45 protein-coding genes and 2 pseudogenes (1 of these 47 only partly in view) are annotated in these 57671 nt (G+C 48.1%); 19 read left to right on the top strand and 28 right to left on the bottom strand.

Annotation, left to right across the window (positions count from 1 at the left end):
* Positions 1-20 precede the first annotated feature (20 nt).
* The 4 genes from B7990_RS08415 (at position 21) to B7990_RS08430 (ending at position 4219) form a co-directional block, all read left to right on the top strand.
* The gene (locus tag B7990_RS08415) at positions 21-569 is read left to right on the top strand and encodes a hypothetical protein (RefSeq protein ID WP_088640539.1); all 549 of its coding nucleotides are present in this window, start codon (positions 21-23) and stop codon (positions 567-569) included.
* Positions 570-1140: 571 nt separating this feature from the next.
* A complete protein-coding gene (locus B7990_RS08420; RefSeq protein ID WP_254917412.1) occupies positions 1141-2079 on the top strand; it encodes an aldo/keto reductase in 939 nt (312 codons plus the stop codon).
* A 242-nt stretch (positions 2080-2321) separates the two neighbouring features.
* Positions 2322-3332, top strand: a complete 1011-nt coding sequence (gene rhuM / locus B7990_RS08425; protein ID WP_088640650.1) for a RhuM family protein — start codon at positions 2322-2324, stop codon at positions 3330-3332.
* 80 nt (positions 3333-3412) lie between these two features.
* Positions 3413-4219 (top strand): LysR family transcriptional regulator, encoded by an 807-nt coding sequence (locus tag B7990_RS08430; RefSeq protein ID WP_088640540.1) that lies wholly within the window; start codon positions 3413-3415, stop codon positions 4217-4219.
* A 25-nt stretch (positions 4220-4244) separates the two neighbouring features.
* Here B7990_RS08430 and B7990_RS08435 read toward each other — a convergent pair whose 3' ends face one another.
* From B7990_RS08435 to B7990_RS08450, 4 genes and pseudogenes are all read right to left on the bottom strand, one after another.
* Positions 4245-4577 (bottom strand): putative quinol monooxygenase, encoded by a 333-nt coding sequence (locus B7990_RS08435; protein ID WP_072980505.1) that lies wholly within the window; start codon positions 4575-4577, stop codon positions 4245-4247.
* A gap of 142 nt (positions 4578-4719) precedes the next feature.
* Positions 4720-4854 (bottom strand): annotated as a pseudogene (locus tag B7990_RS15235) (type II toxin-antitoxin system mRNA interferase toxin, RelE/StbE family); the annotation flags it as partial.
* A gap of 28 nt (positions 4855-4882) precedes the next feature.
* Complete coding sequence (locus B7990_RS15240) at positions 4883-5050, bottom strand: hypothetical protein (protein ID WP_368668115.1); 168 nt, start codon at positions 5048-5050, stop codon at positions 4883-4885.
* 224 nt (positions 5051-5274) lie between these two features.
* Positions 5275-5559 carry a hypothetical protein gene (locus B7990_RS08450; RefSeq protein ID WP_088640542.1) on the bottom strand — a complete coding sequence of 95 codons (285 nt, stop codon included), beginning with the start codon at positions 5557-5559 and terminating at the stop codon, positions 5275-5277.
* Positions 5560-5730: 171 nt separating this feature from the next.
* Between B7990_RS08450 and B7990_RS08455 the strand changes: the two genes are divergently transcribed.
* The 3 genes from B7990_RS08455 to B7990_RS08465 all read left to right on the top strand — a co-directional run bounded on the left by B7990_RS08455 (position 5731) and on the right by B7990_RS08465 (position 8197).
* Positions 5731-6999, top strand: coding sequence for a hypothetical protein (locus tag B7990_RS08455; RefSeq protein WP_088640543.1), 1269 nt, complete (start codon positions 5731-5733; stop codon positions 6997-6999).
* A gap of 139 nt (positions 7000-7138) precedes the next feature.
* Entirely contained in the window at positions 7139-7666 is a 528-nt protein-coding gene (locus tag B7990_RS08460; RefSeq protein WP_170861503.1) for a hypothetical protein, read from the top strand.
* 9 nt (positions 7667-7675) lie between these two features.
* Complete coding sequence (locus tag B7990_RS08465) at positions 7676-8197, top strand: hypothetical protein (protein WP_088640545.1); 522 nt, start codon at positions 7676-7678, stop codon at positions 8195-8197.
* Positions 8198-8736: 539 nt separating this feature from the next.
* Here B7990_RS08465 and B7990_RS08470 read toward each other — a convergent pair.
* From B7990_RS08470 to B7990_RS08500, 7 genes are all read right to left on the bottom strand, one after another.
* The gene (locus B7990_RS08470; RefSeq protein WP_141099244.1) at positions 8737-9606 is read right to left on the bottom strand and encodes a phosphatase PAP2 family protein; all 870 of its coding nucleotides are present in this window, start codon (positions 9604-9606) and stop codon (positions 8737-8739) included.
* A gap of 16 nt (positions 9607-9622) precedes the next feature.
* Positions 9623-10240, bottom strand: coding sequence for a flavodoxin (locus tag B7990_RS08475; RefSeq protein ID WP_088640547.1), 618 nt, complete (start codon positions 10238-10240; stop codon positions 9623-9625).
* Positions 10241-10435: 195 nt separating this feature from the next.
* The gene (locus B7990_RS08480; protein WP_088640548.1) at positions 10436-11023 is read right to left on the bottom strand and encodes a DapH/DapD/GlmU-related protein; all 588 of its coding nucleotides are present in this window, start codon (positions 11021-11023) and stop codon (positions 10436-10438) included.
* Positions 11024-11033: 10 nt separating this feature from the next.
* Complete coding sequence (locus tag B7990_RS08485; protein WP_088640549.1) at positions 11034-11474, bottom strand: nuclear transport factor 2 family protein; 441 nt, start codon at positions 11472-11474, stop codon at positions 11034-11036.
* A gap of 6 nt (positions 11475-11480) precedes the next feature.
* The gene (locus tag B7990_RS08490; RefSeq protein WP_088640550.1) at positions 11481-12332 is read right to left on the bottom strand and encodes an aldo/keto reductase; all 852 of its coding nucleotides are present in this window, start codon (positions 12330-12332) and stop codon (positions 11481-11483) included.
* Positions 12333-12563: 231 nt separating this feature from the next.
* Positions 12564-12917, bottom strand: a complete 354-nt coding sequence (locus tag B7990_RS08495) for a cyclophilin-like fold protein (protein WP_072827993.1) — start codon at positions 12915-12917, stop codon at positions 12564-12566.
* A 195-nt stretch (positions 12918-13112) separates the two neighbouring features.
* The gene (locus B7990_RS08500) at positions 13113-14303 is read right to left on the bottom strand and encodes a Bcr/CflA family efflux MFS transporter (RefSeq protein ID WP_088640551.1); all 1191 of its coding nucleotides are present in this window, start codon (positions 14301-14303) and stop codon (positions 13113-13115) included.
* A 265-nt stretch (positions 14304-14568) separates the two neighbouring features.
* Between B7990_RS08500 and B7990_RS15010 the strand changes: the two genes are divergently transcribed.
* Both B7990_RS15010 and B7990_RS15015 read left to right on the top strand, forming a co-directional pair.
* Complete coding sequence (locus B7990_RS15010) at positions 14569-14895, top strand: hypothetical protein (RefSeq protein WP_217897541.1); 327 nt, start codon at positions 14569-14571, stop codon at positions 14893-14895.
* 21 nt (positions 14896-14916) lie between these two features.
* The gene (locus B7990_RS15015; protein WP_217897542.1) at positions 14917-15072 is read left to right on the top strand and encodes a hypothetical protein; all 156 of its coding nucleotides are present in this window, start codon (positions 14917-14919) and stop codon (positions 15070-15072) included.
* Between the two features lie 86 nt (positions 15073-15158).
* Here the strand turns inward: B7990_RS15015 and B7990_RS08515 are convergent, their stop codons facing one another.
* Positions 15159-16364 carry an alpha/beta hydrolase gene (locus tag B7990_RS08515; protein ID WP_088640553.1) on the bottom strand — a complete coding sequence of 402 codons (1206 nt, stop codon included), beginning with the start codon at positions 16362-16364 and terminating at the stop codon, positions 15159-15161.
* 17 nt (positions 16365-16381) lie between these two features.
* Positions 16382-16921 carry a flavodoxin family protein gene (locus B7990_RS08520; RefSeq protein WP_072977139.1) on the bottom strand — a complete coding sequence of 180 codons (540 nt, stop codon included), beginning with the start codon at positions 16919-16921 and terminating at the stop codon, positions 16382-16384.
* A gap of 192 nt (positions 16922-17113) precedes the next feature.
* Between B7990_RS08520 and B7990_RS08525 the strand changes: the two genes are divergently transcribed.
* Positions 17114-17995, top strand: a complete 882-nt coding sequence (locus tag B7990_RS08525; RefSeq protein ID WP_088640554.1) for a LysR family transcriptional regulator — start codon at positions 17114-17116, stop codon at positions 17993-17995.
* Positions 17996-18015: 20 nt separating this feature from the next.
* Positions 18016-18360 (top strand): annotated as a pseudogene (locus B7990_RS08530) (N-acetyltransferase family protein); the annotation flags it as partial.
* On the opposite strand, the gene B7990_RS08535 reads toward B7990_RS08530, so the two are convergent.
* Positions 18335-19612, bottom strand: coding sequence for a Na+/H+ antiporter NhaC family protein (locus B7990_RS08535; RefSeq protein WP_141099245.1), 1278 nt, complete (start codon positions 19610-19612; stop codon positions 18335-18337). The pseudogene B7990_RS08530 and the gene B7990_RS08535 overlap by 26 nt on opposite strands.
* Before the next feature lie 21 nt (positions 19613-19633).
* Positions 19634-20422: a ZIP family metal transporter gene (locus B7990_RS08540; protein ID WP_176407261.1), complete on the bottom strand. Its 789-nt coding sequence runs from the start codon at positions 20420-20422 to the stop codon at positions 19634-19636.
* A gap of 106 nt (positions 20423-20528) precedes the next feature.
* Here B7990_RS08540 and B7990_RS08545 point away from each other — a divergent pair, with 106 nt between their 5' ends.
* Together B7990_RS08545 and B7990_RS08550 are read left to right on the top strand one after the other, a co-directional pair.
* Positions 20529-21710 carry an alpha/beta hydrolase gene (locus tag B7990_RS08545; RefSeq protein WP_254917416.1) on the top strand — a complete coding sequence of 394 codons (1182 nt, stop codon included), beginning with the start codon at positions 20529-20531 and terminating at the stop codon, positions 21708-21710.
* Positions 21711-21783: 73 nt separating this feature from the next.
* Positions 21784-22380 (top strand): class I SAM-dependent methyltransferase, encoded by a 597-nt coding sequence (locus tag B7990_RS08550; protein ID WP_088640556.1) that lies wholly within the window; start codon positions 21784-21786, stop codon positions 22378-22380.
* 75 nt (positions 22381-22455) lie between these two features.
* On the opposite strand, the gene B7990_RS08555 is transcribed toward B7990_RS08550, so the two are convergent.
* Positions 22456-24183 (bottom strand): ABC transporter ATP-binding protein, encoded by a 1728-nt coding sequence (locus B7990_RS08555; RefSeq protein WP_088640557.1) that lies wholly within the window; start codon positions 24181-24183, stop codon positions 22456-22458.
* Positions 24176-25939 (bottom strand): ABC transporter ATP-binding protein, encoded by a 1764-nt coding sequence (locus B7990_RS08560; RefSeq protein WP_088640558.1) that lies wholly within the window; start codon positions 25937-25939, stop codon positions 24176-24178. The genes B7990_RS08555 and B7990_RS08560 overlap by 8 nt, the downstream gene beginning before the upstream one ends.
* Before the next feature lie 178 nt (positions 25940-26117).
* Between B7990_RS08560 and B7990_RS08565 the strand changes: the two genes are divergently transcribed.
* The 6 genes from B7990_RS08565 to B7990_RS08590 all read left to right on the top strand — a co-directional run bounded on the left by B7990_RS08565 (position 26118) and on the right by B7990_RS08590 (position 35701).
* A complete protein-coding gene (locus B7990_RS08565) occupies positions 26118-27320 on the top strand; it encodes a hypothetical protein (RefSeq protein ID WP_088640559.1) in 1203 nt (400 codons plus the stop codon).
* A gap of 139 nt (positions 27321-27459) precedes the next feature.
* Positions 27460-29712, top strand: coding sequence for a TonB-dependent receptor (locus B7990_RS08570; RefSeq protein WP_088640560.1), 2253 nt, complete (start codon positions 27460-27462; stop codon positions 29710-29712).
* A gap of 15 nt (positions 29713-29727) precedes the next feature.
* Positions 29728-29949: a FeoA family protein gene (locus B7990_RS08575; RefSeq protein ID WP_088640561.1), complete on the top strand. Its 222-nt coding sequence runs from the start codon at positions 29728-29730 to the stop codon at positions 29947-29949.
* On the top strand, positions 29946-31976 hold the full coding sequence (feoB, locus tag B7990_RS08580) for a ferrous iron transport protein B (protein WP_088640562.1): 2031 nt from the start codon (positions 29946-29948) through the stop codon (positions 31974-31976). Before B7990_RS08575 ends, feoB begins: the two co-directional genes overlap by 4 nt.
* Before the next feature lie 279 nt (positions 31977-32255).
* The gene (locus B7990_RS08585; protein WP_176407263.1) at positions 32256-34466 is read left to right on the top strand and encodes a TonB-dependent siderophore receptor; all 2211 of its coding nucleotides are present in this window, start codon (positions 32256-32258) and stop codon (positions 34464-34466) included.
* A 14-nt stretch (positions 34467-34480) separates the two neighbouring features.
* Complete coding sequence (locus tag B7990_RS08590; protein WP_088640564.1) at positions 34481-35701, top strand: hypothetical protein; 1221 nt, start codon at positions 34481-34483, stop codon at positions 35699-35701.
* Positions 35702-35869: 168 nt separating this feature from the next.
* Here B7990_RS08590 and B7990_RS08595 read toward each other — a convergent pair whose 3' ends face one another.
* The 11 genes in view from B7990_RS08595 to B7990_RS08645 are tightly spaced (at most 17 nt apart) and all read right to left on the bottom strand, a layout consistent with a single transcriptional unit that may run on beyond the window.
* Entirely contained in the window at positions 35870-42235 is a 6366-nt protein-coding gene (locus B7990_RS08595; RefSeq protein WP_088640565.1) for a non-ribosomal peptide synthetase, read from the bottom strand.
* Between the two features lie 9 nt (positions 42236-42244).
* The gene (locus B7990_RS08600) at positions 42245-43864 is read right to left on the bottom strand and encodes an AMP-binding protein (protein ID WP_088640566.1); all 1620 of its coding nucleotides are present in this window, start codon (positions 43862-43864) and stop codon (positions 42245-42247) included.
* A complete protein-coding gene (locus tag B7990_RS08605) occupies positions 43842-44519 on the bottom strand; it encodes a 4'-phosphopantetheinyl transferase superfamily protein (RefSeq protein ID WP_088640567.1) in 678 nt (225 codons plus the stop codon). Before B7990_RS08605 ends, B7990_RS08600 begins: the two co-directional genes overlap by 23 nt.
* Positions 44520-45965, bottom strand: coding sequence for a condensation domain-containing protein (locus tag B7990_RS08610; protein ID WP_088640568.1), 1446 nt, complete (start codon positions 45963-45965; stop codon positions 44520-44522).
* A gap of 6 nt (positions 45966-45971) precedes the next feature.
* Entirely contained in the window at positions 45972-50240 is a 4269-nt protein-coding gene (locus B7990_RS08615; protein ID WP_088640569.1) for a non-ribosomal peptide synthetase, read from the bottom strand.
* Positions 50240-51313: a Gfo/Idh/MocA family oxidoreductase gene (locus tag B7990_RS08620; protein ID WP_176407265.1), complete on the bottom strand. Its 1074-nt coding sequence runs from the start codon at positions 51311-51313 to the stop codon at positions 50240-50242. Before B7990_RS08620 ends, B7990_RS08615 begins: the two co-directional genes overlap by 1 nt.
* A gap of 1 nt (position 51314) precedes the next feature.
* Positions 51315-52388, bottom strand: coding sequence for a hypothetical protein (locus tag B7990_RS08625; protein ID WP_088640571.1), 1074 nt, complete (start codon positions 52386-52388; stop codon positions 51315-51317).
* Positions 52385-55111 (bottom strand): amino acid adenylation domain-containing protein, encoded by a 2727-nt coding sequence (locus B7990_RS08630; protein ID WP_088640572.1) that lies wholly within the window; start codon positions 55109-55111, stop codon positions 52385-52387. Before B7990_RS08630 ends, B7990_RS08625 begins: the two co-directional genes overlap by 4 nt.
* Before the next feature lie 5 nt (positions 55112-55116).
* On the bottom strand, positions 55117-55860 hold the full coding sequence (locus tag B7990_RS08635; RefSeq protein ID WP_088640573.1) for a thioesterase II family protein: 744 nt from the start codon (positions 55858-55860) through the stop codon (positions 55117-55119).
* A gap of 17 nt (positions 55861-55877) precedes the next feature.
* A complete protein-coding gene (locus B7990_RS08640) occupies positions 55878-57596 on the bottom strand; it encodes an ABC transporter ATP-binding protein (protein WP_088640574.1) in 1719 nt (572 codons plus the stop codon).
* Positions 57596-57671: the 3' portion of an ABC transporter ATP-binding protein gene (locus tag B7990_RS08645; RefSeq protein WP_088640575.1), read on the bottom strand. 1679 nt of this gene lie beyond the right edge of the window; the window shows 76 of its 1755 coding nt (coding positions 1680-1755); its start codon lies beyond the right edge, outside the window; it ends in the stop codon at positions 57596-57598. The genes B7990_RS08640 and B7990_RS08645 overlap by 1 nt, the downstream gene beginning before the upstream one ends.

Here is a 57671-nt window from a genome sequence, read left to right on the forward strand (position 1 = left end):
TATTCGATATAAGGACTTTCATGATGCGCGTTTTGATTTACAGTATTAGTTTACTTTCTCTGTTTTTGCAGGGTTGTGGCTTTGGTGAAAAAAGAGATGAACCTCAAATTGAATCTATAAGTAATGCTCGTGGAGAATGTTATCACTATGAAATGTGCCTTTATAAAGATGTAAGATATCATTGCATTATGGATACCGCTGTAGTAGATGACATTGCTCACTTTATTGAAAAAGTAGAACATAATATAAAAGATTGTCGCAATTGTTTCATGGATACAACGGTGGTAAATGAATTACTTCGGGAAGCGGAAAAACAAGGATATAATACAGAATCTGATACAAGTAATCTATATAAAATCTTTTCTATTGAAGGATTTTACGATCTCAGAAAAACAAAGCATGCCAAACATTCTTGTTGTTACGCAGCGAATAAAAGTAATGGTTGTGACACATTGAAAGTAACGACAATTATCAAAGACAAAAAAAATGTTCCTCATGGAAGTTTATATGAAATTATAAAGGATTCCTCTGGATGGAAAATTCTCAAGATGGATCTTTGGGTACATTGACTTCGCTAATTCAACATTTGGGGTCTTATAGGGGCTCTTTATGAGCAGGGATAAAACCAGGACAAAAAAAACTGTTACAATTCCTGGAAATTGCCGATAATACGCAACTGACCAGAACTCTCGGCGGAAACTCGCAGGGACTAACAGTCACAAGAGTTTCCTCCTGTAGAAACGGTTTTTGCCCCAAAAAAGTCTTGACCGCAAAGCACTTGTGAACCAGATCCGTTCTTGTGTTTTTTGACCGAGATGTGAGTTTCTCGAGTGAACAGTCGAACGAAGTGAGTCCCTGTGAACGAGAGATATTCACATCGAGGGAGAGATTTGTTAAAAAACAGGTCTGGATCCTTCGGCTTCGCCTTAGGATGACACGGGAACGGGGTTTTTAAGGGGCGGAGCCCCTTAGGTGAGGGGGTGATGGAAGACTTGGCCTGGACCCTATCGCTCCGCTCCAGGGTGACAACAGGCCAAGGCTGCAATCAGGGGGAGGCTTCCCCCGCCTATGCTTTCAAAGCATATCTTTTATGCGAAATAAGTATTTTGATTTATGGCGGGATTTGGTTATTTTTAGGGCATGAGGTGGTTCAGTTTCTTGTTCGTTTTCCTGTTCATGGCGTGTTCGAGCGATGCTGCGTCGCAGGCTATGCCGAAAGTTTCGAACAAAGGAGATTCAAGCGTGCAGAATAGCAAAGGGGCGGCCCCAACGGTCAAGTTGAATTCGGGTTTTGATATGCCGGTTCTCGGGCTTGGCACCTGGACTTTGCGCGGCAAGGTGGCTGAAGATGCGGTCTATGTCGCCATCAAGAACGGGTATCGATTGATTGATACGGCAAAATATTACGACAACGAAGAAGCCGTAGGCAAGGGAATCCGCCGGGCGATTGACGACGGGCTCGTGAAGCGCGGAGATTTGTTCGTGACGTCGAAACTGGTGCCGTGGAGCAACTCCTTGGACGAAGACATCGACGACTCACTCGAAAAGCTGGGGCTCGAATATATTGATTTGATGCTGTTGCACCAGCACGGGAGCGACGCCGAGGACAAGGCGGTTTACAAGGCTATGGAACGTGCTGTGAAGGCAAAGAAGATCCGTTCCATCGGCATTTCGAACTACTACACCGAAAAGACGGCGAAGCGCTTTTTTGCCGATTTCGAAATCAAGCCTGCCGTGGTGCAAAACGAGAACCATGTGTTTTACCAGAACACGGAATTCAAGGATTACGCAAAACGCTACGGCGCTGTGGTGGAATCTTATTACCCGCTAGGCGGGCGCGGCCACACCGAAAACGTCTTGGGGAACAAGGTTGTCGCAAAGATAGCGAAGGCTCACGGGAAATCGACCGCACAGGTGGTGTTGCGCTGGCATGTGCAATCGGGCTACATTGCCATTCCAGGCTCCAAGAACCCTGACCACATCGCAGAAAACATATCAATTTTCGATTTCGAGTTGACAGACGACGAAATGAAGCAAATTGCCGCCCTTGATACGGGACACCGCTACGAAAACTGGTGAAAATCGTCAAAATTTTAGTCAAATTGGATAAAAAAGTGCATTTTTTATCCAATACAGTGTATTTGTTGAATAAAAAAATGTTTTGGGGCTAATTTTTGTATATTATCCCTTAAAAGGCACTGGCAGCGGATTTCCGCCAGCAAGCCACGTTCGACTAGAAAAGTCGGCTATTTGGTATATCCCCAATGGAAATTGGGCTTTTAATATATCCAAAGGCCGACTTTTTTGTTTATGGAGTAAAAATGAGCAAAAGGGATAAAATTGAGATTCCCGACCAAATCGGGAACGAAAACAGGGGCGAAATCGTGCTTTACCAGCCGGAAGGCGAAGTCCGGCTGGAAGTGCGTGTAGAAAACGAGACCGTGTGGCTCACGCAGGCGCAAATGGCGGAACTGTTTGACGTTCAACGACAGGCTATTACAAAGCACATAAGGAATATTTTCGACTCGCACGAACTGGAAGAACCATCAACTAGTTCCATTTTGGAACTAGTTCAAAAAGAAGGTCGTCGGGTGGTAAAGCGTTCCGTAACGCTTTACAATCTCGATATGATTATTTCTGTGGGCTTTCGAGTCAATACGCAACGCGGCATCAAGTTTCGCCGCTGGGCAAACCAGGTTCTCAAGGAATACATGCTCAAGGGTTACGCCATAAACCAGCGAAAAATATCGACCGATTTGCAGATTGTGGACCGTCTGCACGAACAGCGGCAACTCATCGAAGGCCAGGGCGCAGAAATTGCGGAATTAAGGGACGCCACGGAAAAACATCTCGGCGAACAGGACTCCCGACTTTCTGCAGTCGAACAACGTATAGACTTCTTCGTGAATGCGGCACAAACTCCAACGGGAGGGATTCTTGCGACCGGAACGCGGTTTGACGGATTTGTGCTGATTTCTGATCTTGTGAAGAGGGCGAAAAAGTCCGTGGTATTTATTGACCCATATGCCACCATCGAGGTGCTGAAATTTGCTGCTATGCGAGCAAAAGGCGTTTCGGCAAAAATCTACTCCTCACGAATTACATCTGAATTCAAGGCTGCGGCAGACTTGCACAAGAAGCAATATCCTGAACTAGAATTGAAGACCATGCGCACGATTCACGACCGTTTTCTTCTGGTCGACGACACTGTATATCACTTTGGAGCTTCGTTTAAAGATATGGGTAACGAAATGACTGCTTTCAGTGTGCTAGATTTCGTGACACCCGCCGAAGTCATTGCGAAAGTGGAGCAAAATACAAAAGGAAAATAGTGCATTTTAATTCAAAATAGCCCCACTATTCGCTTGACGCATAGCGGATTTATTATATTCTCCCCCAAAAGGGGCTTTTTATGTTTGTCGAGACCTACATTTTGCGATTGCTGGCCGGATTCCTGGAATACGGGACGCTTTCTGCCGTTGCGGACAAGCTTTACACTTCGCAGCCGGCGGTGAGCCGCGCGTTCAAGAAGCTGGAAGACGAAATCGGCGCTCCGCTCTTCGAGCGCAAAAAGAACCGCATCGAGCTGAACGAGAAGGGTCGCACGGTTGCCGAATATGCGAAGCGCATCATGGATTTGCAAAGCGAGATGATGGAAAAGGTGAGCCCGCAGGGAGCGGGTACGCGCACGTTCTCCATTGCGTCGGTCGCCATTCTCCCGGCAGTGCGGATGATGCAGGAACTGCAGGAGAAATACCCCGGCGCGCAAGTCACTTACGAGATTATCGACAACGAGGCGGGCGTGCTGAAGGCTTTGAACGAGGGCACTGCGGATATCGGCATCACGCTCAAGGCCCCCCGTGCAAAGAAGTACCGTGCCGAAAAATACATGCAGGAGCGGCTTTCGATTGCGCTCCCGAAAAAGCACCCGCTCGCCAAGCGCAAGTCCATCCGGCTTAGGGAACTCAAGGGCGAAACCATCATCCAGCGCAGCAACGTGGGGTTCTGGGAGCAGGTCAAGCGCAAGAAGATTCCCGACGCCACCTTCATCAAGCACGACAGCACGAAGGGCATTTCAAAGCTAATCGAACAATCTTCGCTGTTGACGTTCGTTTCGGATCATCAGTTCGATTACGAAATTCCCAAGGACCGCAAGATTGTGCCGCTCGCCGACCGCGAAATGAACGTGGAATTTTTCAAAGTGAAGTTAATGAAATAGCGCGCGGGCATTACATGGTCGCGACTTATTTCCTGATGAACTTTTCGTCGGTCTTGGGCATGGTGTTGTCGGGCGTGTAACGCTCGACCGTCATTTTCAAGTCGTACTTGTCGCGGAGTTTCGCAATTGTCTTCATCATGGGCGAAGCGTGGTGCACGTCGATGGCCGCCTGGCTTTCCCACGCGTCAATCAGCAAGATGGTCTCGGGATCGTCCAGCGACTGGAAGTATTCGTAGCGGATGTTGCCCTTCTCGGCACGGATTTTCGCCACCGTCCCGCTAGAAACCATCTCTTCGGCGAACTTCTTTGCCGCCCCGTTCTTACCCGTATAGCGCAGGTTTACCGTAATGTTGCTCATGGCACTCTCCGCAAACACGCCCGCAGCGAGCGCAAGGATTGAAAATAGTGTTAAAAACTTGAGTTTCATTTTGTCACTCCGAAATGCTTTGCACATAATATAAATAATATCGGAGCATGCGCAAAATGCTTAATTTTCATGCTCAGTATGCGCGGGACGCATAGTGGGAGCAAGCGCTTTTATGGTTTGCTGTCGGAAAAATCTTCTTCAGATAAAACAATAACCAATCTGATTGAATATGGCATTCCCAGACGCCTTTGAAATTTCCCGTCAATTCATGGTTACGATGATAAGCTCATAGACCATTACTTGCAATCCTCAAGGAGTTCCTTAGCAGAGGAATACCTTTTCGCCCTGGGGTTCCTAGCAAGGCCTTTCGCCTCTTCAATAGCGGCCAACGTGGAATCCGAGAACTCGCGTTGAGGCGGAACGATATCGAAAGGGATGCAGCGCTGATTAATCGCCTGCTTCAAGAAAAGTCTAATAGCCGTAGTGATATCCAGTCCGAGTGATTCAAATTATACAAATCTAATTCATTTTCAACGCAAATGCAATACATTTGGCTACTAATTTGCGGATTTGGGACCGATTTAAGCCATTTATCTTCACTCATCTTTCCTCCCTCCACCTACATGCATAAAAAGGCGGGGTTTCAATTGTTATACACTGTGTGCGAAAAGTCGTTGGCTCTGTCGGGCTAAACTGTACACTTGTGCCCGGCTAGCAAAAAATCCTCAATCCGTAAGCCCTTCCAAAACTGTTTTTCGGCTGCATGACCGATGTTTTTACGCTGAAATGACCGTTCGGCGGTCCGCAGCGTTTCCGTAGCCGTACAGAATGACTGGACAGAGCCAAAGAGTCTTTCTTTGGGGATTATCAAGAAATACTTGACGAGTTCGGCGTCCAGCTGCGTACCGGCAACATCCTTGATAATCTGGAGTGCGTCTTCGTGTATCTTGGGCGCCTTATACGAGCGACGCATGGTGATTGCCTAATGAACCCAAACGAATACAATATGTTCTATACAACAATACGTCAAAGTCTTTTCGCGATACGACTATTTCTTGGAAGTTGGTGTATCGCGACGAATATGACCGTGGCGATACACTTGACATGACAACGAAATTTAAATAATTTGATAAAAAAGTCGTTTATGAAATGTCTGTCGCTTCCTGTTTCCGTAATCCTTTTGCTTGCAGGTCTAGCTTTTGCCCATGAAAGCAACCACCGGGGCAACCGCAGTATTTGCGGAATGACTTCAGTCTGGTTCTATGATAACGACGAAGAAGCTCAGAAAAAGATGGCTCAATCCCAGAAGCGTGAAGATAGCTTTGTCAAGTATGCGAAAAAGTTCTACCCAAGAGCAAAGACTAGGCTGAATACTGTGCAAGACGCATCGCAGAACGCACCAGTTTTTGGCTCTATCGTCAAGAAAAAGATTCTTGACAAGGACATCGAAGATGTTTTTCCAGAATATTCCGAGTCGTTTGCGAAATGGTGTAATGATAAAAAACAGGAATATAAAGCGAATGTCGCCAAGGCATCGTTAGAGACGCAGGAAACTTTTGAAGATTATAACGAAATTTCTACAGGATTCGGTTCACAATGTTTTCTGCTGCATATGGTGATTGAAGTTAAACAGAAATATGATGTCGAAACGAAAAAATGGATTGCTCCATCACCTGAAGAAAAACGCAAGACATTTTTTAAGTTCCTTTATCGGGGAGCATCTGCGGAAATCGATTCTGCGAAATCAGATTCTGCCGTTGCATTATTTGAAAAGGATTTTTTTCTTCCAGGGCCTACAGGAAACCGCATTTTCTTTGATGACGGCTGGACTCCCGTGCTTACGAAGAAGGAATTATTGTCCGTCAGCGACTCATTTGGGGATTCTTTGGCGTTTGTTCCTTTTCAGGTTGGTGGCCCGCTTCCTATAAATAAAAATTTGAGCCTGAAAAAGAAAATTTTAACCCATTTGGAAAATGGTGAATTTGATTCTATTCCGCCGCTGATAGACGAAAGCATGCACTATGCCGATACGGTGCATTTTCTTTTGTATAGACAGCTGTATTCCGAAAAGGAGTATTACGGCCTTTCGTTCTTGACTCGCCGATTCGATATGATTCTGAATAGAGACCGTAGCCGTTATTACCGCCCTGAAACGGTGGTTATGCATCGCCCATTAAGTAAAATCGATAAATGGATTTACGAAAATCTTGACAAGCATATCGACCAGACCCGTCTGGATTCGGCGCTTATCATTGCCAATTACAGCCGCCGTGCAGACTATATTATTCGCGAACAATACGAAAGATTCAAGGAACGGCACTTGCCTAACCGTTCGGGTGTTGTCAGGTACGTAAGGGATAGCGACGTGAAAGCAGTGGAATATGAAGTAAAGTTACCCAAGAACAAGAGGTGATAGGGCGTTGAAAATAAGTTATTTTTATAATATGAAGCATCTGCCTGTAGTTCGAATATTTCTTCTAGCGGTCCTGTTGTTCCTTGTCGGGTGTGCGGATGATAATTCGTCTGCACCCGAAGAAGATTCTCGCTTCAAGATGGAACTGGGAGAATTTACCTATGGTGAGTTCAAGGTTCGTACTCCCGCGTATCCTGTTTTTGAACATGTTGGCAATGGATATGACATTCTTGCCATTGGCAACAGCCCAAAAGGCCGCGTAATGCGGCTTGAGAAATCTCCGTGCAGCGGTGCCGACACTTCTTGGTTTGGTCTAATTTTTAGGGCTTTCTGCAACGGAGTCCCTTGCGAAGGGTATCCTGCTCAGACTATAAACTTCTATCCATTTGAAGGAAGTTATCAGACACTTGTGAACGCTCCTTCAAACGAAGATTATGACGCTGACAAAGATGGTCGTTTGCTTGTTTTTACTGCAGAAATTGATAAGGCAGGATTCTACAAGGACGTTCAAGTGGTTGCGATGCCCCAAAATGCTGAATTGCGTGTAGAAAAAATTACTTGTAAATTCCCTATTCCAAAAGTTGATGTCTCGGATACGTTAACTGTTAAAAACGCGATGTCTTCCGGTTTGATGGGCGGATTGTTTAATGAAAACGGTGTTTTTTGATAAAGACCTATGAAAATAAAAATTCTTTTTTTCATTGTTATCTCTTTGGAACTTCTTGTTGGATGCAATGATTCCGCATCCGGTTCGGCGGAAGAGAAAAACCCAACGCTATATACTTCGGTGGTTCTTGGAAAGTGTGCGGACGCTTCCTCATCCAGTTCGTCGGATATTGAGAAGATGATTTCGTCGCTAATTGTTGGTTATGATGAACATTCAGCTGTTTATTTAGGCGATTGCAGAGGTTGCTTTGACTTGACTCTTTACGCTTTAGATTATTGTGACGTTTCCGCTGATGTAGCTTTAGATTTTGTAGATGATACTCTGTTTATTTCTTATGTAAATGTGCAAGAGGCTTCCAAGTGCACCTGTTATTCCTCCCATGATTTCAAGGTTCCATCAGTGAATTATAGGTATGTCAAATTTAATGAACAAGTTTTTAATGTTGTTGCATCGAACATAAGGGTTGTCTGCTCAAATAAAGGGGAATATAAAGAAGGTTATTGCGTCGAGAACGGACCGACGCATTTGTAATTGTGATTCTGCGTTAGGGATAGTGACCCCTTGGGGACAAGACTCGCGGAGCGAGGCTTGGTTGCAAGAGCCGCGCGGGCGTGCCGCAGGTGCGCACGGGTGGCCTTGCAATATAGCCCGACCGCACATATATGTGCGGGAACGCCCAAGAGACATCGGTTACGGTGGTCTCGACCACGCCGTGAGCCTCCGACGACTCGTCATAACGAGTCGTCGGAGGCGAGAGTGAGCGCCGACCGGAGTGTCTTACTAGAGTCTAACGCGAACGGTCATCATAGGGCAACCGGTGAAAAAGCGATGTAGAACTTTGGTGTTGAAGCCCCCAGTAATGATTAAGAATTTAAACACAAGCCCTTTATGATGGTCAAAATCGCCAATCTAAGCCACGGACTTATCCACAACACGAAAGTCATACTTACCCGTTGTCATCCTGCACACTTGTGCACTAAAGTGTAAATTACCAGAACGCGATTGTCAAGAGGTTTATGCTTTTTTTTCCTCTTCCATCGGTACACAAGGTTGTGAACCAGGCGTTTGGCTCAAATTCTCACGCTGAGCACGGCGCCTTTGGTGTCGTCAAAGAATAGCGGGGCGATGGTGACCTTGGGCGGGGTCTGCTTTTCGCCGACTTTTTCCTTGTAGAACACGCTGCCGATATACCAGCCGATGGAGGCTCCCATTAGTGTGCCCGCGACGGCGTCGGAAAACCAGTGGGCTTCTCCTTTTGCGCCGAGCACCATGCTTGTTGCGATATAGCCCGCATACAGGGCGCAGCCCGCCACGACGAGGGGCTTGTCGCGGTTGTAGCTTGCGATGCTCATGGCCATGGCCGCGTTGGTCATGGAATGCCCCGAGGGCCAGCCGTAAAATACTCCGCGCCTAAAAAATCCCCACTTGAAATCGCGGGAACGCTCGCCGCTGTTGAGTTCCGCGTCGGGGTGCTCGCGTGCCGAAATCGCTTTGAGAATATTGTTGTAGAGGAACGCCACGGCGGTAGCCTGCACGGCGACAGCGCCGGTGTTGTTCAGCGCGCGGTTGTCGCTGAAAAAATACATGTATCCCGGAACAAGAATCGGGAAGAACGTCCCCATCATCATGCCGGGAGTGAACGCGATGCCATACGCGAGCTGGTCCTGACGGGCTGCAAAACGGGCCACCATCAGGTCGTTGTTTTCCATCGAGAACTTGTACGTAAGCGCACCGCCGAGCATGTGGAACCCGAGCGGCCAGCCGAACGCACTCAGCAACATATTATGGCCTAGGTAATCGAACGGAGAAAGCTTTTGCGCGGTATCGACAGTCACCGAGGTTGTTACGGAATCTGCTTCGACAGCAGCGAAACCCGTGGCACAGGCAAAAGCCAAAACCACCATCCAACGAAGCGCTATTTTGTCTAGACGAAAAATCAAGATTTGACCTCGTTTATTATTTCGAGAGCGCCTTCACCCATTCGCGGACAACGGTTTCGGAATCCTTGACCTTGCTTCCGCGCACAGAAAGGGCGGTTTTCTTGTCGAATGCGGCGCCCTTCGTCTGCATCAGCTTTTCGAGCGTAGGGAGGCTCCCTGCACCGTCGGACGAACCCTCGTGAGAGAAGAACGCGTAGACGTTTTTGCCTTGCAAGTTCGCCTGCTTCAGGAATGTCATCACGGGCATCGGTACGTCGTACCACCAGACCGGAAAGCCGACAAACACGGTCTTGTAACGTTCCATTTCTTTGTCGCTCAGGGAGAGGTTTATCTCGGGATAAATATTTCCGTCCTTTTCCTTTTTGGCGACATCGACGGTCTCGTTGTAGGTAACAGGGTATTCTTCCTTGCGCAAGATGCGGGCGTAATCGGCTCCGACTTCGTCGGCAATCCAGTGTGCCATGCTCCGCAGGTGTCCAGACCAGGTGAAATACACGACCAGCACATCGCCTTTTTTCGAGAAATCCGCATCGGCGTTCTGGTCGGCCCTATTACGTTCGGCGCAGCCCACCAAGGAGAGCAGGGCAAGCGCGAACGTTAAGACCGGGACGAAAATTCTTGCGAGTTTTTTCATAGAGTGTTCCTTTGGGGCTATCTTTCTTAATTATAAATTAGATAAAAAAAACACCTATTCGCAATAGCAAAAATACGGCTGGGATTAACTGTTTTACGGTTCGGAAATTTTTATATTGTCAACATGGAAAAATTCCCCTACGACCGTGGCGACATCTCCTTTGAAATAAAATTATTCGACTGAGCGCACGTTTTTTTACCTTTCTTTCTGTTCGGTCGGGTCCTGGATCTTGATGACTTTCGCAGGGACGCCGCCCACCACGGCATAGGCGGGCACATCCTTCGTGAGAACGGCTCCCGCAGCAACCACTGCATATTCGCCGACGGTCACGCCCGGGCAAATCGTCACGTTCATACCAATCCAGGCGTTTTTCTTGATGGTGACCTTGCCGTAGGTGTACTTAGTATGCCGTTCGTTGAAATCGTGGTTGATTGTCGCGATACGCACTCCCGGAGCAATGGAAGCCCCGTCTTCAAACTCAATGCCGCCCGAGGCACTTAAGATGGCGGAATGGTTGATGAATACGCCCTTGCCGAACTTGACGCGGTTCCCGAAATCGCAAATGAACGGGGTCAAGATACGGATTCCGTCGAGGCTCCGACCGAAAAGTTCTTCCAAGTCCTTGACATAGCCGGGATCGTCGGGCAACTTGGCGTTGGCCTTGGCGCAAAGAACACGCGACCGCATCATCTCGTCAACGGCCTCCTTGAAATAACTTTCCCGTACATCGGTAGGTCCGCCGTTATCCATCAATTCGTAAACATAACCTTGTTTGTAATCCATACTCACTCCTTTAATAGGTGCTCGCCTGCGAGAAGATAAACCTCCACTTGTCGCGAACCTTTTTTAGTTTCATATCTTGTTGCAAGCGCCAGGTGTGGCGTCCGCCGCCATAAACAGCCGCATTTACCCGACTCTTGCCCTTGAGCGTTGCACAGTCGCCATCCACAGTCACAAAAATTTCGTCATGTTCCATGGAATAGTAGTTAAGTGTTCCATCCTTGACAGCATCCAGATATTCCTTCTTGTTCATGCGAGAACCGGTCATGTGCACAAGCTGAAAATCATCGTCATGGATTTCGTTCATAGTAGCCATGTCCTTTTGGACCATGGCCTTGCACATCTGCCCATAAAGAGCCTTGATTTGGGATTCGTCATCGGACGCAGCAACGACCGGCGACATCAAGAATGCCGCAGCAACAAACATATTCAACATACAGCGAATAAAACCCATTACATTTTACTCGTGAATCTTGTAATTATTCAGGAGCATTTCGCCCACGCCGGGAGCTTCCGGGTCGTGGGTCCCTTTCCCCTTGTCCAATACCTTGATTTGCTCCATTTCGTTTTCGGAGAGTTCAAAGTCAAAAATATCAAGATTCCCCTTGATGCGTTCCGGATTGGTTGACTTGGGCAATACAATGACTCCGCTCTGGATTTCAAAACGTAGAATCACCTGCCCTGCGTTCTTGCCGTATTTTTTTGCCAGCGCAACGACAGTCTCGTTGGCAAGCAAGCCCTTGTCACCGTGTCCCAGAGGATACCATGCTTCCAGCCTGACGCCTTGCGGGTCAAGAATCTTGCGCAGTTCACTCTGCTGGAAATAGGGGTTGCATTCCACCTGGTTCACGCTTGGAATTGTCGAAAAGCGAGGCACAAAGTTGTTCCAAATTTTCGGCGTCATGTTGCTTACGCCAATAGAACGAATTTTTCCCGTTTCCTTTGCTTCTTCTAAAGCCTTCCAAGCCCCTTCGACATCACCGTAAGGCTGGTGCAGCAAGTAAAGGTCCATGTAATCCATGCCCAGGTTCTTGAGGGATGTATCGACACCTTTCTTGGCCGCATCGTAGCCATAATCCTGCAGCCAGAGCTTGCTTGTAATAAAGACTTCGTCGCGCTTGATACCCGAATCGCGGACGGCCTTGCCTACATCGCTTTCATTCATATAGGCGGCTGCCGTATCGATATGTCGGTACCCCGCCTTGAGTGCGTCCAGCACGGCACGGTAAGTTTCGCCACCGTTCGGAATCATGAATACGCCAAATCCCACTGCCGGAATTTCGACACCGTCGTTCAACCTGATTCTTTCCATAACACGTCTCCTTTTATAGATAATATAAACCTTTGAGTCTACTCTAAGTCAAGTCTTTTTTCATAAATAGACATAGTTATACATTCTTTCGCTTATTTTGCACACTGTGCAATTATGTTCTTGCATTTGCATTTCAAGAAGGTATTTTTAGCATGTACCAAAGGCAAACGCTACAGCGAGAACTATTAGGAGAATCATGGATGAAACGTAAAATGTTAGAGCTTTCGCTGTTTATTCCACCGAGAATGTCGCCTTCACGTTCCCTTTGCCGAGGATCTGCTGGAGGCGTTTCTTGTTCACGTTGTCGATACGGGCAAGGCGCGTGAAATTCCAGGAATTCTTGTCGTAGTAGATGGTGATGGAATTGCCCTGGTAAAGGATGATGTCGCCTGCATCGGTGTCGATTTGCTTGTCGTTACGCGGGAAACTGCGCGGCAGGTCAGCCACCTTCTCGAAGCTGCCGTAGTCGTGCATGTCGAGCGTCATGTCGCCCTGCGTGAGGAATTCGGCGAAGGCCTTGGCCGAGGAATTTTCTTCGAGCGTTGCCGTGAAGGTGGTGTCGTTCACATGGATCTTGAGTTTCACGGGAGCCTCCGTTTGGGCAGATGAACTTGTTGGTACTGCGCCGGGCGTTTTACTGGCAGACGATTTTGGCATCTGGGTTTCAGGTTGCGTCGAATGGCTCGCAGCATCGCTACAGGCCACCAGAAAGAACAACGCTATAAGGATAAAGTTTCGCATACACTCAATATAAATAATTGTGCGAGCGATTCAAAATACTTATTTGCTATGACTCACTATGCCTTTTGCGCATAGTGAACCGCTGGCGAGGACCGAAACAAGCGTCAAAACGGCACCCACAACTAGGACGATCGAGACACTTGTGGCAATGTCCCCCATGCCGACCAGCGGAGAAACGATTCCGCCCATCAAGAAGCCCGATGCCCCGATGGCCGCGGCTGCGGTGCCTGCATTTGCACGTTCCGCATTCAATGCCAATGCGTTTGCAGGGGGCTGACTCATGCCGAACATGAACGTAAGCCCCATGAAAGCGACCTGCAGAAGCGGGAGTAAAGCGTGCGTCATGAGTGCGGCAGCAACAGCAATTGCGAAAACGAACATTCCCGTACCCGCGATTTTCAGGGCCTTGAATTCGTTGCCGACTTTCCCCGACAACGCGCAACCGATAGCCGTGAAAACGGCATTCAGCGCAAAGCACAGGCTAAAGCCGACAGGCGAAAGGCCGTAGATTTTTTGGTAGATAAAGGGCGAAGACGCGATATACCCGAACAAGATAATCATTGGGAATGTGCATACTAAGAAATACGATACGTAGGCGCGGTTCTTGAACACTTTTGCATACAAGCTAAAGCTCGCAAAGACAGATTTTTTGCTGCGACGTTTTGCCGGGAGCGATTCCTGGAATTTCCCTGACATAAAGAGCAACAGCGCTCCATACAGGAGCAACACCGCGAAAGTTCCCTTCCAGCTCATGAAATTCAGCAAGAATCCGCCTAGCACCGGGGCTATAATCGGAGCGACTCCGTTCACAGCGCTCACCATGGCAAGGAACTTGGTGAGGACGGGGCCACGGTAGGAATCCGCCGAAATGGAACGCGCTATCACGATGCCGCCGGACGCCGCCATGCCCTGCAACAAACGAAACACGTTGAAGGTTACGATATTCGGTGCGACAATGCAGGCGACAGTTCCGCAAACAAAAAGCAACAGACAAACTAGCAACAACTTTTTGCGCCCGTACTTGTCGCTCAGCGGGCCTACAAAGAGTTGCCCCACCGAAAGTCCGAGCATGCTCATGGTGAGGCTCAGCTGAGCCATCGAGGGGCTTGCCGCAAAGTAATCGGCAAGGCTCGGGAGGGCCGGCAAGTAAAGGTCCGTCACGAAGGGGCCAAACGCCGAAAGCAGCCCAAGCAACAGCATAAGGAAAGTGAATTTCTGTTTTCCGCTCATAAATTCCTCTTGACGAAACCGCACGGAATCGCCATAAAAAAAGCCCGCAAAGCCTTACAACTGGACTTATGCGGGACCGCTACACGTTGATTTCGCAAGCGAATTTAGGAAAAAATTTTTCCGTTGGCAAGTTCTTGACAAAGGCAAAAAATATTTTTATTTATGGGCACGAAATTTCATTGCGTATAATGGTTCAGCGTGAAACTCAAACATCAGGGTTTTGCGCCTTTTTTATTGCGCAGGGCCCGCAACAAAAGAGGATAAAATGGACTTTTACATGAAACTCCCGCGCGGCAAACGTGAATTCACCCTTTTTCTCGTGACGCTTTCGATTATCTCGATGAACATCATCGCGCCGCTCATCACCTGTTTCGAGATGGGCTTTAGCATGGAAAGCTGGGCGCACGTATTCCCGATTATGCCGATACTCTGGCCGTGTGTCATCGCGACGGTGCTTGTCACATATAAGCCTGCAGCGTTCCTGACTTCAAGGCTTACGCAGAAGGGCGACAGTTTCCATGCGGTAATTACACTCAACATCATGTGCACGGTTTTCCTGATGTCCATCATCTTGACGATTGTAGGCACCTAGGTCGGAAACCGCGAAATTACAATGGAGCCGCTGGTAAACTTCTTTTACAAGTGGCCTCGCAACTTTGCCATTTCGCTCGCAGTAGAAATCTTGATCGCGCAGCCAATTGCCCGCCGCGTGATGCTAGGCCTGCACAAGTACCGCGACGCCCGCCGAGAAGTCGCAGTTTCTAACTGAGCCGTAAATAATCTCAAAAAGCAACCAAGGTCACAATTTGTGACCTTGGACAGCAGCGATAATTGTCGCGGTTAGATGACTTTTGCTTACTTCAAATTCGTCTTGAAGAATTCTTCCATCTTGTCGTAGGGAATTCTACCGTTCACGTCATCGTAGAGGTCCACGTGAGAGGCTCCGGGGATGACGAGGAGTTCCTTGTTGCCGACGGTCTTGCTCCAGTTCTTGGTGGCGTCGAGTTTTGCGGGGACGTTCGCCTTCTTGCCGGTCATCTTTTCGAATGCGCCTTCGCCGAAGTAACGGCTGTAGGCCTTTTCGCCGTGGATGATGAGCACCGGGTTACGGATTTCGTCGGCGTATGCGAGGAGTTTCGTGTTCAGGAGCGAGGTGCCTGCGGAGGCGGCCCAGCCCTTATTGCTGTTGAGGGAACGCTTGTGGTAGCCGCGCGGGGTCTTGTAGTAGGTGTAGTAATCCTTGACAAAGTAAGGTGCGTCGTCCGGGAGCGGGTCAATAACACCACCGGCCAGGTCGTACGTGCCGTTCTTGAAGTCCTTGGTGCGCTGGGCCATCAGAGCCTTGCGGGCCTCATTGCGGGCGTCGGCGTTGTTTGCGGAATCGAAGTAGCCGTTTGCAGTCACGCGGCTCATATCGTACATGGTGGATGCAACGGTCGCCTTGACGCGGGTGTCGATGCCGGCAGCGTTAATCGCCATGCCGCCCCAGCCGCAAATGCCGATGATGCCGATGCGTTCCGGGTCAACGTTGTCGCGAGTCGAGAGGAAGTCCACGGACGCCATGAAGTCTTCGGTGTTGATGTCCGGGCTGTTCATGTAGCGCGGCTCGCCGCCCGATTCGCCGGTGAAGCTCGGGTCGAATGCGATGGTCAGGAATCCGCGTTCCGCCATGTGCTGGGCGTAAAGGCCGCTAGACTGTTCCTTGACGGCACCGAACGGGCCTGAGACTGCAATCGCGGGAAACTTGCCGTTCACCTTGAGGCTCGTGTCCTTGGGCACGAACATGTCGGCGGCGAGTTCAATGCCAAAATGGTTCTTGAAAGTGACCTTGGAATGTTCGACCTTGTCGCTCTTGGGGAATACCTTGTCCCATTCGGCGGTGAGCGTAAGCTTGTTCATATTTTCGTCCTTTGTCTGTTGTGCTGCGGAGGCTGTTTCTGTTGCGGGCTGTGCGGCCGGTGTGGCGGCACCCTGCGTATTGTTTTCTTTTTCGGGGCAGCATGCCATCAGGGTGCATGCGGAAACCACGGCAAACGCCGCTTTTAAGAATCTGGATTTCATGATTTATCTCCTTGTTGTTAAACTTTTTTTCCCATGGCGAACGCCTTTTTTAGGAGCGCGGAATTCTTCTTGACGTCGCCCGCGCTTTCGGCACCTGTGGCGCAGAGGGCGCCCTTGAGCTTCACGCCGTCGAAACAGGCGATCCACCCCCCAATGCCGCGTTTCGCGATATTCATGGCTTTCGCGTCGGTGTCGGCGGCAGAAGTGAGCAGGTAAATTTCGCGGAACTTGTAATCGCTGGAATAGAGGGAATTCGCGCGGTCGAGCATCGTCTTGAGCTGGCCGCTCATCTCGTAATAGTAAATCGGCGTTGCAAACACGATGACATCGGCCGATTCCATCTTCTTGGTGATGGCGGGAGCGTCGTCCTTGATGACGCACTTGCCCTTCTTCTGGCAAGCGAGGCAGCCCATGCAAAAACCGATCTTCTTGCCGCGCAGCGACTCGAATTCCACCTTGTTGCCCGCCTCGGCGGCGCCCTTCGCGAACTCCTGCGCCAGGGTTTCGGAGTTGCTCCCCTTGCGCAAGCTGCTGGACAAGACCAATACTTTTTTCATAGGTTCCTCTCGGTTGAAGTCTTTACATGTTCAAATATACCTCTTTTTTTAGATATTGCAAATACTTTGTTTTCATAACTAGATATGCCTATAAGGCATAGAAAACAAGCTTTCACAAGCATTAGTTATTCCTTTCGGGCATTTTTTTGCAATTTCATACCCGCGGGGCTTGAATTTTATTAGTTTTCGGGTATGGAACTTCGAGTTTTGCGGTATTTTCTGGAGGCGGCGCGGTTGGGGAATGTCTCGCGCGCGGCGGATAATCTTTGCGTGACGCAGCCGACGGTGAGTCGCCAGCTCAAGGAGTTGGAGGAGGAGCTGGGCGAGAAGCTTTTCGAGCGCACGAACTACGCGATTCGGCTGACGCCTGCGGGGGAACTCTTGCGGGAGCGTGCGGAGGATATCCTTTCGATGGCGGACAGGACGGTGCAGGATTTCAAGTCGCTGAAGGAAGACGAGGTGGTGGGTGAAATCGCCATTGCCTGCGCGGAATCGCGGAACGTGAACTTTCTTTCGAAGTGCATCGCGATTCTCCGGGACGACTATCCGAAGATTAAGTACAACTTATATTCGGGCGACAGCGAGCGCGCCCTGGAAAAGCTGGACAAGGGCATTTTCGATTTCGCGGTGGTTGTAGATAACGTCGATTTGGAAAAGTACAACTGCCTTGCGGTGCGTTCGGTGGACCGCTGGGGCGTGGTGATGCGTCGCGACGACCCTTTGGCCAAGCGGGATTTCGTCGAGCCGAAGGACTTGCTCGACAAGCCGCTGTTGGCGTCGCGCCAGGCGATGGTGGCGGATTTACCGAAATGGTTCGGCGACGATATTTCGAGGCTGAACGTAATCGTGGGGCTGGATCTTTCGTACAACGGTTCGGTGCTTGCCAAAGAGGGCTCGGGCTACCTGCTCACTTTCGACGGCCTAGTGGATACGAGCCGCAGTTCGCGCCTGTGTTTCAGGCCGCTCATGCCCGAACTCACCACCAACATGTATATCATTTGGCGGCGGGGCCAGCAGTTCACTCGGGCGGGCGAACTTTTCCTCGATACGCTCCGGCACGTGCTGGGGGAATAGAAAAGATTAGAGGACTATTGTTCACGGGCATCGCTATCGATGCGGACTCCGGCGAGGTTGTGGGGCTGTACATTCTCCACCCGAACAATGTCGGGCGCTGCGGGCACATTTCAAACGCGAGCTATGCGGTGAAGAAGAACAAGCGTGGCCAGCATAACGGTGAATTTCTCGTAAAGGATTGCCTCGCGAAGGCCAAGGAAATCGGTTTCAGGATTTTGCAGTTCAATGCGGTTGTCGCGACAAATACATCTGCATTGAAGTTGTACAAAAAGCTAGGCTTTACGCAACTCGGCGTGATACCCAAGGGATTTTTGCTCAAGGACGGGAACTACGAGGACATCATCCCGCATTATATAGAACTTTAAAACGGTTGCGCGCCAGCAATCTGGTGATAGGCAACAAATATAAGAAACACGCACAAAAGACGGACGATGACGGAGCTTGCGCTGCTACAAGTACGATTGTTGTCGCGACAGACCATGGTACAAGAGCAATTACCGTTACAGCGGAATCGTAAAGATCCAACGCATGATGCTCTCGACAATCAGTCGATTCTTCTGTTGGCGACGTCAGTTGGTGTGTTAGAACAATTGTCAATGTCTGATTGCATGTCACGCAGGCCATCAATATGGACGTAGCGAGTTTAGATACAAAAGAATTTGTACAGGATTCTAGTTTTTGGATCTTTGATTTCAACGAATCTAGCAGCCGCGTTTCCTTGAAGATTCCGCCATAACACCCTGCGATGACGACAATGATGAAAACATTCACCATTGACAAAACTCCACCGCCATTTACCATTTTATTTAGTTCAGGGACGCCTGCACGATAGCCAAAAACAAGCATTTTAAAAATTTCGGGCAGCATGCAATTTTCAATAACGAAGGCTGTCACAAACGCACTAATTGCGCTACATAAAAGCACAAGCCAAGAGCGCAACCGTAAAACCGAAAGTACAACCATCAAAATCGCAGGGACAAAGCCCCACCACGAAAGCGTAAATTTCAACGAGAACAGACTCTCAGCAGAAAAAGCACTTTTCGATTCATCTAAAACAAATCCTGCTACAAGGTAAATCACACAACTCAACAACAGCGGAAGCCAAGTCGTTCTGAGCATGTTGCGAACATTCCGATAAATATCGGTTCCTGTAATATTTGCAGTCAAAAGCGCCATCGAAGAAATCGGGGAAAGTCGATTCCCAAAGTATGCACCAGAAAGAATCGCTCCGCCCGTCCACATGGGGCTTATGCCTAGGGGCTGAGCCGAAGTCGCACAGATGACCCCCATCGTAGCCGCAGTACCAAGCGAAGTTCCCGTCAAAAGTGACATTGCGCAATTCAGAAGAAACGTCACAAGAATAAAGCTTTGTGGGTGAATTAAATGCGTTGCGCAACTCACAATAACAGGAATTGTACCACTTGCACGCCAAAGAGAGGTCAAGACGCCCACAAGTACAAACAAAATCAACAATCCGCGGGTTGTTTTGATGCCGCGAGCGCACATCCCGAGTATTTGCGAAAATGAAAAAGAACGTCTTTTAGCAAGCCCGACGAGAATGCACAAGCCCGACAAAAGCGCAAGAATCATTTTAAAATTCAATAAATTCCAAATCACGGCGCCCAAAAATAGAAATGATTACAGCGCGCTGTCGAGTGCCATCATGAGCGTGAAGCCGACGGCGAAGAGAATTGTGCCTGCGTCAAAGTGGTCGCCTTCGCTCACTTCGGGGAGCATTTCTTCGACGACAACGTAAATCATTGCGCCTGCCGCAAACGAGAGCAGGTAGGGCATAAATGGCGAAAGGATTTCGGCGGCGATTAAGGTAATCAAGGCACCGATGGGTTCGACGGCTCCAGAGAGCGCCCCAAGTGCGAATGCTTTTTTGCGCGTTGCGCCTTCGGCTTTTAGCGGGAGCGAAACGACGGCACCTTCGGGAAAGTTCTGGATGGCGATGCCGATGGAAAGCGCAAATGCAGCTGAAAGTGTGATGGCGACATTTCCGGAAAGCCAACCTGCGAAAACGATGCCGACGGCCATGCCTTCGGGCAAGTTGTGGAGCGTCACGGCGAGCGTGAGCATCGTGGTGCGTTTGAGTTTTGCTCTCGGGCCTTCGGGTGTTTTGCTGCCCAAGTGCAAATGCGGCGTGATTTTATCCAAGATGAACAGGAATAAAATGCCTGCCCAGAATCCCACTGCGGCGGGTGCAAATGATAATTTCCCCAAATGTTCGCTTGCTTCGATAGCCGGGAGGAGCAGGCTCCAGACGGATGCCGCTACCATGACTCCGGCCGCAAATGCTAAAAGTCCGCGCTTGAGGTTTTGCTTCATTTGCCCACGGATAAAGAATACGCAGGCAGCGCCGAGAACTGTCCCTAAAAACGGGATGGTGAGACCTTGAATAATGGGTAAAATGGGTTGACTCATACGAGAAAAGATAGTATTAAAATGATGTGATTTCAAAAAATCACGCTGGAGTTTTGAAGGTCTAATTGGAGTAGCGTAAACGTTTGTGTTTTTGTATCGTAGACGCATGAATAAGATAAAGTCCTTTGTTATCGCGGCTTCTGCCGTATTACTTTTTACGACGTCCGCAAATGCGTGTCTTGCCGCCTGCAAGGAAAAGAAGCGGGATGAAGCTTACAGTAAACCTCTATCGGCTGCTGCGTTGCAGACTGTTATTGATAACGCTTTGCCGCTGAAGGCGGTGGACCCGGAACTTGGCGAACCTTATCAGGTCTACCCGATTGACGTAAAACCGTATGATAAGGATTTCCATGCAACGCTGATTGAATATCCTTATGGGAGTTCTCCGCGTGCGGTGACGCATGAACCGAATCCGCGAGGGATTATCTTGTACGTGCATGGTTATAATGATTACTTCTTCCAGGAAGAACTTGCGGAAAAATCGGATTCTGCAGGTTTTGCGTTCTTTGCAATTGACTTGCATTACAATGGTCGTTCGTATAGTGAAGGCGAGCCGCGCTCGGATATGCGTAGCGTCAAGGAATACTATGCGGAGTTGGATGCTGCTGTGGCGCTCAGCAAGAAGATTGCGTCGAAAGGCTCGAATGCAAAATTGCCGTTTGTCGTTCTCGGGCATTCGCAGGGTGGGTTGATCACGCCGAATTATCTGAATGAACGCAATAGCGAAGATTTTGCGGCTCTCGTTTTGAATAGCCCGTTCCTAGATTATAAAAATAGCTGGTTTGTTCGCAACGTGGCCTTTCCTGTATTTTCGGATATTGCGCTGTTGTTGCCCGATGCACCCGCTCCGAAACAGGAAGCCCCTAAGTACAACATATCTCTTTTGAAAAGTGAAAAGGGCGAGTGGGAATTTAATCGTGAATTGAAAAGCGATGAATGGCCGCAACAGTACTTTGGTTACCTCCGTGCGACAACTCGCGGCATCAAGTGGATCCATGCGGGAATGCAGATCAAGGCTCCTGTTCTCATGATGCGTAGCGGCTGCACGGTGAACACGGTCAAGTGGGATGACGACTACATGCGTTGCGACTGCATGCTTGATGTGAATCTCCTTGAAAAGTGGGCTCCGAAATTGGGTAGTGATGTTACGACCGTAACGATTGAGGATGGCATGCATGACTTGTTCCTCTCGCGCAAGGATGTTCGCGATAACGCTTACCGCACGATGTTTGAATTCTTGGATGGAGCTGTTTTGCGGAAGCAGATTGTCGTTGCGCAGAACTTTTAATAATTAGATTTTGTTTTAATCGGTTAGCGCACTTTCCTTGTCATGAGGGGAGTGCGTTTTTTAGGAGAAAAATATGAGTAAGAACATTTGGGATGTCTTTGCGCCGGTTTACGAATTCGCGATGCGTTCGCAGAAGGATATTTATGATTTTATGTATGGGCGGATTGGGGAGGTTGTGCGGGGCAAGGATGTGCTTGAACTGGCGACGGGCCCGGGGATGATTGCGCGGCATATTGCGCCGCAGGCGAATCATGTAGTGGCGACGGATTTTGCGCCGAAGATGATCGAGACGGCTCGCAAGGCGAAGAATCCGGAAAATGTGCGCTTTGAAGTGGCTGATGCGACTTCGTTACGGTTTATGGACAAAGCTTTTGATGTCGTCGTTATTGCGAATGCGCTCCACATTATCCCAGAGCCTTCAAAGGCGCTTGCGGAAATCCGCCGCGTTTTGAAAGATGACGGCGTGCTGATTGCCCCGAACTTTATATTCCCTGCTGACGGTAAAAGAAACTTGTGGCAAAAGCTTTTGAGTCTTGTCGGTGTCCGCTTTGCGCACGAATGGACGGAAGACGAATACAAGTCTTTTTTGAAAGGGAATGGCTGGACGATAACGGAAAATTGCGTTATTAAGGGGCGGATTGATTTAGCGTATGTGGAATGCGGGAAATAGAAAATCGCGTACTAAAAACAGAAAATTGCCCCGGATTTCTCCGGGGCAATTTAGTAGGTGGTTATTGAATGAGTTCTAATTTACTTCTTGGAGCTTGAGCATTTTGCCGAAGAGGCCGCCCTTTGCTTTGAGTTCTGCGGGGGAGCCGGTTTCGACAACTTGACCGTTTTGCAGGACCACGACCTTGTCGGCATTTGCGATGGTGCGCATGCGGTGGGCGATGATGATGACGGTCTTGTTTTGCACGAGTTCCGAAATGCTTTGCTGAATCTTGGATTCGTTTTCGACATCGAGGCTTGCGGTGGCTTCGTCAAGGAGCACGATGGGGGCGTCCTTGAGGATGGCGCGGGCGATGGAGATTCGCTGGCGTTCGCCGCCGGAGAGCGTGTCGCCGTTTTCGCCGATGACGGTGTCGTAGCCTTGCGGGAGTCTTTGGACAAAGTCATCGCAGTTGGCGAGTTTTGCAGCTCGCAGGATTTCTTCGTCGGTGGCGTCGCGTTTACCGATGCGAATGTTGTCGCGGATGGACGTGTTGAACAGCACGACATCCTGGAAGACGATGGAGAAGTTTTTGAGGAGCGTTTCGGGATCGATTCTCGAAATGTCCTGGCCGCCGAGCGTGATGGTACCGCCTTGAATGTCCCAGAAGCGGGCGGCGAGCTTTGCTGCGGTTGTCTTTCCGCTGCCAGACGGGCCCACGAGTGCGGTGATTTCGCCTTGCTTGGCGGTGAACGAAGCCTTCTTCAAGACTTGCTTTTCTTCGTTGTAGTAGAAGTCAACGTTCTTGAATTCAATGTCATAATCAGCGGGCTCAAACTTTGTGGAACCGCGCTGGACTTCCATATCGTCCATTTCCTTGAATCGCTTGAGACGAACATCCAAGAAGAATAGTTCCGTCATGTTGTTTAGAACGAGATAAATGGGGCTGTAAATCGTCGATGCGCAGACGATGTACACGAGATAATCAAATACGCTTAATTTGTCTTGTGCAAGGAGGATAGAACCGAAAATGAGAACGGAAGCAAGTCCGAGTTTCAGGAAAATCTGGGCGCCGTTCAAGATGACACCAGACATGAATTCGCCTTTAATCTGGGAATGTTCATAGAATTTGGAGTGATCATCCAATGCTTTGCAGACTCTTTCTTCTTCGCAGTAGGACTTGATTTCTTGAATATTTTCAAGGCTTTCCTGAATGTCTTCGGTAATGACGCGGGCCGCATTGTAGGTATGCTTGAAGTTTTTGAACTGTAATTTGCGGGACAAGTAAATGAGCAAGCCTGCAAATGGTGCTACCCACAAAAGTGCAGCAGCCATCAACGGGTTGTAAATGATGAGTGCGACTGCGCAGATAACGAGCATCGCGGCGACTGCGAAAATTTCAGGAACGGCGTGCGAGAAAATCATTTCAAGTGCGTTCACGTCATTCATGATGGTCGAAGTCAAGTCGGAAAGGTCCTTTTTGCCAAAGAAGGCGAGCGGGAGCTTGCGCAACTTTTCGGCAAGCGTGATGCGACGTTTTTTACATTCCGAATAGACAGATTCGTACGTGCTGTCGTAAGAGAGCGCATAGATGAAGTACATGACAAGGTAAATGACGACCGCAATTGCTATGTAAACCCAGAAATTATGCGGTTCTGCCGACGGATTTTGCATTTTCGCCATGAATTCCTTGAGGAACAGGAATACGAACGAAAGCGGGAGCATTAACGAGAGGTAATGCCACGTTGTCCAAAATACGCCTTTGATAAATGTTTTTGTACCTTCATCAGAGAGGACAAAGCGATTTTTGATCCAATTATACATTCTTGCCTCCGATAGTCCAGCTGACGGACTGCTGATAATCTTGCCACATCTTGGCGAATATGCCACCCTTTTCGACGAGTTCCTTGTGCGTGCCGCGTTCCACGATTTCACCGCCTTGTACGACGAGAATCTGGTCGGCATTCACGATGCTTGTGAGTCTGTGTGCAATCATCAAGACTGTTTTGCCCTTGGAAAGCGTTTGCAATGCTTGCTGGATAAGGCTTTCGTTTTCAGGGTCTGCAAATGCGGTGGCTTCGTCGAGAACGACAATCGGAGCGTTCTTGAGGATGGCGCGTGCGAGGACGATTCGCTGCTGTTCACCACCGGAGAGGTATGTACCCTTGCTGCCGATGACGGTGTTGATGCCTTCGGGCAAGCGGTCAATGATTTCGCGGCATTGGGCGAGATCGAGTGCCTTGTTGACGCTTTCAATGGATGCCTCAGGAGTTCCGTAACGGACGTTTTCCAAAATACTCTTCTTGAAGAGTCGAGTATTCTGGAAAACGAATGATGTGTTTTTCATGAGGACTTCTTGGGGTATTTCCTTGATGGGCGCGCCGCCGACTAAAATTTCACCATCGTTGGCATCGAAGAATCTCGGGACGAGCTTTGCAATGGTGCTCTTGCCGCCGCCAGATGCACCGACGAGAGCGACTGTTTCGCCTTCCTTTATTTTGAATGAAATGTCATGAAGGACTTCATTTTCTGTGCCGGGGTAGGTGAACTTGACATTCTTGAATTCAACATCGAAATGCTTGACTTCTTGCGGGTTTGTCGGTGTAGCAAGTTCCGGGTAATCTGTCAACGATTCAATGCTACCAATGGCGAGTTTTGCCTGGTTTACGGCTTGGCTCAAGTACATGCTGCGCATGACGCACTGCGAGAAAACGGGGGTCACGAGAACGTAGAGCATCAAGTCCACGATTGTTGCGGCGATGTTGCCCGAACTCGTTGCAATCAGGAATGCCGTGGGAACAAGGATGAGGGCGACGCCGTTGATGAGCGTCGTGTAAGAGCACATGATGAACTTCCAACTGCTGGAATATGCAGTGACCATTTGATGGTAATCATCAATCGTTTTATAGAAATTCTTGAAGGAGAAAATTGTTTGTTGGAAGACTTTCACGACGGGGATGCCGCGCACGTATTCGACCGCTTCTGTATTCATGTCTTCGAGAGACTTCATGTACTTTTGCATAAAGTCCTTGCTCTTGTTCATCTTGGAGCCGAGCGTGATGATGGCGTAGGCAATTGGGACGAGTGATGCGATGCCAAGACGCCAATCGAAAATGAACAACAATACGAGCGAGGCGATGGGAACGACGATGGTCCCTGCTAAATCCGGGAGTTCGTGCGCCATGAATGTATGTGTGACGGCGGCGTTATCGTCAATGATTTTACGGATGCGTCCGGTGGGGTTCTTGTCGAAAAAGCCAAGCGGGAGCTTTAGCAGTTTTTTCATGGTGATTCTGCGGATGTTGCCTTCGATGCGGAAGGCGACTAAGTGCGAACAGATGAGGGCAGAAAAGTAAAGCACGACGCTCGCTGCCGAGAAAATGACGGCCATCAATGCGTAATGCTTGACCATATCGTATGAAATATTGCCTGTGTCTGCGAATAATTCACGGACGATGAGCCATACATATATAAAGGGAGCGATCCCAGCGATGGAACTCAATGATGAAAATAAAAGTGCAAACGGATATAAAATTTTTCGCGATTGCATATAAGGTGTTAGTCTTTTGAAAACACTCATAGTTACCTTCTGTTTGTTTTTCGCACCAATTTTAATTTATTGAGGTCTTGTTTTAAAGGCTATATTAGTCATATCTAACTTTTTGGATTGGTTTGGGTCCATTTGGAGTTGAGGCGGTCTTTGGGGATTTCTAAAATGCGGGCGAAACTTAAAAGGTGTATAACACTAGGAGTCATGAATGAACAAAAAACTTATTGCAGTTACTTTTGCTGCGAGCCTTTTTGCAGCATGCGGTAGCGATTCTTCGAACAACGCAAGCTCTGATTCGGATGATTACAAACGCGAATTTGCAACTTCCATTTCGACTGGTGAAACGATGTTTATCGGCACGATGTCTTTGGAACACACGGATGATTTGGGCAAGGACTTTGTCGAAGTTGGTACGCGTGCAGGCGTTGTCTATTACGATAATTCCCTGTTCATCGCTGATTTGGATGTAGGTTCTATTTCCCGTTACAGCCTGGCTGAAAACAACAAGCTTGGCAAGGTGACTGCAAAGCTCTCTCTCCCGGGAACTTGGGTGAACCACATTTATTTTGTCAACGAGGAAAAGGCTTATTTGGGCGGCATGCTCGATTCCTTGATTATCATCAACCCGAAAACCATGAAGAAGACGGGTGCCATTGATCTTTCCAAGTACAAGGATAAGGACGCTCTCGTGGTGAGCCCGGGAACTGGCGTGATTGTTGACGGTCGCCTCTATGTGGGCCTCTTGCAGAACGTGAGCGATTATGCTACGGGTAACGAAGCTCAGGTCGCCATTATTGACGTCAAGAAGGATAAAGTAATTGATGTTGCGAAGGATGACCGCATTGCTGCCGTGGGTTCCTTGGATGACTCCCAGAACCAGGCGTTTACGGTGCTTGACGGTTACATCTATTGCTACAGTAATGCTTCTTGGGGCTACGCTCCGGGCCAGGTTGATGGATTCTTGCGTATCAAGGTGGGTGAAACCAAGTTCGATGAAAAGTATGTCTGGAAGGTCAGCGAAGAAGTTGGCATTAAGAACCTTACGGAAAAGGGTAACTTCAAGTATCTCTCTCCGGCAACGTATCCGTCGGAAGATGGCTATGTCTATGCTTTCTTGAACGTGATGGTCGATTTGCAGCAGACTTGGACGGACATGGATAGCTATCACAATAATACTTGCAAGCCGGTGCAGGTTGACCTTGCCAAGAAGAAGATCAAGGCTTTGCCGATTGGTTATTCTTCGAGCTGGGCTAGCTACGGCAAGTATGTTGAAGATGATGGCAACGTAATTTTTGCGGTCTCTACTGAAGAAGATGGCAATGCATACTTCCGCTATGATCCGAAGACGGATAAGGCTAAGAAAATTGCGAAGGCTGAACAGATCCCGATGTGGATTGTGCCGCTGAAGTAAGATTATGAGGCCTAACGGCTAAGCGAAAAAATCATGCGGGCGGGGCCCCAGCTCGGAGTTGCGAAGGCCGCACGGGCCCCTCCCTGCACCCTCCCCATCCTTGGCCGACGCTTTTTTCACTTTAGAAAATTTTTTGATAATGAATATCTATAAAAGAATGAGATTTGTGCTTGCTTGTGCCGCAGTTTTGACTGTGGCTGTTTTTGCGCAGGATGATGAAGTGACGCAATTCGATGATTTTGCGGATGAAAATGAAAGTCCGTCAATTAGCACGGATGCTGCAAATGTCTCGGTGAATGGTGCCGCAGCTGTGAAATCTTCTGCAAATTCGGAAGATGTCACGCGATTAGATTTGCTTTCGGTTGAGACGGAATCCGAAGCGGAACAGGCAGCCATTGCAAAACAGGTAGAAACGGTCTCTACGATTGATGCCGCTGAATTGCAAAATACGAGCAAGAGCGTTTCCAAGGCTATAAATTCTGCTTCTGGCGTGAAAGTGCGCAAGTCTGGCGGAATGGGTAGCGAAGGCAAAATCAATATTCGCGGCATGGAAGGCAAGAACATCAAGGTGCTTGTCAACGGTGTTCCTGTCGAAACGCAAGGAAATTTGGGACTTGACGATATTCCCATCGATCAAATTGCGGATGTCGAAGTTTATAAGGGCTACATTCCGGCGCGCTTTGCAACAGACGGCGCGGGCGGTGCCATTAACATCGTGACTAAGAAACGCCCTGCAAATTCGATTGACGCATCTTACAGTATTTCGAGTTTCAATACGCACAAGGCTTCTGTTGCTGCAAGCCATTTGATTGATAGCATTGCTGGCGCTGCAAGCCTTGAAATTGGCGTGTCCGGCTACTTCAACCATTCCGATAACGATTACGAATTTTCTTCTCCGTATATGAAAAGTTCTACGGGCGAAGATACGAGCGTTGTTCGCGATCATGACCATTACACTTCTTACAATGTGCAGGCTTTTGCGAACTTGATGAACGCCTGGTTTGACCAGATTTCGCTCGGTGCTAGCTTTGGTGCATTTGACAAGCAGATTCAGGGAGTTGAAAACCGCATTAAGGAATCGACATCTGAAGGTTATAATTTTGGAGCTTCGCTCGGACTGGACAAGAAGAATTTCTTTGCTGAAGATCTGAATTTCAGCGACCATTTTTCGTTTGGCTTTGCCGAAAATAAAATCGTGGATACGAGCCGAGTCCATTGCCGAAACTGGTTCAGTTGCGATACGGCGCAAAAGAACGTAGGTGAACTCGTGTCCATGGGACTCCCGAGATTGCGCACAGTAGAGATCTATGATTTCAACAACTTGCTGAATTTTGATTATCAGTTTGTTAAAGGTCAAAAGATTTACTGGAATACGCTCGTCAAGTACCACAAGGAAAATCCTGAAGACGATTACGGCTCTGAAAAGGCTCAGTTTAACACGGCGGGCCTTCCGGGAGAAGTTTTCTCGGTGACGACAGGGCTTTCTCTTGAAAATAATTTCCTTGATTCACGCCTCCAGAATCTTCTCGGTTTCAAGTTCCATTATATGAAGGCTAAAATTTCGAATATGCCGACGAGCCTTCTGATTGAACCTGCGGTGGAATCGAACGATTACCATGATTTCAGTTACGATGAAAGTTTTATGTTCAAGGTGGCAAAGCCACTTTCCATGAAGGCGTCGTATCAGCATGCTGTGCGCTTGCCGACTCCTGAAGAACTCTTTGGCGATGGCATTCGCGTTAGCGCAGCGACAAGTCTCAAGCCTGAACAGGCTGATAACTTCAACTTTGGAATTTCTGTGGATTTGCAGGAATTGCCGCTCGTGACGAGACTCCGCTTTGATGGTGATGTGTTTTATTCGTACTACAAGGATAAAATCCATTACATGAGTTCGGCACAGATGTCTACGCCTTACTTTAACATGAATCCGATTCGTGCCTGGGGCTACGAAGGTGATGTGAAGTTGGATGTCAATGAATGGGTTTTGCTCGGGACGAACTGGACTTTCCAGGACTTGCGTAACATGAAATATACGGCAAAACAGGGCGTCCCCAAGAAGGCGATTGTGCCGAATATTCCGCGATTCTTTATGAACTATCTTGCGGAATTCCATATTGGCGATTTGTTTGGCAAAGAAGACTTCTTGAAAGTCTGGTGGTCTGCAAATTATACGGATGAATATTTCTACGGCTGGAAGATTAGCTCCCGCCAGAGCCGTAAAATTAAATCCTCGTTCACGCAAGATGTAGGCGTTGAATATTCCCTTTGGGATAATAAACTGGGCTGGAGCTTTGAAGTCGATAACATCACGGATAGCGAATCGTTCGATAAGTTTGGTGAAAGTAAACCGGGTAGGAGTTTTGCAACAAAGATTCGCTACAGCTTTAAATAGAAGGAGGTTATAGGAATGTGTTTGTCTGAATTACAGGAAAATCAGAAGGGCTTGATTCAAAAGATTAACGGGGATTCCCGTTTCGTTTCTCGCGTCGTGTCGATGGGGCTTCCGCCGAGCAGCCCGTTCTTGGTATTGCAAAATGATGGGCGTTCTCCGGTTCTCGTGTATTCGCACGATACGATGATTGCGATTAACCGCAAAGAATGTATGCAGATTGACGTGGAGATGGCATGAGAACGATTGCTTTGCTGGGACAGCCGAATTCTGGCAAGTCCACTCTTTTTAATGCATTGACTGGTTCGCATCAGCATGTTGGTAACTGGCCTGGAAAAACGGTGGAAAGGGCAGAAGGCTTTTTCACGCAGGGCGAGGAGCTTTATCGCGTTGTCGATTTGCCGGGTAGCTATGGGCTTACGGCAAACTCTGCCGAAGAGGTCGTAACGCGTACTTACATTGAACATGGTTACGCGGACATTGTCTGCGTTATTGTTGATGCGTCGCAGCTGGAACGCAGCCTTTACATGCTTGCGGATTTTGCGGGCGTGAAAAGCCCGGTGATGCTTGTGCTCAACATGATGGATGTTGCCGAGCAGAAAGGTAAAAAGATTGACGTCCAGAAAATCGAAAAGCTCTTGAACATTCCGGTGCTTGGCTTTACGGCGGCGAATCTGGATGGCTATCCGAAATTCTTTGAAACGCTGAATCGTGCGATTGAAAAGAAGGCTAAGATTTCGTCGGATAAAATCCGTGAAATTGCTCTACGTGAAGGCGACAAAGCGCGTGTTGCAAATCTGAAGAAGCTTGAAGATTTGATTGCGTCTCTGAAGTTTGAAAATCGCGAAAAGTTCTGGGTAGCGTCAAAGCTCTTGGAAAATGATTCGCTTGTGCGTTCGGAAGTCGAAACGGCGGTGACACCGGAACATTGGAAAGAAATCAAGGAAATTCTGGATTCCGAAGGTTCTGATGGCGGACTTTTGACGGGCGAAGCGAAATACCGCTTTGTTTCTGAAGTTCTTCGTGATGCATCTTCGGGCGAGGAAAAGACTGTAAAGCTTTCTCGCTTTGATAAGATTGCGACGCACCGCATCTGGGGTAAGATTGTCGCGTTCTTTATTCTCGTGTTTACGCTTGCCGTGAGCATGATGATTGCGGTTCCGGTTATTGCGGGTAGCTTTGGGTTCCAGCATGTGGCAGAACCGTTTGTGGTCCAGATGTGTGAAAAGCTTGGCTGGTGGCCTTCTGTGGCGTCGTTTATCAATGGCGTTATCATTGGCGGCCTTGCTGTGACTGTCGCCATGATGAGCTTTGTCTTTGCGATTCTCGTGACGTTTGGCTTGATGGAAGATACGGGTTACTTGGCAAGATCTTCGTATGTGTTTGATTCGTGGCTTTCGAGACTCGGTTTGCATGGCAAGGCTTTTATGCCGCTATTTTCGGGGCTTGCTTGCACGGGCGGCGCTGTATGCGGTACGCGTGTTTTGGATACGCGTGGGCAGCGCTTGTTTGCGATGGTGCTTTTGTGGTCGATTCCGTGCGGTGCTAAAGTCTCTGTGGTGCTTTTCCTTGCGTCTGTTTTCTTTGGCTCTGCGGCTCCGCTGTTTGGCGTTGTCTATGTGGCGATGATTTTTGCGTCGTTCTGGCTCTCGTCTAGACTTTTCGGAAATAAGCTGATGCCTGTGAACGAACGCGTGGGCATGATTATGGAACTCCCGCCGTACCATAAGCCGCATTGGAAGATTTTGTTCAAGACGGTTGCTCGCAATGTCTGGGCCGTTTTCAAGAAAGCGATTGTCGTGATTTGGGTTGTGTCGCTCTTGTTCTGGCTTGTTTCGTATTCGAAAGACGGCGTTGTGGAACATAGCGTCCTTTACACGATTGGAAATGCGATTGAACCGTTTACGCAGATTTTCGGCATGCGTTGGCAACTGTTTATCTCATATTTGGGCGGTATCTTTAGCAAGGAGGCGTCGCTTGGCGTGATGAGCGTTGTTTTCGCTAGCACAAGTGATGCGTTCTCTCTTGTTGCCCGAAATGAGGCGGGTGCAAATCTTGCCGAAATGATGCGGGCTGTGGTCTCGATCCCGGAAGCTCTCGCGTTTATTTTTGCATCGATGTTCAATATTCCTTGCGTACTTGCGATGGGAACAACGTATCGCGAAACGCATTCCCTCAAGTGGATGCTTGCGATTGCGGGTTACTATTTTGCGATTTCGCTGGGCTTGGCGTTTATAGTTTACCACATTGCATTGTGGGTGCTTTAAGGCTTCTTCGAAAAACCCAGACTACAATAGAAGCGGGTATGGCGTGCCGAACGGTGCGCCATACTTGTTTTTATGTCTCGTCATTCTGAGCCAAAGAGTTGGGCGATTAGCCCAATCCAGTGCAGAACTTAACTGGATCCTTCATGCTACGCATTCAGGATGACGAGAGCGAAAAGTTATCCTTGTCTAATTGGATTGTTTTAAAACTCTTTAGAGTAGAAGAATTGTAGGTGCTTAATTTATTTTTACTCGTCCATGTTGGAATTGGGACTTTCGAAAATGAAAAAGAAAATTGCGTTTTCTGTTGCGTTGTGTTCTGCTTGTGCAATTGCACAGACTGATGAAGTTACAAGCTATGACGATGCGTTCTTTGATGAACCCGCAGCAGTTAGTGAAAATCCTGCTCCTGCTGCTTCGAATTCTAAAAGCACTGCAAAACCCTCGGATATTACGGTTCTTGACGGCTTGTCTGTTGAAGATGAAAGTGAAGCGGAAACATCTCCAGTTGATACAAAGACGAAAGCTGAATCCGTCAAGGTCTTGGATACAAAGGAACTGCATGGTTCCAGTGCAACAATCGCCGAAGCGACAAATCGCTCAAGTGGCGTGAAAATCCGCCAGTCGGGCGGTCTTGGCGGCGAAAGTAAAATCAATATCCGCGGCATGGAAGGCAAGAATGTGAAAGTCCTTGTCGATGGCGTCCCTGTGGATAATGGAAATGGCTCACTTTCAATCAATGATATTCCTATTGACAAGGTGGATCGCATTGAAGTTTACAAGAGCTATGTGCCGGAACGCTTTGCGACGGATGGCATGGGTGGCGTGATCAATATCGTGACGCGCAATTTGCCCGAAAGTTCCATTGCTGGGTCGTATTCCTTCGGAAGCTTCAATACGCACAAGGCTTCCCTTGATGCAAAGTATGTATGGGTTGTAGATTCTACTAAACAGCGTTCTGTAGAAACAGGGCTTTCCGCTTATTACAACTATTCCGATAATGATTACAGATTTACGACGCCGTACATGGATACAACGGTGACGCGTGAACATAACCAATACTATAGCTATAACATTGCGCCATTTGTGAACCTGAATAATTTCTGGTTCGATAAAGTTTCTGTTGGCGGCTCTTATGCTAAATCGTTTATGCAGGTGCAGGCGACTTCGCATCGAGTGGAAAAAATGACGATGGATGGTGATGGCTTGGGACTTTCTTTGGGTGTCGAAAAGTCTAAGCTTTTTTTGGATGGCTTGTCCGCAGGCCTCGCTTTTAATCTTTCTACATCTGAAGCAAATTTAGTGGATACAAGCTCTGTGTATTTTTACGGCTGGGACAAGACCGATATACGCGTGTCTGATGAACCTTTGGGTGAACGCGCTATCGGGGCGCCCTCTTTAGCCAAATACTCCAAATTTTCTATTAATGTGCCGTGGAATGTCGCTTATTCCTTTAACGATAACCATTCCCTTACGTGGAGTGGCTTGTACAAATATGATTCCCAGAAATTTGAGGATGAGCTTACTTTGGTCCGGACGATCAATAATACGCCTTTTGATGGCTATGATTATTCTATTGTATCCGGCCTTTCCTTGGAAAACAACTTTTTTGATTCGCGTCTCCAGAATGTGCTTGGTGTGAAAGGCTTCTATTACAAGCTGAATGCCGATAATGAAAAAGACAAGATTACTCGATTGAAAAATGAGGATATTGATAAGAAGGATTTTGGCTATAGCGAAAACATAAGATGGAAAATTGTTGATGCCGTTGCGTTGCGCGCAGGCTTCCAGCATAGCTTGCGGTTCCCGACCCGTGATGAAATTTTTGGCGATGGACTTTATGTTGCGAGCGCCCCAACCCTGAAACCGGAAAAATCGAATAATTTTACGGCGGGCATTGATGTTGATCTGGATAAACTTCCGCTTATTTTGAAATTGTATCTTGAATGGAACGGGTTCTATTTGCTCATGGATGACCGAATTTACATTAGCCCGTTCTCTTCTACGCCACGTCCTTGCTATAACAGCTCTGGAACAAAGACGAAGGGCTTTGAAATTGAAGCCAACATTGATGTCAATGAGTATGTGAATCTTTCGTGGAATATGACGTTCCAGGATGTGCGCAGTCGGGAAGACGACCGTACGTATGGAATTTCTAAAGGATGGATTGTTCCGAATATACCGAGATTCTATACAAATTTTGGCGTGGAATTCCATGCAGGAGACTTGTTCTTTGCTGAAGATTTCTTCAAGGTCTATTGGCTTGCGAATTATACGGATGAGTATTACTACTCCTGGAAAGTTTCAAAGAAGCAGAAACGTATAATCCCGAGCGCGTTTACGCAGGATGTCGGTATTGAATATTCCATTTGGGCGAATAAACTCTCCTGGAATTTTGAATTGCACAATCTTATGGATGTAACAGCTTATGACAAGTTTGGTGAATCCAAGATGGGCCGCGCATTCTTTACAAAGTTGAATTTTAACATATAAACAAAGGATAAAACATGAAAAACCTCTTTAAAAATATTTTCTTGGCGGCATCGCTGAGCCTTGCTCTTTCGGCTTGCGGTGATGACACGGGTTCCAATGCCGATGACAACGGCTCTGGAAAGGATTCTGAATCCGCTAATTATGCGCTTTCGTTTAAAGTGGATAATGCTCAGTATTATGGCGTGGGCAAGTTCACTGATAACCAAAAGAAGCTCATTGAAAATTTTGATGAAGGTCCGTCTACTGGAACTGTTGCCTATTTTGATGGTGCAGTCTACACATTGATGGTCAGTGAGGATTTCTCGTCTACGACATTGTCTCGCTATGAACTGGATAAGAAAGGCCGTATGCCGGAAAAGGCTACGGCAACGTACAAGATTACGTCCGGTCCGTCTCTCATGTTCATTTTTGTGGACAAAGATAAGATGTATGTCGAAGAACCGTATGGTGACAAGCTTACCGCTCTGAATCCGAAAACTTTGAAGAAATTGGGCGAGGTGAAGTTTACACCGGATAAGGGCGCTCAGCTTGCGGCTCCGAGTTCCGCAGTTATTCGCGATGGCAAGATCTATGTCTCGCTTGCTCAGATGATCGATATTGAACAGGGTGTCGGCTCCCCGTATGGTACTGTTGCTATTGTTGATATTGCTACAGATAAGGTCGAAAAGGTTATCAAGGAAGACAAGACGGCTTATCTTGGTATTTATGACGATATGAATAACACGATGGCTTTTGTTGATGAAAATGGCGATATCTACTTCTATGCTATGGCCATGTTCGGCATGCTCGGCGAAGATTACAAGGAAGGTTATGTCCGCATCAAGAAGGGCGAAACGGAATTTGATAAGGATTACGTCCTTCGCTTGAATGAATGTGCGTATAAGGGAAAGAGAGTCGAATTTGGTGGCCTTATGACAGGTGGTGCTTATGCTGGTGACGGCAAGTATGTTGCCTTGTTCGGTACTTTTGAAGACCCGTCGAATATGAACAATTATGAATGGCAGCCCATCCTCATTGACTTGAAGAAAAAGAAGATTACAAATCTTGACCTTGGCCCGACGCTTTCCTGGCTCGCTCCGTCAATCCACCTTGACACGGATGGAACGGTTATCTTTGGACATAACGATGGTAAAAAGTCCGCTATTTACCGTTACGATGTAAAGGCTAATAAGCTTAAAAAGGAAATGGATGTTTCTTCTGGCGATGCTTTCTTCATCGTTCCTACTAAGGACTAGTTTTATTTAGGCTTATGATCTTCTAAAAAATCCAGACTCCCATAGAAGAAAAAGTATGACGTGCCGAACGGTGCGTCATATTTTTTATGGTGAATGCTGGGCCAGTGCTGAAACAAGAAGCGCCGGGCTTTGTACCCGACGCTGATTTTTACTAAGGAGAGCTTTTTGCTAATAGATGAGAGTTATGAATTCCCTGATGCTCTTTGCTTGGAGAATCTGGTCGATGCTTACGGTCTTCTTGAGGTCTAGTGCAATCTTATCGACGAGTTTCATCAAGGTGATGGAATCACCACCGATAGAATAGAAGTCATCGTCAAGCGTGATGCCCGGATTCTCGAAAACGCTTTGCCAGAGTTCAAGCATTGCTTTTTCTTCATCGGAGATGTTCTCGTTTGCGGTTGCGCTTGTTGCATTTTGTGCGACCGCTGCAATGGGCGCTTCCGGAATCGGGAGCTGCTTCTTGTCAACCTTGCCGTTTGCAGAAAGCGGGAAGGATTCCATCGTGACGATTCTTGAAGGAATCATATAACCCGTGAGCGTTTTGGATATTTCGCTCTTGAGCGTTGCTTCTGCATTTTCGATATTGGCGCCGAGAACATAGGCGATGATTTGCTTGCCGCTCCCTGGGACATCCTTGAGTGCTGCGACGGCTCGTGTGACGAGTCCCGTGTGCATCAATGCGGCTTCGATTTCACCGAGTTCAATGCGGAATCCGTTGAGCTTGATTTGCGTATCGGAACGCCCGAGGAACTCGATGTAACCTTCGGTCTTGAGCTTGCCCAAGTCTCCGGTGCGGTAGATGCGGCCAAGTTTCGGATGGTTGATGAATGCCTTGCTTGTCTTTTCGGGATCGTTGTTGTAGCCTTTGGCAAGACCCACGCCACCAATGTAGAGGTCGCCCTGGACTTCTGGCGGGCAGGGCTTCAAGTCAGCGTTGAGCACGTAGAATGTCTGGTTCTTCATCGGGTAGCCGTAAGGTACGCAGTCCCATTCCGGGCGTACTTCGCTGAATGGGTAGATGATGGACCAGATGGCCGCTTCGGTCGCGCCGCCGAGACTGATGAGGTCTGCCTTGCAGCCTGCATTCTTTGATGTTGTGCAAATGTCAAGCGGGATGCGGTCGCCCGAAAGGAGGACCTTGCGGAGCGAAAGATTCCTTGAATCGTTTGCAGAAATGCGGTGTTTCATCGCCATGTCGAAAAGCACGGGGACAGAATTCCAGACGGTCACGTTCTGTGTACTGAGAACTTCGCAGACTTCGCGCATGTCGCGCGCGTCGCTCACTAAAGCGAGCTTTGCGCCGCTGCTGAGAGCGCCGAATATGTCGTACACGGAAAGGTCGAAGCAAATCGAAGAAATGCCGATGAGCGCGTCGTTTTCGTTGAGGGCGAGTCGTTCGTTGACATCGATAATCGTATTTGCGGTCGCCCCGTGCTGCATGATGACGCCCTTGGGCTTGCCTGTGCTACCGGATGTGTAGATGATGTAGGCTTCGTCTTTGGGCGTGTTGATTGCCGGAAGTGCTTTGTTGCTGTAGCTTAAGATTCCCTTGGATTCGAGATAGGACTTTTTCAGCAGGAATTTGCAGTTGCCATCTTGCATGATGAAGTCTACGCGTTCTTTTGGGTACGAAACATCGATTGGAACGTAGACGCCGCCTGCCTTGAGAATGCCGAGAATGCTTGCGATTGTTTCCGGGATGCGCTCGCCGAGAACGGCAACGCGGTCACCGCGAATGACTCCGTTATCGTGGAGGTAATTGGCGATGCGGTTCGAAAGAATGTCGAGTTCCGCGTAGGTAAACGCTGAATCTTTCCCGACAACGGCCGTGCGGTCCTTGAAGTTCTGCATGGCGTTATTGACAAGCCCATGCAGCGTTTTTACAGGAGTTGCACCGACAGCGGGGTTGTAGTTATTCCATACGTTCTTGAGTTCCGGGAAATGGAGCTTGTTTTCGCCGTTGGCGATGTAACGGATGTTTTCGACAAAGTCCTTGAAAATCTGGTCGATGATTTCAGGCTCGAAAATTTCCTTGACGACATCCCAGGTCACATAGAGCTTTTTGCCCATTTCTCCAATTTGGTTGTCAATGAAAATTTGCGGAGTCTGCGAAATGGAATAGCGCAACTTGCCAAGAACTTCATAGTAGTTTTCTGGCGCGTCAAACAAGACGCAGGTGAAGACCACGGGCAAAATGGCCTTGCCGAACTGGTTCCTTGATTTGGCGAGTTCACGCATGATTTCGGTGCCGTCGTAAGACAAGTGCTCAAGACCGTCCATGATGCGCGTCTGCACGTCGGAAGCCTGTTTCCACAAGTCGTTTTCGTTCATCGAAAGTGCGAGTGGCAAGAGCTTCGTAAAGTCACCGATGATTTTTTCGACGTCCTTGTGGAACGGCTTGCGCTCGAATGCGGTCAGGTTCAGCACCATGTCTTGCTGGTTGCTCCAGCGTTCAAGAACCTTGGCGTAGATGGTGCAAAGCAGTGCTGACGGCGAAATGCGATGCTCTTTGGCGACCTTCTTGAAGTTGCTCCAGGTCTTTTTGCAGATAACATCTTGCTTTCGTACGATTGTGTATTCGGTGCAATCCGAAACTTTTTGCGCAAGCGGCACATGCGGGTATTCGGGGAATGTCGGCAATCGTTCCATCCAATACGCCTTATCTTCTTCATAGCGCTTTTCATCGCGAGAACGGGAAAGGTCGCGGACGTAGCGCTCGTAGGAGTAGCCGATGCGTTCTTCGAACGGCTGCTTGCGCAAAATGCGTCCCAGATCCGAGAAGAAAATCTGCATGCTGTCGCCGTCGCAAACCATCAAGTCGAAACTCACGAAAACGGTGCGGGTATCTTCGCCGTAATCGACGGCCTTGAAGGTGAATAGTGGCCATTCGTCGTGCTTGTATATGTGGTGCGAAAGATCGTTCCTGATTTTGAGTGTCTCGGTTTCACGTTCTGCCGAGGTGCATTTCACGACTTCCATCTTGTAATCGGGAACGTCGGTGAGAACCTTCTGCGTACCGTTGGGGAGGAAGATTGCGCGGAATGCGTCGTGCTTTTTTACGACTTTGCGGATGGCGTTTTCGATTTCGGGAACAGTGTATTGCGATTCGATTTCGAAGTAATAATGCGCGTTGTACTTGCCGAGTTCAAAGTGCTCGTTTCGCCCGTTCAGGTAGGCGAGCTGAACGCCTGTCATCGGGAATTCTCTGCCTTTGCCGGATTCGCCAGAATCCGTGGCGGAAAGCGCGTCGGCTGCACTTTTGGGAACAATCATGTCTTCGACGGATTCGGCAAAGTCCCTAGCGTTCTGTGCATTCAAAACGGAAACGAACGGGACGCGGATGCCGTATTTCTGGTCAATGCGCTGTGCGATTCTTTGAGCCTTGATGGAATCGCCGCCGAGTTCGAAGAAGTCGAGACTGCAATCGATTTCCTTGAGTTCGAGAACCGATTTCCAGATGTCGATAATCACGGATTGCGTTTCGGTGAGGACCACTGCAGCTTTGGTTTCAGCCGCATTTGCTGTGGCCGTAGTGCCTGCGGAGAGATTCTGCATAAGCGTTTTGCGGTCGAGCTTTCCGTTGGAAGATAAAGGCATTGCATCCAGGTGGATGAACCTGTGCGGAATCATGTATGCGGGCAGGAACTGAGAAAGCTCGTTCTTGAACCATTCCTTGTCCTGTTGCGTACCGGTGTAGAATGCGACAATTTTCTTGTTCGTATCCAGGACGATAATGGCGCTATCGACGGATGCAATGGCGTTCATGCGCTGCTCGATTTCGCCGAGTTCAATGCGGTAGCCGCCGACTTTGACTTGACTGTCCTTGCGGCCGAGGAATACGACATAGCCGTTTGTCGAAAAACGCCCGAAATCCCCGGTCTTGTAAATGCGACCGAATTTCGGATGGTCGATGAATGCGGCCTTCGTCTTTTCTTCGCTGTTGGCGTAACCTTGAGCGACGCCCACGCCGCCGATATAGATTTCGCCTTGGACTTCGGGCGGGCAGATTTCAAGCGATTCGTTCAGAACGTAAATTGTCTGGTTTGCAAGCGGGTAGCCGTAAGGAATGCTTTGCCATGATGGATCCACTTGCACAATCGGGAAGTAGATGGACCAAATGGAAGCTTCTGTTGCACCGCCCAAGCTGTAAATTTGGGCATTGGGGAAATGCTTGCGGATGCGTTCTGGGAGCGAAACGGAAATCCAGTCGCCGCTCAGTAGGACAGATTTGAGTTCGCTGTTAGTGTAGGAATCGTCAAGGCTGTCGATGAAAAGTTCCATGCCGGCAGGGACGGAGTTCCACAAGATATTCTTGGAACTGTCCATGAACTTGCGGATTTCATCGGTTTCACGAATGTCTTTTGCGATATCGAGTTTGCCGCCAGCAATCAATGTGCCGAAGATATCGTACACGGAAAGGTCGAAGCAGTACGAAGAAAGTCCGAGAATTGTGGAGTTCTCGTTTACGCCCATGCGCTCGTTGATGTCGATGATGGTGTTCATCATTGCTGCATACGAAATGAGCACTCCCTTCGGGACGCCTGTGCTTCCGGAAGTGTAAATGACGTAAGCGGTGGCATTGAGGTCTGGATTCGGCGCAAAATCGGCGCGTTCGCGGGTTGGCGATTCTACAAGTTTTTGCGGTTCTACCAACAGCTTGCAATTGGAATTCTTGACAATGTAATCCTTTCTGTCTTCGGGCCACTTGGCGTCAACGGGAATGTATGTCGCGCCAAGTCCCATCGTGGCAAGGATTGTGATGACGGTCGAGAAATTCTTTTGCGAGAGAATGGCGACGGAATCGCCGCATGTCACGCCCTGTATTTTGAGCATGAACATGGCCTTGCGTACAGAATCTTCGAGTTCAGCGTAAGTCATGGTCGTCATGACGCCATCTTGCAATGCGATGTTGTCGCGGAACTTTGCAAAGGAACGCTGCAAGTATGCGATCGGATGCTCAATGCTGAATGTCTTTGCAGTGCTGTTGTAAGCTTCCACTCTTTTTTCAACATTGATGGCTGGGCTTGCGAAGTCGGCGCTTGCTGCAAATTCTTCAATGGATTCGCTGTAGAATTGGAACATCTCGGCGATGAAATCTTTCGGGAAAATCTTTTCGAGATAGTCCCATGAAATCAAGAGTCCGCCATCGTGCGTTTTGCTGATCTGGTTATCGATGCTGACTTGGGATGTCTGCGATTGAATGTAATTTACCTGCAAACCTTGCGGTTCAGGGAGCTTGCCGAAGAGCATGCTTGTAAAGACAATCGGCATCGGATTGTCTTTGTCGATCTGCTTTTGACGGATCAAGTCGCGAATGACTTCGACGCCTTCGTAAGCGCTGTGGTCGATGCGTTCGTACATGCGGTCGCGAACTCTCTGGAGCGTGTCACGGACATTCAGGCCGTCAAGCGATTTTGCAGAAAAGTCGAAGATGACGTTGCTTGTGTAATCGCCGATGATGTGGTCCATGCCTTCAATGCCGTAAGGACGGTTGAGCATGGTGATGTTGACGGAAAAATCTCCGCTTTCGCTGAATCTTGCGAGCGTTTTCAAGTAAAGGTAGAAGAGAACTACGCTGGAAGTGACGCCGTTTTTGCGGGCGGTGATTTCCATTTTGCGGAGCGTTTCCTTGCTGAATATTTTTTGGACGCGGTTGCAGATGTTGGCTTCGTTGTCGTTTGCGCTTATAACGGGGAACTTCGGCGCTGCGGGAATATCGGCTTCGAGACTGTGCCAGAATTCAGCGTCGCGATCGTGCTTTGCGCTGTCCTTTCGGGACTTGATCCATTCAACGTATTGCGGATTACTTTCAAAGTCAAATGATGGCAAGACGCCTTCGTGATAGAGCGACAGAAATTCCGAGGCGAGTCCCTGTGTGCTTAACCCGTCAACGAACATGAGTTCTAGATCGACGGCGGCAATGGAACGCTTTTCGGTTGTAATGTTCGTAATGTCAAATAGCGGCCATTTGCCGAGATCGCGCATTTCGGTTTGTGCGCGTAAACGCTTTTGATCGAGGTGTTGCTTTAAATCGCTCTCCGCAACGGCTTCGCGTACGATCTTGAAATTCTTGCTGATATCCTTGGCGAGGATGCACTGGTTTTCGTCTTCGACAAATGCACGGAGCGCTTCGTGCTTTTCGATGAGCTTACGAATGCAATCTTCGGCTTTGTCAATGTCTAGAGCGTGTTCTACTTCAAAATAAAAATGAGTAGAATTAACAGAACCATGGAAATTCTGCTCACGCCCTAGACGGTAGGACTGCTGCATTGGCGTCAAGGGGATTTTTTTTTCGACATCGGCTCCTTTGCCGAGTTTTTCCTGGATTTTATCCACCAAGTCACCGATTGTTTCTGCTTTAACCAAATCTAGCATGCCGAATTCGATTCCGAAAGTTTCCTTGGCTTCGCCCAAAAATCGGAACATCTGGATGGAATCTTCAAAGACTTCATACAGCGAGGTTTCTCTGGAAATTTTTTGATTTAAAAACTTTTCAATAGAATCGTATATTTCTTGTGATGTAAACTGAGACATGTAAACTCCTTAAATTTTCCCGTTTTTATAAGCTTCAAGAGTCTTTTGCTTTGCAATTTTTCCAAGGGCGGTTCGGATAAACTGCTTGATGGGAATGACTTCCTTTAATGAAAATCCCATTTCCGAAAAGACGAAGTTCTTTATTTTTTGAATCGGTATTTCGTCCGTGTTTGCTGTTTCTATGAACAGGTAGACTGCGTTTTCACCCGTCTGAGAATTGTTTTCGCCGCAGGCCGCAACTCGATAGCTGAATTTTTTCTCAACAACTTGTTCAATGTCGCGAAGGTAGACGTTTTTGCCATGGATAAAGAACATGTCTTTTTTTCTGCCGACGACATAAAGCATGTCCATGTACAGAAATCCCAAATCTCCTGTATCAAACCAGCCATCGACAAAAAGACCTGAAGAATCGAGGTTTAAGTAGCCAGAAAATAATGCTTCGCTTTTAATATGGATTTCTCCAATGGTCAATTCTTCAAGTCGATGGTTTTCGCTGTCGAAAATGCCAATTTCCATACCGGGAATTGCAAATCCCTGGCTGATCAAATCCATGTCGCCACGCTTGATCGTGGTCAAGTCAAAGTCAATTCCTGATTTCAGCTGGTTTAAGTCGATTTCTGGATAGCAGGCTTTTATGTTCAGGCAGACGCCGCCCAAGGCTTCTGTCAAGCCGTATACAGGGGCTATGGCTTTTTTCTTCAATTTGAACTTTTCAGTAGTCTTTTCGAAGACTTCTACAACTTTACGCGATAAGGGCTCACCACCGTTAAGGATGAAGTCGATGCAGGACAAATCCCAGTTCTCGGAACCGTCAAGGGCTTTTAAAATCATGGGGTAGGCAAAATTGGGCGCCGCGCTCTTGTTTGCTCTTGTCTGGTGGATCGCATCAAGCCAGGATTTAGGATTTTGAATAAAGTCGCCTGCATCCATGTGGACTACATTTGACTTGGAGTACATTGGAAGTACAACGCCGGCGAGAATTCCAAAGACGTGTTCGAGAGGGAGCCAGATCAACCATTTGTCTTTTTCTGATAACGAAAGCGCAATTTCAAGGCTCTTGATCATCTTCAAGAAGCTTTCGTTTTGCATCACGACACCCTTCGGGTCAGATGTGCTGCCTGAAGAGTAAAGAATCAGGACGTTGTCCGAGGGCTTTACATCGGCATAAGCGATATCGGATTCTGCTGTTTTAAAATCATCCTGATTTTCTTCGTGAGTGATGATGAGGCGCTTCTCGTCAATGTCTTCCCATAGGAACTTGATAAATTGCAGAGTCTCATCGTCGGCGACAATGAATGATTTTGGATTACTTTGTGCTACATTTTTTAAACGATGGACCTGGTCGCGGTTTCGCGATGCTGTCAGAAAAGCGGGGACGGCTCCTAGTGAAACTAGAGCGAAAAAGTTGGAAAGGAACGCCTTTTTTGCAGAGCTGTTAATCTGGAAAATTACGATATCTCCCTGCTTTACGCCTGCATTTAAAAAAGCGTTTCGTGCTCTGATGATGCCCTGCTTTAGATCGCCTTTTGAAAATAAGGTATATTTTTCACTTTTGATGAGCGTGATTTTAGAGTTATTATCTTCGAGATATTCTTTCAGTTTTTGATTAAGCGAGGGCAAGTTTTGCATTGCGGGGTTCTCCTATTAAAAAGTCGAAAAGATCAATTTTGGTGAGGATGTTGACTGGCAAAAGTTCTGCACAGTAAGCGGTGATGACCGATTTCTCGCTATCGACAACCTGCATCTTGGCGTATCTGTAATCGAACAGGTTTTCATCGTAGTCCGAAAAATCAAGGCTTGCGATGTTGTTGTCGATTCCTGTGCCTGTGTATTTGAGGAAGCTCTCCTTCATCGACCAGAAACGGGCAAAAGTGCGTGCTTTGTCATTCGAGTTTTTTATGGCATGCTGTTCAGAGGGGTGCATTGCGCTTTTAATGCAATCGAGGTTGGCGGGGTCGATGTCTGCGATGTCAACGCCTACGGGTGAACTTGCGAGAGCGCAAACGACACCTTCGGTGGAGTGCGATAAGCTGAATTGCAGTTCCGGCATTCCCTTAATAAACGGCTTTCCGTAAGGGCCGAATTCAAATTCGACTTTTTCGTCAATGCCTTTTTCTTGGATTAAAGCGTAACGCAAGAGGATGTATGCCAATGCCGAAAGCTTGCGATCCTTGAAATAACGGTACTTGTCAACTCGCTTGGCTCGCTGTTCGCTTAGCAATGGCCATAATCCGGCCAAGTCTAGTTCCGTAAAAGATTCTGTTCCTGTGAAAATGTATAGCATTTACAAAACCTCGTCCCATTTTTCAGTGAGCAGTCTTTTGAGTAAACCGACGTTTGATGCAAACATTTCTTTCAGAGTCTCTGGAGCAAATGCGGGTTCTGCGTAATCCCAGTTGACAGAAAGCCTACCGTCAAAATTGGTGACCTGATAATCCAACACAACTTGCGGAGTCTTGCTCAGTGCGTAAATCTGGTGCAGTCCGGCGGGCATGTCGCTGTTGGACTTCTGGCCGTTTTCGAGTACGCATGTAATCACGATGGGCATTTGTGCGCGCATCGGCGAAAGGCCTTCCTTGAACTTGAGAATCTTCGTGCCGTCGTAAGTGTGGAAACGCACGAGTTGCCACATGTCCTTTTGAACACTTTGTACGCACTCCAAGAAATTTTTGCATTTCTTGGAAAGCGTGATGAAAGCGATGTTCGTGAAATCTCCGACGACCGAATTGATGTCCTTGTGGAGCGGCAAACGGTTGAATATGGTGGAGTTGATGGTGAGCGAATCGTTCTTGCTGAATCCGAGAAGCGTTTTTAGATAGGCTGTGCTGATGACTGCCGCTGGTGTCGTGCGGTATTCTCGGCATCTCTGCTGGAACAGTGCAAATTCCTCAACAGACAGTTCTCCAGAAATTCTTGAAAAGCGGTGATTGTGGATCTCAGAAAGCGGCTTTGCGTACGGCAAGTCGGGCTCGCATACCAATTCATTGATTTTAGATTTCCAGAAAGCTTCGGCTTGCGAATAATCTTGCTGACTATCGAATTTGATCAAGTCGCTGCAATAATCTTTGAATCCGTAATCGATCCATTGCACGATTTCGCCGCAGTAGAGCTTGAACATTTGCGAAAGTGCGATCTTTGCGCTCCAGGCGTCCATGATCATGCAGTCGAAATCGAAGTGCAAAACATCCTTGGAGTTTGGAACGCGTGAAATGCGCATTGTAAAGAAGGGCCATTGATTTAACGGGTAAATGTTGTGGCTCCATTCCTTGCGCTTTTCAAGACGCTGTTCCGCATTCTCCAATTCTACGATTTCAATGGAATATTTTGGTGCGGCATCAAGAACGCGCTGCGTTCCTTTTGCAGAAATTACAAGGCGAAGCGCATCGTCATGCGCGATAACTTCGTTCCATGCGTTTTCTAGCCGTGGAATGTCAATCGTTTCGTCGATTTCCAATTCCATGTAGTAATGCGTATTGATGCCGCCGAGATCGTAGACGGGATCTCGGCCGACTAAATACGATTTTTGAATGGGCGAGAGCGGGAATGCGTTTGATTCTTCTGCGGCTATTTTTTCGAGATGCGCGACGATTCCGGCCTTGTTGGCCTTTAAACATTCCTTGTCTTCGGCGCTGAGCGCTCCGTTTGCGGCACGGAACTTAAGCTTGCCTTCGTCAAGCCAAAGCGTTACGCCCCGGCTTGCAAATTCGCTAATAAGATGTGAAATATCCATGCCGCATTACCTCGCGAGATTCTTGTAGTTGAGTTTATCTGCGACAACCTTGACGTATTCAGGATTCGAGAGACAGGTCAAGTGGTTTCCTGGAATGGGCGATACTTCCAATTCACCGAGGCAAAGCTCGTCCCAGTCGTGGTAGAGAATGTCGAAGTAGCGGTAGATGCCGTCGTCGTTGTGGGCCTTGAAGTACCTCAAGTTTCCGAACAATGGCGCAGGCGTAAAGTCCGTCATGACGTTGAATCCCTGGTTGAACATGCGCACAAGTCTTTCAAATGTGCTTCTTTCGGCATTTTCGCCAAACGCATTCGTGTACTTGATGCATAAATCCAGTTTTTCGTCATCGGACATGTGCATGAAATCGACAAGCTTATCGCCAGAAGTGAGTTCCTTGGACAAGAGTTCGACATCCTTGTCCGTGATGATCTTCTTGTTGGTCGAGTCCATCATCTTGTTGAACTTGACAACGAAATCTTCAATGTCGAGTCCCCATTTGTTAAAGTCAACGCCGATCATTTCTGCAAAGAAGATGTCGCGAACGGCATTTGTCCTGCATTGGAATCCGAGACGGCTTCCGTCAATGATGCCAAAATCGACGATTTCGATGCCTTTGTCGATAAGGCGTTCTGCCATTTCGATGCCGACGGGGCTTATGTAGCAGTAGGTGATGATTTGGACTTTCTTGTAATTTGTCGCAAGAGCTGCTTCCGCAAATTTTTTGGCGAGAGTCGGGCCGACTTCCTTTGGCTTCAGCTTGCAGAATTCTTCAAGGTCGTTCAAACCGAAGGAAAGAATTTCGCCCAAATCTTGCTGGATGAGCTGTTCCACAAGAATGTTGAACTTGTCAGCGTTCCAGAAAATGGCGGGCAGCAAAACGCGTAGGCAATCGTTGCTTGGTTTTCCGTAACGGATGACCTTGAGCATTTCGATTTTTTCAGAAGTTCCATCCTTTGGCTTTTCAGTCAGGAACTTGACGGTGTCCTTTACGGTGGGTTCGTCAAGCATCTGCTTCAAAAGTGCATCGAACGGAACCTTCGAAGCGATCCCGTTTCGGAGCGTTGTGGCAACTTGCGCCATGGTCAGGGAATCTGCGCCAAAGTCGTAGAAGTTGGAATCCAATCCCAAATTATCCGATTTGAGAGCCTTGGACCAAATTTCCAGAATTTCTTTTTCGAGCGGAGTCGTTGGAACGCTTGAATCTGTAGTGCTGTTCTTGGCTGCATTTTCCTTGTCTGCAACGAAAAATTCGACGATCTTTTTACGATCGATTTTCCCGTTGGCGGACAAAGGCAAGTGTTCTACCGGCGTGATGATGGACGGAATCATGTAATGCAACAGGAACTTGTCCAAGTATGCTTTTAACGATTCTTCGGAATATCCGGCCAAGGTTTCAATCATGGCGTAGATTTCCTTGTGGTCCGGGGCGACAACGACTGCGGCGTTGTTTATGAATTCATAGTCGCGCAGGACATTTTCAATTTCGCCAAGCTCGATGCGGTGACCGCGAATCTTGACCTGATTGTCTTTGCGGCCTTGGAACTCGATTTCGCCACCAGGGAGATAACGACCCATGTCGCCGGTCAAATAGACGTGTTCACCAGTGCTTGGAAGGTCTACAAACTGTGCTGCAGTGCGTTCTTCATCGAGGTAGTAGCCGAGAGCCACGCCATCGCCGCCAAGCGCGATTTGCCCGGTGACCATTGTCGGGCACGGTTCAAGATTTTCGTCCAGAATATGCATGGTCTGGTTCGCGAGCGGGCGGCCGTACGGCAAAATCTTGAGACCGTCATCTGGATGGTAACGGTGGTAATTGGACCAAATCGATGCTTCTGTTGCGCCGCCGAGACAGATGACATCTACGTTGGGCGCGAACTTGCGGATCTTTTCGGGCATGTCTACAGGAATCCAGTCGCCAGAAAGGAATACTTCCTTGAACGGGAGCGGTTCTGCAGAACTCTTGCTTTCTACAAAGTTGAGGAGCATCTTCATCAATGCCGGTACAGTATTCCATACCGTGATGTGATGCTTGTGGATCAAGGTTTCCCAGGCTTCGGGGTTCATGTAATCTTCGGCTGTCGGGAATATGACGGTTCCGCCGTGAGCGAGAACGCCGAAAATGTCATAGACGGAAAGGTCGAAGTTGAGCTGCGAAAGTCCAAGAACGGCATCGTCGGCAGTGACTTTGAAACGGTCGTTCATGTCGTCGATGGTGTTCATGGCTCCTTTATGCGTAATGACAACGCCCTTCGGCTCGCCGGTGCTTCCGCTTGTGTAAATGATGTAGGCGATGTCTTCGGGAATGCGCTTCGGGAATGTCGTTGTATCGATGGTTGTGGCATCATTGCTGAGCGTGTCAACATTTATTGTCGTAAGCTTGTTTTCAAGGAGTGCTTCGTCTGTAGAAATGCCAATGGCAACTTTTGCACCTGTCTTCTTGACGATCTTTTCGGCACGTCCCTTGGCCTTGGCGGCTGCGATGGGAACGTAAATGGCTCCAGCGTAAAGAATGCCAAAAACAGAAACGATTTGCCATGATGACTTTTCCATCAGCACGGGGACGCAATCTTGTGGCTTTACGCCGAGCTTGATCAGCTTGCTTGCAAGAACTTTGGCACGTGCATCAAGTTCTTCAAATGTGAATTTTACATGGCCGTCGTCAATGGCGATTTTTTTCGGAGTGCGTTTGACGCTTTCGATAAAGTCGTCTTGCAGCAAACGGACATTCCATTTTTTCTTCGTATCGTTTGCTTCAAAGCGCTCGGCGGCATCGCGTGTCGGGAGCGCAATTTCTGCAATGTTTTCCCAGTCTGCGTTTTCATTTGCCAATGCGAGCAAGCGCTTTTCAAAGGCGTCAAACATGGCTTCGAGTACGCCTGCGGGGAATACACCTTCGCGGTAATCCCAGTTGACCTGTAAGCCAAAGGCTCCGTCCATCACCTGACAGTCGATGAATGTCTGCGGAGTCTGCGATATGCCGCCGGAAAATTCACCGCGCAGAGGCGTTCCTGAATCGGCAAGGCCAATCGCGCTCGTGTAGACAATTGGCATCGAAAGACTAGATTTTTTGCTTTGCCTTGAAATTTCGCGCATGACCTCGACGCCGCTGAAAAGTCGATTGTCCAAGTCTTCGAATAGACGTGCATTGAGTCTGCGTGTGCGAACGAGGAAGTTCTCGCGCTTGGATAAATCGACTTCTAACAGGCTGAGCGATGTGAAGTCGCCGACAATGTCCATGACTTTTTCGTGAAGCGGGAGTCGGTTCAGAACGGTCATGTTGATGCAAAAACGCTTGCTTTGGCTCCATTTTGCCAAAACATCTGCATAGCACGAAAGTATGGGAACGGTTGGCGTGAGACCGTATTGCTTTGCGCGCGCCTTCATGCGGTTCCAGGCGTCTGCCGGAATGCGCAGGAATTTTCTACCGAAAGAATCTTTGGATTCGTTTGCCGGAAGTTTCGGAAGTTCTGGAGCTTCGGGCAATTCCGCAATGCGGTTCATCCAATAGCTCTTTTCTTTTTCGTATCGAGCACTAGACTTGATTTTCTTTTCTGCAATCAGGTAGTCGCGGAAAGAAACTTCTTCTTCGCCCGAGACGGCGATTCCGTCAAAATAGGCGGCTTCAAATTCGGCAACGAGTTTCCAGATGCTTGTCCAGTCCGCAAGCAGGAACTCGATAGAGAAATGAAGGATGGCCCCTTCTGCGCTTCGGCTAACGGCAAGTCCGAACATGGGCCATTTGCCGATGGTGTAGGCGCGGCAGCCCATTTCCTTGCGGAAATTTTCAAAAGCGGTAGCGTTTTCCGGATGCTTTACCAAATCCCATTCAGGGATTTCTAGAGTCGGGATTTCCTTGAGTACCTGCTGGAATCCGCCTTCGTTAATGACGGCGTGCAGCATGTCGTACTTTGCGACAAGGGCGTTCCAGATGTCCCTAACTTTTTGAGTGTCCAGTTCCTGGTACTTTATTTCGAGATACACGTGGCATGCAACACCGCCGTATTCGAAAGTCTTGCTGCGGCCAAGCATGTAGGCAGACTGTACGTCCGTTAACGGGAACGGTTCGTAACGGTGTGTACGGTCGATGACGAATGTATTTTCGTTTGCGCTCTTGTTCAGCTGTTCAATGATTTCGGCCTTGTGCGCTTTCAGTTGACTTAAGACTTCTGCGGTCATCAATTCTTTAGAAGCCTTGTAGCGTAACTTTTCTCCATCCATAAAAAGATGGATGCCTTTTTTTTCAAAGGATTCAATGAGGGCTTCGATGTTGTTCATTATACACTCTCCCCGCTAAATTTTTTGATGTCGTTAGACGGAATGTAATGATGACCGTCCGGGTGGATGATTTTTGCAAAGCTGAAGGCGCTTGTGAGTTCGTTCCATTTTTTGGAAACTTGAATCTGCCGTTGTGCCAGTGGCGCTAAATCAACATGGTTGTCGATCATTGATTCCAGCTCCAAGATGTTGTCTGCGATTCCCAGCTTCCAGTCTCCGAAAAGCGCCTGGTCAAAGTGCTTTGGACTGTAATTGCCTAGCGGTTCGATTGTATTTTCAAGAATATAGGCCGGCATGTTCTTTTGGTTTTCGGGATTGTATAATGACTTTGGAATATGCATTCGCGGTTTCCATAAAACAGGGCCGAATGTATCTTCAAGAATGAGGCGGCCTGATTCATAGACGAATGCGAAATTGTGCAACAGGTGCTCGTAATTGTCGCGGTCTTCCGGGAAAACCTGGTTGTTGTATTCCAGCATGATTGGAATGTCGTCCAGTTTTCCAGTCAAGATGTCGAAGGGACCAACAGCATCGGCAACGCTATCTACGACAAACGAAAAAATGGAGGGCAATGCGTGCGAAAGAATGTCGATTGCAGGGTAGGAAACCTGCGGGCAGAAAGCTCCCTTGATGTAAAGCGGCAATTCTTTCTTGTTCAGTTCATTTGCAATGCGGATAAATCGCGATACTTCGGAAAGCTTTGGGTAAAGATCGCAGACTTTGTAATAAACATTGTTGCGTTTGGCGGCTCTAAAGCAGAGCGAAACATCTTTCAAATGGATCGGCTGTTCCTGAATGACGTTTACGCCTTTGTCCATAAAACGGATGGCGAGGTCCGTGCCGATGCCGCCAATTGTACCTGAGCTGATGACGACGCATGCAATGTCAACTTGAGGAATCTGGTCAAATTCGGTAATCAGCGGAATGCCGTATGTGTCGGCACATTTTTTTGAGCGTTCGCTACCTTTACCATATAAGCCTACAAGTTCAAATCGTTCGGGCATGCTTTGAAGCGCGTGGATGTAAAACTGCCCAAAAGTGCTTCCGCACACGATGACTTTTTTTCGTTGCATTTTAAATTTCTCCTTCAATTTCATCACTCACGTTCTTTGTTACGCATGAAAAGGATTTTATGTTGCTTAGCTTGTTGATGATGTCGTTGCTTAAGTCCGTTTCGCCCAGAAGAAATTCTTGATGGGGGAGTCCTTTTTCTAGGACCGTTATGACCGTAGCGCCGGCTACAGAACCTGTTAACTGCGAAGGCGCAAGTCCCGAAATGATCAATTGCTTTTGACATTCGGTCCCGTTTGCGGTTCCGTCAATGTTGCAAACGAAAATGGTGTTTTCGCTTTTTCCGAAGCAGTCAAGCTGGGTTGAACGGCAAATTTCTTCGATTGTCTTTTCTGGATTTTGCTTGTATTGCAATCTTGCAGAATCCAAGGTCCTTAAAGTGCGTTCGCCGCCAAGGCACATCTGGAAACGGGCTTCCTTGAATCCGGTTTTCTTAACGACAGCAGCGGATTCTTCATCAAAGTAGGGGAACGATTTGAATGCTCCGAGAAAACTTTCCAGGACATCCGTCGGGCTTGTTGGTGTCGGCGTGAATGGTTGCAATTCACCGTCTTTCCAATAGCTCATGGAATGGTTGGTGCTCTCGAAAATCCCTTCCATGTAATCACGGGCGGCCGTGTACGAGAAGGAACCGATCCCGCCGTAATAGAAATCGCACTTTTCGACAGAGTCGAAATGTTGTGCTAAGTATTGCGGGATGAGTCCAGAAAGCCCGGGAATGCTCCCTGCACCGTAAATGATGGAAGTGTTGGTTTTTCCCTTGCGGTAACCGACGATTCCCAAGTGGACGATAGGAACGTTTGCAACGGAGGCGATGTCGTCCATTTGCAAGGCGTCTTTTTCAGAAATCTTTGTGCAGTCCAGGATGCAATCGCATCCGGTTATGAATTGCCCAATGCTTTCCTTGTCGGACACATCGACTTTTACCCAGTCTGCGTCTGCAAATTCTTCACGAATTTCAGGAGCGACTTTGTCGATATTGCGCCCGCCAATGCGGAGTTTTTGCGAACTCTTGGCTTTGATGAATCTCGTGGCCCAAATTCCGATGTTTCCGTATGCACCGAGGATGCCTATCATATTTCTCCTTCTTCGATATCGCCAAGAGCGTTGATGCGTTCTTCGAAAATAAGGGCGAGGTCGTGCAATTCCGCATTCTCGAAAAACTCGCGGAGTGAAATTTCGACACCGAACTGCGTGTGGATTTTTTCGATGAATCGCGTGGCCAGGAGGCTGTCTCCACCGATTTCAAAGAAGTTGGCGTAACGGTCGATTTTTTCAAGTGAAAGTAGCGACTTCCAGATGCTTGCGATTTCTCCTTCGCGTCCTTCGTAGTTCTCGTTTACATCGACGGTAATTGTCTTTTTCAAATACGCGGTAATGGTTTTGCGGTCCACCTTGGCATTAGCCGTGAGCGGGAACTTGACGAACACTTCTGTTCTGGACGGAATCATGTACGGAACGAGATTCGTCTTCAGATATTCATCAAATTCGCTACCGAGAATTTCCTTGGCGTTTGTAGATTTTTGAGCAATAATTGTTTGTACGAAGTGCGAATTGTTTTCAAGCGAAATGGTTTCGAAAGGCAGTTCCTTGAAAATGGATTCCCATTCTTCATCTGTCAAGAGCGATGTGAAACGGCGCAAGCGCGTGTACTTGGCAAAGCCGCTTTCTAGAACGGCGGAACTTACAATGGCAACCGGGTCGAAATTCTCGAAATCGAGAGCCATGAACTTTCCGCCTTTTTTGAGAATCATGTAGGCGAAGGAGATGGCGTCGGCGGGGTTGTTGTATGTGTGCAAGAAACCTGCGTCAATGACGAGATCGTAAGAATCCAATTCCTGTACACAGGCGCTGAGGTCCAGTTGCTTGAATCTAAGACTATCTTTCCAGTTGTGCAATGTGTCACGGGCTTCGTCAAGCATGCCTGTGGATTCGTCAAACAACGTAACTTCCATCCCGTTCTTTTCGTAGGAATTCAGGAATTCTCGTACGCCAAGCCCGGAACGCGCATTTAGGAATGCAATTTTCTTGATGTCGTTAGCGGCTGCAAGCGTAACGGCCTTGCCGATGAAGGCTTTGAACGGAGCGCTTTCGCAAAGCAGTTTTTCTGGAGCGAAAAATTTGTTGTTTAAAAGGTCCGTTTCCGGGCGGTTGCCGAGAAGTACGTTTTTCAGCAGTTCGACATTTTCGGCACAGTTCAATCCTTTTGAAAAATCAGAGTCTACACTCGGACGGATATTTTCAAAGCCGTTCTTGAAAAGCCAATTGTTCCACAGTGCAAACGCGTTCTTTGATTTCTCCGGGATGGTCTTGACGCTGGAACGTATATCGTGAATCAGTGCTGCGACAGCGTTGGTGCGCTCTGGCAAATTGTCGTCTTCGTATTTCTCTACAAAATTGTAATCGTATTTGGCAATCTTTTCTTTATTCAGTGCTGGAATTACCGCTGCGACAATTTCCTTTTTGGCTCCGTTTTCAACGACGACTGCGGCGGCGTTGACGATGCTTGATTTTTTCTTGATGACGTTTTCGATTTCACCGAGTTCGATGCGAAAACCGCCGAGCTTGATTTGCGTGTCGAGACGGCCCAGGAATTCAGAATTTCCGTCGGGCATCATGCGGACCTTGTCGCCAGTTCTGTACCAGCGTTCTCCATTTTCAATAGGGAAGCGCTCCTGTGTCAAATCCGGCTGGTTCAAGTAGCCTTCGGCAACGCCGATGCCGCCAATCCAAAGTTCACCCGCTTCACCTGTCGGGCATTCTTGCCCTTTTTCGTCCATGACCTTGATTTTCTGGTTCAGTAGCGCCTTGCCGTAAGGAATGGATTTCCATTCTGGATCCAATCCGTTGACTTCATACCAGACAGACCAAATGGAAGCTTCTGTCGCGCCGCCGAGCGAAATGAAATTGCTGTTCGGCCAAAGCTTCTTTGTCGTGCCGAATAGCGGGAGAGGAATCCAGTCGCCTGAAAGCATCACGGTTTTTAGCGGGATTGTGCTTGCCTTGTCGCCTGCGACAATCGTGAACATTTCAAAAAGTGCCGGGACGGAATTCCACAAAGTCACTTTTTGATCGCTTGCAATCTGTTTCCAGATGTTCGCTTCTTTCTTAGTTTCTTCAGAGAGGACGATGACCTTTCCGCCCAAGGAAAGCATGCCGAAAATGTCATAAACGGAAAGATCAAAGTCCAATTCCGAAATTGCCATGCAGGCGTCATTGGCTGTTAAATTGAAACGTTCGTTGATGTCGCGGATGGTGTTGCTTGCGCCACGATGCGAAATCATCACGCCTTTCGGGACGCCAGTTGTGCCGGAAGTGAAAATGATGTAGGCGAGGAGAGACGGGTCTTCGACAATTTCGTCCTTGCTCATCGGGGCGTTTTGCAAAGCTTCATTGACGACGATGACCTTCCAGGCTGAATTTTCCTTGCGAATTTGTTCTGCGTGTGCTTCATCGGTGATGATTGCAGAAATCTTTGCGGCATCAAAAATCTTGTGCATCCTTTCCATCGGCTGGTGTATGCCTACAGGGACGTATGCTGCGCCGACCGCCTGAATCCCGAGCGTACAGAAAATCTGGTTCATTCCCTTCGGGAGGACGATGGCAACGAGGTCTTTTGCTTTGACCTCGGCTTTTTTCAACGTGGAAGCGATTTTCAACGCGCTTTCAGAAAGCTCGGCGTATGTTTTGTAATTGTAAGTGCCGTCTGCATTTCGCGATACGAGTGCGGTCGCTGATGGCGTTTCAAAAGCTTTTGCAAAAACGGCAGAATGGATGCATTCAAGATTGTTTGTGAACATAAATTTTAACCTGCTGTAGCGAGATATTCTGGATATTTTTCTGAATTCAAAACGAAGAAATGGTCTCCTTCGAATTCCTTTTCCTTGAATTCTTTTGTTGTGACGGTTTGCCAACGCTGCATGATTGTGGATGTGGCGCCGATGTCTCTGGAACCGCAATTGATGTAGATCGGGGCGTCAATGCGTTCGCCATTGTAAATCAGGCTTTCGTTGAGCGTGTAATCCTTGCGGACTTCTGGGAGCACAAAGTGGAGCAGTTCCTCGTTTTCAAGAATTTCCTTGGGCGTGGCGTTGTACTTTTTGAGTTCGCGGATAAGCGCATCGTCGCCCATGTAAGTCTTGAATTCTCCCGGATCTTCATCCTGCGGGGCCTGGCGGCCTGCGGCGATAAGCTTTTCCGGGCGGATGCCGTATTTGCTTTGCAAGTGCTCTGCGACATAGAATGCCATGGCGGCACCCATGCTGTGTCCGAACAGGATAAACGGTTTTCCTTGTGTGACCTTGATGATGCATTCACAAAGCGGATCGAGGAGTTTCTTGAAGTCGCCGACAAACGGTTCGCGGCGGCGAGTTCCCTTGCCGGGAAGCTCGATGCAGATGAAATTCGTGTTTTTCTTTTCGAAAGTCCACTTGCGGTATACGCTTGCGGAACCTCCTGCATGGTGAAAACAGAATATTTTTTTATGTTCCGTGTCGTTTAGGGCATAAGTGGAGAAGGGGAACCAGCGTTCCTCGAGAGTTTTTTCCATTTTTGGAGGTCCTTTGTTTAGGTAATGCTCCAGCCTGCCGAAGCTTCCCTGATATTCAAGAATTTCTTATAAACGCCTTCTACATTGCAGAGTTCTTCGTGCGTTCCGCGCTGTACGATGTGTCCGCGGTCGATGACGAGAATCTGGTCTGCATTCTTTACCGTGTTCAATCGATGGGCAATGGAGATGACCGTTTTCCCCTTGGTGAGTTCTCCGATAGCTCCCATCAATTCAGATTCATTTTCAGGGTCCACAGAAGATGTCGCTTCGTCAAGAATGACAACAGGGGCGTCTTTCAGGAGAGCGCGAGCAATCGAGATGCGCTGCTTTTCGCCACCGGAAAGGCTGCTGCCGTTTTCGCCGATGATGGTGTTGTAACCGTCAGGAAGCGCTTCTATGAACTCGTGGCAACGGGCGCGCTTTGCAACTTCTACGATTTGTTCGTGCGTGGCGCTTGGGCACCCGAAGCGGATATTGTTTTCGACGGTGTCGTTGAACAGGAAAACATTTTGGAACACCATCGAAAAGTGCGATAGCAATTCATCCGGAGCATAATTCTTGATGTCCTTGCCGCCGAATGTGATTGATCCAGATTTTACATCCCAAAAACGGACAATCAGGTTGCATAAAGTGGTCTTGCCGCTGCCGGAATAACCGACGATCGCGCATTTAGACTTTGCCGGAATCTTGGCGCTGACCTTGTCTAAAATGATGCGGGAATCGTAGCCGAAAGTTACATCCTTGATTTCAATATCGGTATTCTTTTCATCAACAGATTCAGTTCCGGTCAGTCTTGGTACATTGTAAGTTTCGTCCATCTGGTCCATGGCGGTTTCGATCTGTTCCATCAGGAATGTTCCGTTGGCGAGTAGTTCCATTTGACCGTAGATGACAAATGATGAGATAATGAACATTATTCCGTATTTGAAGTCCATTGATCCCTGCAAAGTAAGCCATGCAGAAATTAAGGTTATTATTCCGCTAAAAACTTCAAGTGTGCCCCTGAACAATCCGTGCGGAACGAGAATCCCTTTTTCCATATTGACGCTCGTCTTTTCAAACTCTTCAAAGGTTTCATCGAGCTTGGCGGCGTTGCCGCGCCCAAAGGAGCGGACGACTGCAATGCCTCGGATGTATTCGATAACATTGTTTGTGACTTTTTCTACGGCGTTGTATCGCTTTAAGGATAATGCCGAAGATTTCTTTTGGATGAGGGATAAAAATAATGTGGAAAGCAAAATCCCGAAGATAGCGACAGCTCCGATCTTCCAGTTGAAAATCATAAGGAAAATCGAAACACCGATGCCTTGCAAAATCCCGCCGACAACATTGTCAACGGCCATCATCGTGAAGTTTTCAAGAGTCGCCATGTTTGTCGTAATTGTATTGTTGATGCGGCCGAGCGATTCTTTTGAGAAGTATCCCATCGGGGCGTTCTTCAGCTTATCGCCAAGTTCAAGTCTCTTGTCCGTAAAGATGATGTATCCTGCGGCGGTCATGAACATATTTGTCAAGAACTTGAGGATGGTTTTACCGAAAAGTCCTGCGGCTAAAATTCCGACGGTTTGCCAAATGATTTCCATCGAGAGGTTGTCGATGTGTATGAGCACCCAGAGGAATGCAAAAACCGAGAAACTGTTGAAAACTGAATTCAGAATGCTACAGACAAGTCCCCAGTAAACACGATTTTTGTATTTGCCGGAAAGCTTGATAATTCTTCTCAAAGTTTTAAGCATTATGCCACCTCCTTATTGTCGGAACTTGCAATGTGGCGTTCCCACATGGATTTGTACAAATCGCATTTTTTCATC

Source organism: Fibrobacter sp. UWB4 (assembly GCF_002210345.1).
Classification (GTDB): Bacteria; Fibrobacterota; Fibrobacteria; order Fibrobacterales; family Fibrobacteraceae; genus Fibrobacter.

Bases quoted from the DNA above. Each gene is read 5' to 3' on its own strand.
- B7990_RS08415 (WP_088640539.1), top strand. From the start codon at position 21: ATGATGCGCGTTTTGATTTACAGTATTAGTTTACTTTCTCTGTTTTTG.
- B7990_RS08420 (WP_254917412.1), top strand. From the start codon at position 1,141: ATGAGGTGGTTCAGTTTCTTGTTCGTTTTCCTGTTCATGGCGTGTTCG.
- rhuM (WP_088640650.1), top strand. From the start codon at position 2,322: ATGAGCAAAAGGGATAAAATTGAGATTCCCGACCAAATCGGGAACGAA.
- B7990_RS08430 (WP_088640540.1), top strand. From the start codon at position 3,413: ATGTTTGTCGAGACCTACATTTTGCGATTGCTGGCCGGATTCCTGGAA.
- B7990_RS08435 (WP_072980505.1), bottom strand. From the start codon at position 4,577: ATGAGCAACATTACGGTAAACCTGCGCTATACGGGTAAGAACGGGGCG.
- B7990_RS08450 (WP_088640542.1), bottom strand. From the start codon at position 5,559: ATGCGTCGCTCGTATAAGGCGCCCAAGATACACGAAGACGCACTCCAG.
- B7990_RS08455 (WP_088640543.1), top strand. From the start codon at position 5,731: ATGAAATGTCTGTCGCTTCCTGTTTCCGTAATCCTTTTGCTTGCAGGT.
- B7990_RS08460 (WP_170861503.1), top strand. From the start codon at position 7,139: ATGGAACTGGGAGAATTTACCTATGGTGAGTTCAAGGTTCGTACTCCC.
- B7990_RS08465 (WP_088640545.1), top strand. From the start codon at position 7,676: ATGAAAATAAAAATTCTTTTTTTCATTGTTATCTCTTTGGAACTTCTT.
- B7990_RS08475 (WP_088640547.1), bottom strand. From the start codon at position 10,240: ATGAAAAAACTCGCAAGAATTTTCGTCCCGGTCTTAACGTTCGCGCTT.
- B7990_RS08480 (WP_088640548.1), bottom strand. From the start codon at position 11,023: ATGGATTACAAACAAGGTTATGTTTACGAATTGATGGATAACGGCGGA.
- B7990_RS08485 (WP_088640549.1), bottom strand. From the start codon at position 11,474: ATGGGTTTTATTCGCTGTATGTTGAATATGTTTGTTGCTGCGGCATTC.
- B7990_RS08490 (WP_088640550.1), bottom strand. From the start codon at position 12,332: ATGGAAAGAATCAGGTTGAACGACGGTGTCGAAATTCCGGCAGTGGGA.
- B7990_RS08500 (WP_088640551.1), bottom strand. From the start codon at position 14,303: ATGAGCGGAAAACAGAAATTCACTTTCCTTATGCTGTTGCTTGGGCTG.
- B7990_RS15010 (WP_217897541.1), top strand. From the start codon at position 14,569: ATGGACTTTTACATGAAACTCCCGCGCGGCAAACGTGAATTCACCCTT.
- B7990_RS15015 (WP_217897542.1), top strand. From the start codon at position 14,917: ATGGAGCCGCTGGTAAACTTCTTTTACAAGTGGCCTCGCAACTTTGCC.
- B7990_RS08515 (WP_088640553.1), bottom strand. From the start codon at position 16,364: ATGAAATCCAGATTCTTAAAAGCGGCGTTTGCCGTGGTTTCCGCATGC.
- B7990_RS08520 (WP_072977139.1), bottom strand. From the start codon at position 16,921: ATGAAAAAAGTATTGGTCTTGTCCAGCAGCTTGCGCAAGGGGAGCAAC.
- B7990_RS08525 (WP_088640554.1), top strand. From the start codon at position 17,114: ATGGAACTTCGAGTTTTGCGGTATTTTCTGGAGGCGGCGCGGTTGGGG.
- B7990_RS08540 (WP_176407261.1), bottom strand. From the start codon at position 20,422: ATGAGTCAACCCATTTTACCCATTATTCAAGGTCTCACCATCCCGTTT.
- B7990_RS08545 (WP_254917416.1), top strand. From the start codon at position 20,529: ATGAATAAGATAAAGTCCTTTGTTATCGCGGCTTCTGCCGTATTACTT.
- B7990_RS08550 (WP_088640556.1), top strand. From the start codon at position 21,784: ATGAGTAAGAACATTTGGGATGTCTTTGCGCCGGTTTACGAATTCGCG.
- B7990_RS08555 (WP_088640557.1), bottom strand. From the start codon at position 24,183: ATGTATAATTGGATCAAAAATCGCTTTGTCCTCTCTGATGAAGGTACA.
- B7990_RS08560 (WP_088640558.1), bottom strand. From the start codon at position 25,939: ATGAGTGTTTTCAAAAGACTAACACCTTATATGCAATCGCGAAAAATT.
- B7990_RS08565 (WP_088640559.1), top strand. From the start codon at position 26,118: ATGAACAAAAAACTTATTGCAGTTACTTTTGCTGCGAGCCTTTTTGCA.
- B7990_RS08570 (WP_088640560.1), top strand. From the start codon at position 27,460: ATGAATATCTATAAAAGAATGAGATTTGTGCTTGCTTGTGCCGCAGTT.
- B7990_RS08575 (WP_088640561.1), top strand. From the start codon at position 29,728: ATGTGTTTGTCTGAATTACAGGAAAATCAGAAGGGCTTGATTCAAAAG.
- feoB (WP_088640562.1), top strand. From the start codon at position 29,946: ATGAGAACGATTGCTTTGCTGGGACAGCCGAATTCTGGCAAGTCCACT.
- B7990_RS08585 (WP_176407263.1), top strand. From the start codon at position 32,256: ATGAAAAAGAAAATTGCGTTTTCTGTTGCGTTGTGTTCTGCTTGTGCA.
- B7990_RS08590 (WP_088640564.1), top strand. From the start codon at position 34,481: ATGAAAAACCTCTTTAAAAATATTTTCTTGGCGGCATCGCTGAGCCTT.
- B7990_RS08595 (WP_088640565.1), bottom strand. From the start codon at position 42,235: ATGTCTCAGTTTACATCACAAGAAATATACGATTCTATTGAAAAGTTT.
- B7990_RS08600 (WP_088640566.1), bottom strand. From the start codon at position 43,864: ATGCAAAACTTGCCCTCGCTTAATCAAAAACTGAAAGAATATCTCGAA.
- B7990_RS08605 (WP_088640567.1), bottom strand. From the start codon at position 44,519: ATGCTATACATTTTCACAGGAACAGAATCTTTTACGGAACTAGACTTG.
- B7990_RS08610 (WP_088640568.1), bottom strand. From the start codon at position 45,965: ATGGATATTTCACATCTTATTAGCGAATTTGCAAGCCGGGGCGTAACG.
- B7990_RS08615 (WP_088640569.1), bottom strand. From the start codon at position 50,240: ATGAACAACATCGAAGCCCTCATTGAATCCTTTGAAAAAAAAGGCATC.
- B7990_RS08620 (WP_176407265.1), bottom strand. From the start codon at position 51,313: ATGCAACGAAAAAAAGTCATCGTGTGCGGAAGCACTTTTGGGCAGTTT.
- B7990_RS08625 (WP_088640571.1), bottom strand. From the start codon at position 52,388: ATGATAGGCATCCTCGGTGCATACGGAAACATCGGAATTTGGGCCACG.
- B7990_RS08630 (WP_088640572.1), bottom strand. From the start codon at position 55,111: ATGTTCACAAACAATCTTGAATGCATCCATTCTGCCGTTTTTGCAAAA.
- B7990_RS08635 (WP_088640573.1), bottom strand. From the start codon at position 55,860: ATGGAAAAAACTCTCGAGGAACGCTGGTTCCCCTTCTCCACTTATGCC.
- B7990_RS08640 (WP_088640574.1), bottom strand. From the start codon at position 57,596: ATGCTTAAAACTTTGAGAAGAATTATCAAGCTTTCCGGCAAATACAAA.